Below are 57,671 nucleotides of genomic sequence, written 5' to 3' on the forward strand. Positions count from 1 at the left end.
GACGGCACGGTCCAGTGGCGCTGGATGTTTCTGGACGATGGTAGCCTGGTGGAGGTCTCACCCGACGGGTACTTCCGCTACACCGAGCACCGCGTGCTGAAGCAGGGGACGAGCCTGTACGAGGAGATCGTCGCCCAGGATGGGGCCCTGGTGCGGTTCGAAGAGCGGGTCCGGGAGGGCACATCGGGCCGCCGCCCCGTGCACCTGACCATCGACGACAAGCGCTACCGCGTCACCTCGACGGGTACCGTCGCCGCGGAAACCCTGGGCGAGGAGCCGGAGCCCCTGCCGTGGCGGTCGTTCAATCGAACGGCGTCGGAGAACGTGTACTTCGGGCTGGTCGACACCGAGGATGAGTCGAACGTGGGGCTCGGGTTGTGGACGAGTCACGTTTGCTTGTCGTTCGGCCGCGAGTTCGACCGAACGGACATCACGGCGATTTATCGGAAGCGCGATCGCTAGCTACGAGATCGCGGCGTGGATCACGATGGCGAGGGCGATGATGAAGGCGGCGGCAAGGATCGCGGCCGCGAGATTGCCGTCCTCGAAGATGCGCCGGTCCAGGTCGGCTGGCGTGAGCAGATCGAAGACGCGATAGCCGACAAAAAGTAGGACGAACCCGAGGACGGCGAACAGGAGGGATACCAGGGCGTTGCGCGCGATCTGCTCCACGGTCGCATTCCTCAGCGTGAAGATGGGGACCGGGGGGACGCCTCGCGTAGTGTAGTGGCCCCGACCGGGGCGGTTCAAGCCGTCGCAACGGATCTGATAGAATTCTTCCGCCTCGACACCGCGAGGGGTGAGGCGTCTCTGGGGCAGTGGCGCAGCGGGAGCGCGCTTCCTTGGCATGGAAGAGGTCAGGGGTTCGATTCCCCTCTGCTCCACCGACCTCGGCGCAGGCCTCCAGAATTGCGCGCGGCCCGTGAGGCCGCGCGTATTTTTTGGTCCGGTGGTAGTTAGGGCATGGCAGATCGATACGACCCGCTAGCGATCCAGCGCCGATGGCAGGAGCAGTGGAGCGAGTCGGGCCTCTATCGCGTGTCGGACTCGTCTGATCGTCCGAAGTACTACGCGCTGGTCATGTTCCCCTACACGTCCGGCGACCTCCACATCGGTCACTGGTACAACTTCGCCCCCGCCGACGCCCACGCGCGGTACAAACGGATGGCCGGCCACAACGTGCTGGCCCCCATCGGGTTTGACGCCTTCGGTCTCCCGGCCGAGGAGGCCGCCATCAACCACGGCATTCATCCCTTCACCTGGACCACCGCCAACATTCGGCGGATGGAATCGCAGCTCCGGACCATTGGCGCCATGTACGACTGGAGCCGCGAGATCGCGACCTGCATGCCGGAGTACTACCGCTGGAATCAGTGGTTCTTCCTGAAATTCTTCGAACGCGGGCTCGCGTACCGCGCGAACGCACCCGCGAACTGGTGTCCCCACTGCCAAACCGTCCTGGCGAACGAGCAGGTGGTCGACGGACGGTGCGAGCGGTGCGAGACGGTGGTGAGCCGGCGCGACCTGGAGCAGTGGTTCTTCCGAATCACCGCCTATGCCGACGAGCTGCTGGACTTTTCGGAGATCGACTGGCCCGAGCGCGTGAAGACGATGCAGCGGAACTGGATCGGGCGGAGCGAAGGGGTCGAATTCCGCCTCAGGGTCGCCGGGCGCGAGGAGCTGGAGATTCCGGTCTATACGACCCGCGTGGATACCGTCTTCGGCATGACCTACGTGGTGCTCGCGCCCGAGCACCCGCTCGTCGACACGCTGGTGTCCGCCGATCACGTCGCGGAGGTCCGGGACTACCAGGAACAGGCGCGCCGCGCGACCGAAGTCGAGCGGCTCTCCACCGAGCGCGAGAAAACCGGCGTGTTCCTGGGCGCTGAGGCCATCAATCCCGCGAACGGCGAACGTGTGCCCATCTGGATCGCGGACTACGTCCTGGCCTCCTACGGGACGGGCGCCATCATGGCCGTCCCCGGACACGACCAGCGCGACCTGGAGTTTGCCCAAAAACACGGGCTCCCGGTGCGAGAGGTGATTCGTCCGCCCGGCGTTTCCGAGCCGTCACGGATGACGGAGGCCTACACCGAGCCGGGCGTCATGGTGAACTCCGCGCAGTTCGACGGGCTTTCGTCGGAAGAGGGGAAGGAGCGGATCGCGGACTGGTTCGAGTCGCTCGGGATCGGGAAGCGGACGGTGAACTACCGCGTGCGCGACTGGCTGATCTCGCGCCAGCGATACTGGGGAACGCCAATCCCCATCGTGTACTGCGACCGGTGCGGCATAGTGCCCGTGCCCGAGGATCAGCTTCCCGTCCTCCTGCCCGAAGACGCGGAATTTCGGCCGACGGGCCAGAGCCCGCTCACCTACGACGAGGAGTTCGTGAACACGACGTGCCCCCGCTGTGGCGGGCCCGCTCGGCGCGAGACCGACACGATGGACACCTTCGTCGACTCGTCGTGGTACATGCTCCGCTACTGCAATCCGCACGTCGAGGGAATGCCATTCGACCGCGCGGCGGTCGAGCATTGGATGCCGGTCGATCAGTACATGGGCGGCGTCGAGCACGCCGTGATGCACTTGCTCTACGCGCGCTTCTTCATCAAGGCGCTCCGCGATCTCGGCCTCGTCTCCTTCGGCGAGCCCTTCCTCCGTCTGTACAACCAGGGAATCATCCTCGGTCCCGACGGGAGCCGGATGTCGAAGTCCCGAGGGAACGTCGTGAATCCGGACGAGTACGTCGAGCGGCTCGGCTCCGATGCCGTGCGGTGCTACTTGATGTTCATCGGGCCCTGGGACTCCGGGGGGCCGTGGAATCCGCAGGGGATCTCCGGCATCGACGGCTTTCTCCACCGCGTCTGGGCGCTGGCGACGGAGGGCCCGGGGGACAGCGCCCCTGCCCGTGACGGTCCCGCGGACGACGAGGCGCGCCGACTGATCCACAAGACCATCAAACGGGTCACGGATGACTTCGACCGATTCAAGTTCAACACCGCGCTGGCCGCGTTGATGGAAGCCACAAACGGCCTGTCGCGCATGCGGGGCCGGGTGGCGGGCCGTGCGTGGAACGACGCGATCTCTTCGCTCGTGCTCCTGCTGGCGCCCTGCGCCCCCCACATCGCGGAGGAGCTGTGGCACCGGTTGGGTCACTCGGAGAGCGTCCACCGGCAGAACTGGCCCGAATACGATCCGTCGCTGACCGCCGAGCGCACGATCACGTTGATCGTCCAGGTCAATGGGAAGGTGCGCGACAAGATCGAGGCGCCAGCGGACATCTCCCAAGCGGACGCTCAGCATCTCGCGACGGAGAGCCCCCGGGTCCGAGCGCACCTGGACGGCGCAACGGTTCGCCAGGTGATCTACGTTCCCGGTCGGTTGATCAACATCGTCGCCCGCTAGCGCAAGGGGGACGATCCGTGGTCGGAGGGGGCGCAGCTGGCGTCGTGATCCCGCCCATGGGGGTGGGAGAGATCGTCGACGGCGGGCTGACGCTCGCGAGGCGCAACTTCCGCTTGCTGGTCACCATTGCCGCCTGGGGCGTGCTTCCGGGATTCGCCGTCCAGGCCCTGGTGAGCGCGGCCGGAACATCGCCCATTGCCCCGGTGCTCGGGAGTCTCGTCGGGGCGGTCCCGCACGCGCTCGCCTGGATCGCCCTCTCCGTCGCGTGCGCCTGGCTGGTGGATCCGCAGTTCGCCGACGGCAGCCCGACGACGGCAGGCTCTTTCCGCGTTGCGCTTCGGCGCGTCTTCGCGATGGTGCGCTTGATGCTCGTTCTGGCCGTCGTTGCCCTCCCCCTCGTGATCTTCTTTCCTGTCGGGATCTACCTCGTCGTGCGCTGGGCCGCGGCGACGAACGTCGTCGTCGTCGAGCGCGCCGGGGCGCTGCGCGCCCTGCGGCGCAGCTGGGAGCTTACCGCCCGTGCGTGGTGGCACACCGCGGTGGTGATCCTCCTCGCTACGATCGCCATCGCCGTTCTGGAGCTGGTGCTGACCGGCATGGTCGGAATGGTCATCGGCATCGCGCAATTCTTGCTGCAAATGCCCACCGCGACCGTCGTCCTCGCCGCGACGTTCCGGTCAGCCATATCGCTCATCGTCCTCCCGTTCACAGCGGCGATCCTCACCGTCCTGTACTTCGAGCTGCGCGCGCGTGCCGAGGGTTACGACCTCAATCGTCGGATCGTCGAGCTGGCGGCCGCGCGACCGTGAAGGCGCTCGCCGTCGGCGCGGCGATCGGGCTCCTGCTCGCGCTGCGGTCGCCGGAATCCGCCTTCGCGGACGGAGACGCGGCGGTCCGAACGGCGGCAAGCCTCGTCCATGAGGCGCGAACGGCGGAGGGCGACGACCCTACGCGGCTCGCGAACCGCGCCGTGGACGCGCTCGAATCCGACCCGGCGACGCGCGGATGGCAGTGGCTCTCGGAGCCGCTTCGCGAGACGCCCGCCGATCTACAACGCGCCGCGGCTCGGCTGGACGCGGCTCAGGCTATTGGGGCGGGCGGCACATCGTCGCCAGACTCCGCCGACGTCCAGTCCCTCCTCGCCAGCGTGTTCGCTGACCCGCGCTTTCACCGAACGGACGCCGCCGTTTCGCTTCCGGGTTGGCTCCTCCCCGCCGTCCTGCTCGTCGAGAGGTTGCTTGGCCTTGCATGGAACGTGGCCCGTTGGCCGTTCGATCGGCTCCTGGATCTCCTCGAGGCGGTGCTCTCCGGTCCGCTTGTCGTGGCGCTCTGGCTGGTCCTGGCCGTCGCGCTCGCCTCGCTGTATCGGTTCGGCATCCGCGCGGTCCTCGTTCGCCAGGCGGAGGCCTTGGCGTCGACAGGCAACGCGAAGCTGACCGACGCGCAGGCGCTAGTCTCGGCGCACGAGTGCGCCACGGAGGGAAGATACCGGGACGCGTGTCATTTCCTGCTGCTCTCGGCGCTCCTCTTCGTCGAGGAGCACGAGCGCGTACGATTCGACCCCTCCGCGACCAATCGCGAGCATTTGCGCCACGCGCGTTCGGCCGTACGTCCCGCCATCGCACGAGCCCTCGGGCCGCTGGTCAACGGGTTCGACAGCCTCTGGTATGGGGCCGCAGAGGTAACCGAAACGGATTATCACGACCTCCTGATGCTGACCGGGGCCCTTCGCGAGGCCGCGGCGTGAGGAGTTGGCTCGGTGCGCATCGCGCTATCCTCGTTCTCGCCGGCTTTCTGCTCATCGGAGCCCTGGTGGGGCAGGTCGTCTCCGAACGGGTGAGCGATCGAGAAGAGCCGAAGCTGACGAGCACCGACGCGCAGCGGGATGGCGCCCTTGCGCTCGCGCTTCTTGTGGAGCGCCTCGGATACCGTGTCCAGCGCCTCGACCATTCGAGCGACGCGCTGGACGGGTCCGCCGGTGCGCTGTTTGTCTTGTGGCCCGTTCGACCGTTCGAAGAAGCCGAGACGAGCGGGCTGGTGAACTGGGTCGAGAGCGGCGGCGTGCTCGTGTACCTGCCTGCGCCGGGGCTGGCCGCGACCGGCATCGGTCAAGGTTCGCAGGATGCGCTCTCTCGGCAGCTCGAGATTCGGTTGACTCCGGTCCCGTGGACCGAATCCGCGCGATCTACGCCGGGGCTCATGCCGGCCGAGTCCGTGTTCGCGGTCGCGTCGTCGTGGGCCCTCGAACTCGGCAACGACGCTTGGGTGCCGCTCCTGGCGGAAGAGGGGCGAGTCTTCGGCGCCGCGCGGGGCTTGGGCACCGGGCGTGTGTACGTCGCGTCGTCGGATGCGCTGTTTGCGAACCAGTCCATCGCGACCGATGCCAATGCGACGTTTGCGGTGCACGCAGTCGCGCAGATTCCGCGATCGAAATCCGTCGTATTTGAGGAGTCTCACCATGCGCCCAGCGCCGCACAGAATCTCACCAGCGCTGCGCGGACGTCGCCATGGGGCTGGGCTATCGGGTACACGGCGCTGATGAGCTTCTTCTTTGCCCTGTGGGGAGGGCGCCGGTTCGGGCCGCCCATCGCCGCGGTCCCATCACCCGCCCGGTCATCCGGTGAGTACGTGACGGCGCTCGCGGGACTATTGCAGCGGGCGCGCGCGACAACGTGGATCCAGAAGCGATATGCTGCCCAGGTTCGACGTCGAATCGCGCATCTCATCGGCGTGCGGGCGGACCTCCCGAGCCGAGCGCTCGCGGACCTCCTGGCGCAGCGCAACCCCGTCGACGCCAGCCGGTTGGCCGAGGACCTCGAGGTGCTCGGTTCGGGCGCTCTCAGCGAGGGTGCGCTCCTGGATCGGGCGCGGGAGATCGAAAGGATGTTGAGCCTTGAACGACGGTGATCCCGCTACGGCCATGGGCCCTCGCCTGCAAGCGGTATGGCAGCGTCTGAGGGACGCCGCGGCAACCGTGGTCGTTGGGATGGAAGAGCCCTTCCAGCAAATGGCCATCGCCCTCTTCTCACGCGGCCACGTCCTCGTGGAGGGAGTGCCGGGCACGGGGAAGACCCTCACCGCGAAGACACTCGCCCGCCTGGTGGGCGGCGATTTCGGCAGGATCCAGTTCACACCGGACATCATGCCGTCCGACGTCGTGGGCACGAGCGTATTCGATCTCGCCACGAACAGCTTCCACGTTCGCACCGGTCCCATCTTCGCCCAGATCCTCCTCGTCGACGAGATCAATCGCGCTCCCGCGAAGACGCAGGCAGCGCTCCTGGAGGGCATGGAGGAGCGGCAGGTGACGATCGAGGGCCAGACGTTCCGCCTCCCGTCGCCATTTCTCGTGGCCGCGACCCAGAACCCGGTCGAGTACGAGGGGACCTATCCGCTCCCGGAGGCCCAGCTCGACCGATTTCAGTTCAAAGTGCTCGTCGACTATCCCACGGCCGACGAGGAGGTTGACGTCCTTCGCCGACACCGGGATGGCGGCGATCCCCACAACCTGGTCGACTCGCTCCCCGCCGTCGTTTCCGCCGCCGACGTGGAGGTGATGCAGCGAGAAGCCGCGCGCGTACGGATCGACGACGCGGTCCTCCGGTACATCACGGAGATCGGCCGCGCGTCGCGGCAGTCGCCGGACCTCGTTCTCGGCGCCAGCCCCCGGGCTTCGGTTGCCGTCATGCGCGGCGCTCAGGTGCTTGCCTTGATGGAGGGGCGCGACTTCGTGATTCCCGACGACGTCAAGGCCCTCGTTCCACCCGCCTATCGCCATCGCATCATTTTGAAGCCGGAAGCGGAGATTCAGGGCGTGACGCCTGACGACGCGGTCGCGCGGATCCTCGCCGGGCTGGAAGTTCCACGCTGAACCCGCCTTCTCCGCCCCATGTGCGAGGGCGACGAGCGCCCGTTGGCCGTGAGCGATGACGACCTGGCTCCGCGACGTCCCCGCGCCCACAATCCGCCTGTTTCTCCTTACGCTCGCCCTCATCATCCCGATTGCGCTCGGGCAGGTCGCGCCGGCGTTTCTCGGCGTGGCGGCGTCGGCGGCGTTGCTGCTGTTCTGTGCCGTTGGGGCCGACGTTGCCGTAGCCGTCCGCCCGTGGCTGCTGTCGGTCTCGCGACGCCATCACCCGCGCCTGTATCTGGCCGCGGACAACGCCATCGATCTGGTCGTCGACAACCGCTCACGCCAGCGGATCGACATCCGCCTTCGGGATACGCCCCCCGCTCAATTCAGGTCGGAGCGACTGTTCAGCGAGGGGGCAGTTCCCCCCGCTGGCGTTCGGGTCTTCTCCTATGCGACCCGTCCGCTGGAGCGGGGCCGCTACGCCTTCGGCGACGTGACGCTTCGCTGGCGCACGCCGTTCGGGCTGCTCTGGCTCCAGCGCACGATCCCGATGGCCGAAGACGTCGATGTGTATCCAAACCTCCTCGAGGCGCAGCGGTACGACCTCCTGGCGCGCAAAGGACTGCTGCGGGAGATGGGCCTCCGGACAGCGCGCCTGCTCGGCCGCGGGACCGAATTCGAAAGTCTTCGCGAATACACGCGGGATGATGAATATCGGCGGATCAATTGGAAGGCCACCGCCCGGCGGCACCGACCGATCACGACCGTCTACGAGACCGAGCGCAACCAGCGCCTGATCGTGATGCTGGACGCGGGACGGATGATGCTGTCGCGAGTCGGCGATCTCACAAAGCTCGACGCGGCCATCAATACGGCGCTGATTCTGTGTCACGTGGCGTTGGCTCGGGGCGACCGGGTCGGGCTGCTCAGCTTCGCCGACCGCCTGCACGCGTATACGCCGCCGCGTCGAGGGCGCGCCCACTTCCTTCGAATCTTGGACCAGCTCTCCGCGGTTCGGCCGCAGCCGGTCGAATCGGACTACGCGCTCGCTTTCGGGCGGCTGGCTTCGGACCTCCGCGGCCGCGCCCTCATCACCCTCTTCACGGACCTCGCGGACCCCGACGTCGCGCGCCTGATCGGCCGACACCTGGCGCTCCTCGCGAGGCATCACCTGCCCCTGTGCGTTACCATGCGCGACCCCGACGTCGACTCGTGGGTCGATCGAGAGCCGGGCGACACGCACGAGCTGTACGCGAAGGTCGTGGCGGACGACGTGATGGCTGAGCGCACAATCGTGCTGGACCAGCTACGGCGGTCGGGGGTGCTCACGGTCGATACGCCGGCTGATGGGCTGACGCCGGCGACGATCAACCGGTACTTCGAGATGAAGGCGCGCGCGCTCCTATGACGTGGCCGCGGCGGTCGGCGGGGCGCGGCCCGCGAGGAGGAGGTACGCGTAGAGCGCGACGGCGGTCGCGAGCCCGATGGCGAGCTTCCAGGGCCAGGGAAACTGCGCGGGGGAGACGAAACCCTCGATCGAGCCGGCGGCGATCAGCAGCGGGAGCGTGCCCGTGAGGAGCCGGGTGCTCCGACGGCCGGCGGCTACGAGGGCCGCGCCGCGTGGCTGGAGACCGGGCCACACGATCGCGCGGCCCAACATCAACCCGCATCCGCCTGCGATGACGATGACGCTCAGCTCCAGGAAGCCATGGGGCGCAACGAAGCCCACCAGGCGCGGAGCGAGCCCGTATGCGATGAGCCCGCCCGCGACGGCCCCGATGTAGACGCCGTTGTAGACGAGGCTTGCCGCGCTGCCGACTCCCGCGAGCATCCCTCCGCCGAGCGCCAGGAGCGCGACTCGGATATTGTTCGTCATCACGAACGCGGAGACGAGGGAACGGCGCTGGATGTCGACGTCGAACCACGAGGCTCCGTTCTTGATGGCATACACCAGCTCGGGGGAGAGGACGAGGCCGGCGTTGGCGGCGTCGGCCACGACGGCGACGGCCATCGCAATGAGGGGAACGAAGAGGAGCGCCGCGGCGCCCAGTAAGAATGGCCAGGCCGACCGATATTCTCGCGGAAGATCGGATGAAAAGAAGCGGAGGACTCGACGGGATGACGCTGGACGCTCGCGATAGACGACGGCGTGGCCGCGCGCGACGAGCTGATTTACGAAGACCGTCGCGCGATCGTCCGGGAAGTCGCGTCGGGCGATGGCCAGGTCGCTCGTGGACCGTCGATAGAGGCGCGCCAGCTCCTCCAGCTCGTCGACGGACAAGGAGCCTGGCCGCCGCGTGGCCCAGTCGAGAAGCTCGGAGAGACGCTCCCATCGGCCGCGCCTGCGCTGCACGAACGATTCGATCACGGTAGGTGGGGGGTCGGCTGCATGCGCGAGGATTATAGGCTGCTCACGCCGGAGAACGTCGAGCTGCGGTTCGACGTCGCGGGCCTCGGCTCGCGCCTGGGCGCCGCGATCATCGACTATGTTGTCATCGGGTTTTCCTACGTGGTGCTGATCGTCGGCGGCATGGTTCTCGGCGGAGCCGCCGACGCCGCGATTCGCGCCTGGGATCCGGGAGGCGCGGCTGCCATCGCCGGCCTCTTCCTGGCAGTGAGTCTGATCTTTGCGTTTGGTGGGTGGTGGGGCTACTTTCTCCTCTTCGAGCTGGTCTGGAATGGCCAATCGCCGGGCAAGCGGCTTCTTGGGCTCCGAGTCGTTCGGCGCGACGGACGGCCGCTCGACTTCGTCACCGCCCTCGTCCGGAACGTGCTGCGGTGGATCGACCAGGCGGCCCTGATCGGCGTGTTCGCGATGGTGGTGGACGGATCGAGCCGCCGGCTCGGCGACATCGCGGCCGGCACAATCGTCGTCCGCGAGCCCCGCCGCCTGCGGCAGCGGGCGCTTGCAGCCGTGGAGCTGCCGCGTCCAATCGCCGCGAACGCATCGGCGCACGGGAACACGGGCAAGCTGACGATGGCTCACTACACGCTGATACGGGACTTCTTCTCCCGCGCCGATCGACTGCGGCCGGAGGCGGCCGACGCGCTGGCGTCGCGCCTGGCGGGCGAAGTTGCGCGCGTGCTGGACCTGGACCCGTCGCGCATCGGTCCGCCCGAGGCGTTTCTCGCGGGCGTGGTCCGCGACTTCGACGAGCGCCGCCGCTACGCCGACACGGAGTAGGAGGATCGAAAGCGGCCCAACCGGCCGCTGGTATAATCATGCTCCGCGCCGAAGTGGCGGAATTGGCAGACGCGCTACGTTCAGGGCGTAGTGGGAGTACTCCCGTGGGGGTTCGAGTCCCCCCTTCGGCACCAGCGGGCGAACCGCCGAGTCGTTTCTTCTGGGTAGGGTTCGAGACCGGAGGCTCCTCGCAGTGCCAGCTCGCACGGACGCCGGCCCGATGCACACACCCTGGGGGCGCCCCGTGAGAGGCTTGACTCGCTCCGGGCGTGGCACCAACCGGGGGCTTTGGAGACAGCCGATTCGCCCCTGTATCATTCGTGCCGTGCGCCCCCCCAGTGTGAGCGCGACGTAAACGGCCGGATGGGCGATGCCAATCATGAGGAGGCCATGACATATCGAGACCGCGCAGCATTCCAGCCGCCATGTTTGTGCTCCTCGGATGGGCGGGCCTCGCTGCCCTCGCGCTGCCTTTAGGGACCGCTGCCCAGAGCACGGCCGTCGCGTCGCTTGCGCCGCCGAATGCGCCGCCTGCCCCCCCCCATCCCCCACGTCACCGCAGAGATGGCAGCCTTTCTACGATCCGCTCCTAAATGCGACCCTACCAAACCGCTGCCCGCAAGTCCGTATCCGCATCTGGCCGGCTGCAGGGCGGTGCCTGGTAGCAACCCCGCTGCCTCATCGCACGGCGACGGCTTCCCTGATACGCGGCTGCCAGCCGCTCCCACGCCTACGTCCGGCCAAACGACCAGCGCTATCAACCCACCCGACGAGGGGCCGACTGACCCAGGGGTCTCTGCGGCCTCGATCCCAGTGCCACATTTTGCCATGGCCGCCTACCTGCCGCGGTGCGGCCCAAATCCGAACGGCGGGAGAACTTGCCAGTATTGGGCCGGCTCGTTCAACCAGTCGACAATAGCTGGCACTAACGCTACCCCATGGGCTATCGCAGAGGATCCGCCCCCGGGCAGCTGGTACAGCTCGGTATCGGATCGCGTGCTTGTGTCCCTCTATTCTGGCGCTCCGAAGTATTTTGAGGTTGGCTACGCGCGAGACACAGGCTTCGGAGCCGCCTGGCTTTACGCTCAACGGCATGGACCCGAGTTCCCCGGCGGCCGAGAGGACCCGCAATGGTATTGGGCGCTGCCGGACAATAGCTTCTCGCGAGTTGGCATGCAAGGAGATTTTGGTGAAATTGGCCCGCTCTGGGGAGCTTGGTGGCTCGACCCCAGTCAAAACTGGGTGTTTCTCACGTCCTATGACCTCGGGGGATCTAGCCCGACGATAGCTTACTCGGAAGCCTTCGTAGAGGTGCTGGACAGCACAGGCGGGCTCTCCTGGGCGCCAGAAGATCTTACCTGGGACGTCGAGGATGTGACCTGCGTTGGATGCCCCTATCAGTTGCGCACCGCCCCGCCGTTCAACGTCGTCTGGGTCAATGCAAGCGGGCCGAACAGTTCGTGGTCCTGGTGCGTCAGACCGAACCAGTGGTACTACGAATATTGGGAGGACGCCATTCAGGGTTCTAGATGCCCTTGGGTCCCCTAGCGGAAGACCCCGGGTCCATGTCTGTGTGCCAAAAAACGCGACAAGTCTTCACGTCGCATTGCCGTAAGCCGAAGCCAGACCAATGAGTCAGGAAGAATCCCATGAGGAACGGCCGAGCCGGCAGAACGCGGTGACCCAAAAACCGGTCCGCCTCGCCCTTTCCGCTGCTATGGTCATGCTGGTGGTCGTTGGGGTGTATCTGGTTGGAAGGAGCGTCCTTGAGGCGCAAAGCGCGAGCTGCCTGGCAGAGCAGCAGCGAGAGTTGGAGGAGTCGCTAAGGCGTCCCCATGGCGGCGGCCTGCGGTTACTTGCGCCCTGTCCAGGTGAGGGCGAATAAGCCGCCTGCACGTAGGTCACTCGAAGAGAGGTCGAAAGGGCCAGCCGGCTGCACCAGGCGGCCCCCCGAGATTTGGAAAAAAAACGATCCGCGCCGAAGTGGCGGAATTGGCAGACGCGCTACGTTCAGGGCGTAGTGGGAGTACTCCCGTGGGGGTTCGAGTCCCCCCTTCGGCACCAGCGGCCGCGTGACCTCGCTCTCCCCGTTTGGAGCGTCCGATAGCCGTCATCGTCGGCCTGCTCGGCATCACCCTCAACGTCGTTGCGCCCGTCTTCCTCATGGCCGGCGTGGGATTTCTCGTCCGACGGACCCTGGCCATCGACGTGCGCGCCGTCGCGCGGCTGGCCCTCTACATCTTCGTCCCGTCGTTGCTGCTGAACTCGCTCTTGACCGCGACGATGGGCGGACAGGAGATGCTCCGCATCGCCCTGTTCGCCGTGCTCCTCACCGCGATACTGATCGGCCTTGGGACGCTCGCAGCGCGGGCATTCGGGCTGTCGCGGTCGGAGGCCTCCGGCATGACCTTGTCCCTCGCCTTCGTGAACGCGGCGAACTACGGCCTTCCGGTGACGTTTTTCGCCTTTGGCCAGGACGGATTCGATCGCGCGGTCATCTTCGCCGCCTTCGCATCGATCCTGCTCTTTACCGTGGCGGTGCCGGTCGCTGCGGGCGGGAAGCTGCCCTGGCGCGACGCGGTGGTCCCGATGGTGCGCCTCCCCGTGATCTGGGTCGCCGTCGCGGCTGGGCTCCTGCGAATGCTCGGTATGGAACTTCCCCCTGTCATCCAGCGGTCCGTAACGGTGTTGTCCGGCGGCGCCATCCCCATCGTCATCATCCTGCTGGGCATGCAGGTGGCCAGCCTGCGGCTCCAGGGAGTCGGCCTCCCGCTAGTCGCCACGTGCCTGGGCCGGCTGATTCTCTCGCCGGCCATCGGTCTCGTCCTCGTTTCCCTCCTTCAGCCCTCGCCGCTGACGGGCAAGGTGTTGGTGCTGGAGGCGGCAATGCCGACCGCGGTGAACGTGACGTTGCTGGCCTCCGAGTTCGACGCGGAGCCCGACCTCGTCTCGAGCGTGGCACTCGTCACGACGGCGTTAAGCGTCGTCACCATCACGGGTTGGGTAGCGTTCCTCCAAGCCCTATAATCGGGCCGAATCCTTCTCTAGGACTTTTTGGTCTTGGCAGTCCTCCGAGCGGGCGCGCCGCTCAAGCAGGGAACGTTCGTCGTCGTATCGCTCCTGGGCCGCGGCGGGTTCGGCGAGGTGTACCTCGCACGCCAGCCTCGGATGAACCGCGACGTCGCGATCAAGGTCCTCTCCCCGAACGTCGCCGAGGAGCCCGACATCGTTCGGCGCTTCGAGCGCGAAGCCCTCGCAGCCGGCAGCCTCCTCCACCCCAACGTGCTCCCCGTCTTCGACTTCGACTACGACGAGGAAGCCGGCGTGTGGTTCCTCGCCATGCAGTACATACCGGGCGGCCGCACGCTGCAGAGCCTGCTCGGAACCCCTATGGACCCGGCCGAGGTCGCGAACATCATCGCGGCGATCGCCAGCGCCCTGGAGGCGGCCCACGACCGGGGGATCGTGCACCGGGACGTCAAGCCGGCGAACGTGCTGTTGGATGGCCAGCGGCCGATGCTCACGGACTTCGGCATCGCCCATCTCGGGTCCCTCACGGGCATCACCGCGCGCGGAATGGCGATCGGCACTCCGGCCTACGTCTCGCCCGAACAGGGGATGGGGAAGGAGGTCGGCCCGGCCAGCGATCAGTATTCGCTGGCGGTGATGGCGTACGAGATGCTAGCCGGTCGACCGCCGTTCACCGGCGACTCCGTTTCGTTGGTGATCCAGCACGTGAGCAACCCCCCGACGCCGATTACCAGCATCAACCCGGCCATACCGGAAGCGGTGGCGATGGTCGTGGGCCGGGCGCTGCGCAAAAAGCCGGAGGACCGCTTCCCGTCCTGCGTCGCCTTCGCGGAAGCCCTTACCGCTGCCGTGGCCGGAAAGGCGCCACCGGTGGAGGAGGAAGCAGTCGCCCCTCCTATCGGGCCGTCTGCGCCAACGATCGATATCGAGAGCGGGGCGCTGCCCGTGGCGACCGGCGCCGCGACAGTGGGACCGGAGGCTTACCTGGACCTTCCGCCGACCGGCGTGATCAGCGGCCGGGGGGCGCCGGCCGCCGCCGTAGTAGCCGCTCCGCCGGGTCCGGCCCCGGTCTCCATCCCGCTGTGGAAGCGGCCCGTGGCGCTTGCCGGCGCCGGCGCCATCGTCGTCCTGTTGACGGCAGGGGTAGCGGCGAAGCAGATCCTTGCGCCGTCGGCCTCGGGCGACCTACAGGCGCGCCCTGCGAGCAGCCCCGTAGCCGGCGGGGCGAGCCCTGTCGCGGGCACGGCCGCCCCAGCGAGCCCCAATCGCGGCACCCTCGTCATCAGCTCCAATCCCAACGCCGCCCTGATCGTGAACGACGAATCGTACGGACGCACGCCGCTGCAGGCGAACCTCGATCCGGGCGAGTACGACATCAAGCTCGTGGCGTCCACCTACGAGGACTGGACGAGCCACGTGCAGATCACGGCGGGTCAAAGGCTGACGGTGCCCCCGGTAGACCTCGTACCCAAGCCGGCCATCGACGTGATCGGCGAGACCGACAAGAAGGTCGGGCGCGACCCCTTCGTCGATAGCTCTGACATCATCCGCCTCACCACAACCACCCAGAATTTTCGCGTGTCGGACGACGTGAATGCGGTCGTGTATCTGAGTCCCAAGACGTTCGGCATCCGCGACCTGACGTTTAAAGTCACCCTTCAATGGGAAAAGGCCGGCGGGGGTCCGCCGGCGGTTCAATCCGCGGACCAGACGATTCAGAAGGACTGGGAGCAGACGTTCATCCACGCGTGCGCGCCGGCTTCGGTGCTGGACCCGACCGGTTCCAACGTGCCCCTGAGCCTGTCCATCGCCATAGACGACACGCCCTTGGAGTCGTTTTCCTATCAAATCGGACCGGGGAGCTTGGCAGGCGTCGAGAGCCAGTGCAACAAGAAGGTGCTCCCCCGCACCCAGGCCCGGGCGCCCGGCCGGCCTGGTGCGCTCCCGGAAGGCGCGCTCGCATTTGCGGAGGCGCGTTAACTCCGCTAGACTTGCGCTTCACCGCGACCGGGCGAAACGCTGGACGAGTGTACATTGCGAGGTGATGGGTTGAGAGTTCGACTCTGGGGGCTTGCCGCCCTTTTCCTGGCGCTGATGATCGGTCTCCAGAGCTTCGGAGGACAGGGATTCCAGCTCCATCCAGATCGGGTAGCCGGTGCCCAGACAATCACGTGTCTGGGCGCCGGGGTCAGCGCGAACCCCACGACGGTCACCGCGCCCGGCCAGGTGACCATCATGGCCGATGGGTTCTCCCCGGGCTCCACGGTGAACATCAACGTCCTGCCCCCGGCAGGCTGGTCGTTCTCCGCACAGGCCCAGCCCACGGCCGGATCCGATTGCCGCGCCATCAGCAATATCTCCGTCGCCTCCTGCCCGGGCTGCCCGAGCGGTACCGCAACGGTTACAGCCAGCGGCACCCGCGTCGGCGGGGGGCCGGTCACCTACACCGGCGCGTTCCAGTTGATCGGCTCGCAGGCTCCCAGCCAGCCCTCGGCGATTCCGACGACGGCGCCAGCCACGTGCTCGATCCCCAACGCCTCGGTGACGCCCTCGGTGACGACCCAGGGCGGGCACGTCACCTTCCTCGCGACAGGCTTTTCCCCGCGAACGACGGTGTCCTTGCAGATCGTCGGGCCCGGGACGGCCAACTCCACCACAGCGCAGGCGGACCAGTTCTGTCAGATCGCGGTGGATATCGCCGTCGGCGTTACGGACCCGCCGGGCGTCTACAATGTGCAGGCGACCGGTCCTGCGTATTCGCCATTCCCGACGTTTGCCCCTTCGACCTTGCAGCTCAGCGCCAATTTCCAGGTGATCGGGGCGAGCCCAACGCCGCTGGGCGCGACGGTCACGCCAACGTCGACGAACGTCTGCCCGACGCCGTCGGTGGTCATGGCGTCGAACCGACTCACGCGCGGGCAGCAGACGACCTATAGCGCAGTTGGATTCCGCCCAGGTTCAATGGTTCAGGTTACCGTGGAGGACCCGTCGCTCCCATCGCCTCAACCCACGCTGCCGTTCTTCGTGGACAGCCAGGTCGGACCGGCAACCACTACGTGCGCCGTCGTCGGGACGCTTACTCCTAACCCGACGGTCCCAGTGGGCCACTACCGACTGTCGCTGACCGGGCTCAACCACGTGGGGGCGCTCGTCACGGCCCGGATCGACTTCGACGTGGTGGCCGAACAGGGAGTCCCGACGTCTACACCGCTTCCACCGCCGCCGCCTGGCGCGACGGCGACGCCGACGGTGCCGCCGACGACCCCGGGCGCGCCGGCACCGGTCGTCGTGCAGCAGACCTTGAATCTGATCGGCGGCGCTCGCGTACCCGTCGTGGGTCAGGCGAGCACGTACCAGCACGTGATCCGGGTCACCAACACGTCGCCCCAGGCCCTCGACTCGAGCGCCATCGCGCGCCTGTTCGACGTGATCGCCGCGTCCCTCCAGGGATCTGGCATCAACATGAGCTTCCAGACCGACTACGCGGAGACCTCGCAGATCGCGCAAGCGAGCGCAAACGTGGGGCGAACGACCGTGCGCGGGACGTCCGTCATCTGGGATGGGCAGCTGCAGTCGGGCGAAAGCCTCGAGCTGACCACCACGTTCGATTTCACCCCGACGACGGCCCTCGCCCTCAACCAGCCGATCCGCGGCCAGTCCTTCAGCGTGAGCGATCCTCGAGGAGTCACCTTGGCGCTGGCGCCGCAGCCGCTGCCCCAGCTCCCAGTCGCGCAGCGAGTGGTCCAGCCGCCGCCGCCACCGGTCGATCCGATCACGGGCAATCGTTACTTCTCAGAGACCGGTTTCGGGATCGGCGACGACAATATGTGGAATTACTTCGTCCGCAGGGGCGGTCTCCGGACGTTCGGATTCCCGATCTCCCGAATGTTCGTCCTATCGGGGCAATCCGTGCAGCTCTTCGAAAAGGGAATGCTGGCGGTGGACGATAGCGGCAACGTCACCACCCTCAACCTCCTCGAGGACCCGTTCCTCCCATACGACCAGCTCGGCGATCTCAGCCTGCCCGATGACGATCCTGGTCTCATCGGCTCGGCGCCCGACCCGGCAGCGCCCGACTACCTGGACCAGGTGCAGGAGTTCATCAGGGTCAACGCCGCGGAGACCTTCGATGGAAACCCGACGCACTTTTACTCCACGTTCCTGGGCACCGTTCCCTATTTCGATGCCTTCTTTACCGGAGATGGCGACCCGAACCTCCTGCCTGGGTTCGATCTGGAGATTTGGGGCTTCCCGACGAGCCAGCCAGGTTATCGCGTCATCGGGTACGACGTGATCCGGAGCGATACGCCCGGCGTTCCTGACACGCAGCAACCGGTGCTCGACACCAGCGTCGTGCTGCAGCGATTCCAGCGAGGTGTCATGCGCTACGACGCGACCACGGGCACGAGTACCGGAGTCCCCCTCGGACCCTATCTGCGGGCCATCATCATGGGTCAAGTCGACGCGCCGGTGCTTGCCGACGCGGCCTCCTCGAGTCCGCTGTGGGCCCAGTACAACCCGGACGCGGTGAACTGGATCGACCGCCCCGATGACCTGCCCGACACGAATCTGGTGCTTGCTTTCGAGCCGGAGTAGGCGCGAAGAGAACGGCTCGCCAGCTCGATTCATCCCAGGGGAAGTGGCCGTAGTAGTACTTTTTTCTCAGTCGGATTTCTCCGCGCGTCCTTCTAAACTGCGATGACGATGCGCAACGGGGTGTCCCCGCGTCATCGCCCGATTCCACGGTCGCGCGCGCGGACGGCGAACGGTTCATGTGATCGCGTTGGTCACAAGTCTGTGACGAATGTCGGGGAGGGCAGTGGGCAAGGGTTAAGCTCGTTGATCTGAGTGCGACAACGCGGAATACTAGGGCTTTCACAATCTTTAGCAGGGGGACCAGCGCAATGGCCGACGAGTTACGCGCCCATTACGACGATCTGCAACAGATCTCGCAACAGTTCGTGCACGCGGCAAATGGGATCGAGCAGATGCATCAAAAGGTCCGAAGTAGCTTCTCCAAGCTGCAGGACAAGGGCTGGATTGGCCAGGGTGCGAACGCCTTCTTCGATGAGATGGAAGGCAAGGTCAATCCGTCGCAGCTGCGCCTGCAGCAGGCGCTGGAGCAGGCCGGCCAGACGATCCAGAAGCTCGCGCAGTCCTTGAGGCAGGCAGAAGAGCAGGCCAGCGCCCTGTTCAAGCACGGCTGACCAGCGTAGCGTTCCTCGCGAATCGGTGACCGCGGATGAATTCGAGCGAGCTCGGAGGGAAATGTGCAAAACGAAATCAAGATGGAATACCCGCTCATGGAGGAGATGAAGCAGACCTTCCAGGCGGGACGTGAGCAGCTCCAGGACGCCTCGAACACGCTGAAAGGGATCGCGGACAAGCTCGAACAGGGCGCGCTTCTCGGGCAAGCGGGCAGCGCGCTGAGCGAAGCGGTCCGAGGACCCTTGATGGGCTCAGTGCAGAAGCTCTCGGACAAGTTCGAGGAGCTGCAGGGAGACATCCAGTACGCCGTCGACCAGATGAAGCAAGCCGAAGCGACCGCGAAGTCCAAGTTCTAGCGAGCGCCTCGAGAGGAGATGAGTCATGGAGATCGTCGCGCTCCTCCGCTTTGCGGAGCAGGTGGTCCAGAGCGTGATCCAGCAATACACCCAGCAGATGAACGTCGTGAAGGAGCAAGCCTACCAGCCGATGCAGCAAATCCTGCAGCAGGTCGAAGGGGGCGCGTGGACCGGAACCGGCGCCGACGCCTTCAAGGAGGAGCTCTCAAGCCTGCACATGCCCGGGGTTGGCACGATCGGCGAGCAGGGCGAGAGCTTCATCAAGAACCTGATGCAGGCCGGTCAGATCATGGCAAAAGCCGACCAGGAGGCTAATCAGCAGGTACAGGCCCTCGCCGAGGTGTTCCAGAAGATCATCGCGTTCTGAAATCGGCGATTCCGGAAGGGGTAGGAAACGATGCAGGCGACGGAAAACGAAGTCTACATGAACATCCCGGAGGTCCAGCAGATCGCGAAGACCTTCGCGCAGATCAGCGAGACGCTCAAGGCCGTATCGACGGCCCTCGGCGTCCTCATCAACATCCTCAAGTCTACCGCGTTCATCGGCATGGTCGGCGGCCTAGCGGAAGCACAGTTTCTCGAAGTCATCAAGAAGCAGATCGACCAGATGGCGGCGAAGTGCGACGAGATGAGCAAGGACGTCCAGGCCGCAGTGGAGGCGTACGAGCGCGGCGATGCCCAGGGTGCGACGAAGTTCCACTGAGCCCGCCAACGCGCGCGCTGTTCTCGCTACGCCCAGATAGGAGAGCGCTGGAGCACAATAGGGAATGAAGCGCTCGTGCGTACGTTGCCAGCGTACGTCGCCAGCGAACAGCCTCTTTTGCCACGACGTCGACTGCCCGGCCGAGCGGTCGCCGGTCGTGCTCGAGGCCGGCGACCGCCTGGGCGATATCGAGGTGGTGAAGGTCGTGACGACCTTGCGCTCCGCCGTCGTGTATGACGCGCTCCACCAGGGCCGGCCGGTGTTCATGAAAGTGGCGCACCCGGGTCCGAGGCACCGGGACCGGTTGATTCGTGAAGCGAGCTTCCTGCGATCGCTGCGTTCGGACAAGAAGAATCGCCATCCGACGTTGCCCAAGCTTCAGCCGCCCTACGTCACCACGACGCTCGATCAGGATGCGATCGGCACGACGATGTTGGGCAGCGAGCTGCTGCACTACTATCTGTCCGATCCCATCGACGGGCAGTCGCTCCACGACCTCCTGCTGCACCAGCCGCAATGGTGGATTCACCACGTGGGTTGGCTGTGCATCGAGCTGGCGACGACGATCAACACGCTTCACCTCAAGGGGCTCTACCATCTCGGACTGACTCCCTCCTCGGTCCTCGTGCGGTTCGATCACAAGCCATTTGTGCCCCACATCCTGCTGTGCGATCTGGGGATCGCGACTGATTCGGAGAACCTCGCCACGGACTGGTACCCGGAGATCGCGCCGCCGGCCTACATCGCGCCCGAGCTGCTGTCGGACGGCCGCGTACCCGTGGGTGTGCGGACCGACGTGTACGGGCTCGGACTCGTCCTCTCCGAAATGCTCGTGGGCAGGCCGGTCTTCGCGGACCCGCTGGCGAGCGATGCCGAGGTCGCGGCCGCAGTCCGCCGGGACGAGCGCATCGCGATGACTCGGGTCGAGGACGTTTCGCCGGTCGCGGAGATCGCGTTGCGTGCCGCCGCGCCTGACCCAGGCGCCCGCCAGCAGACCGCGGCCGACGTCGTGGAAGAGCTGGTTGGGGTCGTCGGCGAGGCGCCGGTCAAGAAGGGCGGACCGCTTCCAGAGCTGAACGCGGTGTTGGTGCTCGGGGGCGCCGCGCTTCTTGTGGCATTTTTGGTGTCGCTGGCCATTGCGCTCAGCGCCGGCCAGCCGACCTAGAGGATTGACGATTCGATGGCCGATCAGATGATCGTGGTTGACCGCCCCCCTCGGATCCAGCCGGATCTGCCGGTCGCGACGATCAAGATTCCCGCCCCGCCGAAGCGCGACAACCAGGCGGTGCGGCGCCTGCTCCAGCTCGCGTTGCCCGTCGTGACCATCTTCGGATTTGGCGCGGTGTCCTTCACGTCCGGCGGGAGCCGCGGGCCGCTGATGGCCATCATCATGTCGTTTTCCGTAATCGCTGCCTCCGCGCTGTCTCTTTTCAGCTACCTCCAGGACAAGAAGGAGCAGGCCGCGGCCGAAAAGGCATACGCGGCGCGCATCGTGGAATTGAACAAGGAGATGGCCCTCTCTCACGATCAGCAGCGTCGCTTCTATGCGTACAACTACCCGGATCTCGACATTGCCCTCGGGATTCCCACTGAAGCGCGCGCCGAGGCCGAGCGTGAAGAGCGGACCCTGCGCTCTGCCTCGCGCCTGTGGGAGCGACGGCCGTCAGACAACGACTTTGGCGTGCTTCGGCTCGGGCTCGGCGTTCAGCCCTCCTCCGTCGTATACGAGCTGGAGACCAGCGACCTGGACGATAGCCCCCTGGCGCGGATGGCCACCAAGCTCCAGGAGGACTCGCGCTTCGTTGCCGACGTTCCGGTGACCTTTTCGTTGCGTCCGCTGGTCGAGCGCGACGCGAGGGAAGCAGAGCAGGCGGAGCGACCCGAAGAGGAAGCCGCTGTCGAGCAAGAGGCGGTTGTTCGCCCGCACGCGCACTCCGTCGGCATCGCCGGGGCTCGCGCGTCCGTGTACGAATACGCGCGATCGCTCCTGGCTCACTACGTCGTCTTCCACGCCCCTATGGACGCAAAGCTGTACGTTCTGGGCCATGCGAACGGGGAGTGGACGTGGACGGAATCGCTGCCGCACTGCAAGGGATCGGAGAATCAGCCCCTCACCCTCCTCCTGGACAAGCCTGGCCCCGACGGTCCCGATGCTGGGCACGCTGTCGCGCTCAACAAGTATCTGGAGAGCCTGCGCAAGCTCCTCGGCCAGCGCCAGATGCGCCTCCGGGATACGGAGGCGCGCGAGCGGGGCGACGATCCGACCCTCCCCTTCTGCCTCGTCGTCATCGATCTGATGGAGATCGAGCCGGGCCTGGAGTCGCCCCTCCGGGAGCTGGAGTCGGACGCGGCGGTCTCCCTCATCTTGAAGGAGGGCGACGCCCTCGGCGCGGGGGTCATATTCCTCACACCCGAGCGGGGCAAGATTCCGAGCGACTGCCAGGCGGTTATCGAGATCGAGCGAACGGCCCCGCCGACGAACAATCAGTCCATGAGCGTGGCAGCGCCGCACTTTCGGTTTGCCCAGACGGGCGTCAATACGTTTCGGTATTTTGGACTCGCCGACGCCGTCGAATCTCCGGAGAAGGTCGCGAACCTCGGCCGCGAGCTTTCCACCCTGGACGTCCGCCGGGGCTTCGGCGCCGACCTGCCGGGTCGCGTCCCGTTCCTCGCGCTGACCGGCTGCGAGTCGATGGGGGAGCTGGTCGAAGCCGCTCGCGCGAACTGGCGGAGCAGTCGCTCCGCTCAGGACGCCAACTGGCTGCGGGCGACGCTGGGGATGGTGGATGGGGGTAAGCCGCGCACGCTGATCTTCTCGGCGAGAGAGGATGGCGTCCACGGGATGATCGCGGGCAGCACCGGGTCCGGTAAATCGGAGCTGCTGATCTCGCTCATCGCCATGCTGGCCTTCAAGTACGACCCGACGGCCCTGAATTTCGTTCTGGTGGACTTCAAGGGCGGCGGAGCCTTCTCCGAGTTTCGGGGCTTGCCGCACTGCGTGGACGTCATCACGAATCTCGGCGCGGGCGGCGTCACCCGCATGTTCGCGGCAATCCAGGCGGAGCTGCGCCGCCGCCAAAAGCTTCTCGCCGACACGGGCACCAAGGACATCGTCGACTACCGTCAGAAGAACCTGCATGAGACGCGAGAGCCATTCCCGTTTCTCTTCATCATCATCGACGAGTTCGCCGAGCTGATCGCCGATCGGGCCGAGTTCAAAGCCGAGCTGGAGAGCATCACGCGCGTTGGCCGTGCCCTTGGCGTGTCGCTGGTGCTGGCGGCCCAGCGACCCAGCGGCGTGACGGACCAGATGCGGTCCAACATCAAGCTGCGCATGTCGCTGCGTGTCGAGACCGAGGCGGAGAGCCGTGAGATCCTGAGGCGGACGGATGCCGCCTACCTGCCCGGGAGCATCCCCGGTCGAGGGTTCCTGCAGGTCGGCACCGATGAGATCGAGCCGATCCAGGTCGCCTACGGCGGCGATCCCTACATCGATCCAGCGAGCCGCCCGCCGGTCATTTGGCCCGATCGGCCACCGACCCGCCTGAACCGCGATCACGATCGACCCCCGCTCTACAAGGCGGTCATCAGCGCGCTCACCGCGCTGGCGACCGAGATCGGAGTCCCGGAGCAGCATGCGCCGTGGCCCGACCCGCTGCCGACCGAGCTATCCCTCACCGATGTGCTGCTGGCCGACATTCCGATGCTGGGATCGGTATCGTTCCGAGCCCCGAGCCCAGTGCTGAGCGCGGCCTGGGCTCAGCCGGCGGAGAACCGCGACATGTTCAAGATCGAGCAGATCACGTCCTCGAAGTACTTCGATCAGGCTTCGATGGACGCGCTGCTGCTCGGGACCCGGCGCGGGTCGACGGTGAGCCTGAACCCGGCGATCAACCGGTGGCTTGACGAGGGAGCGGGCTGGGTCGAGCCCCTTGACTGGCAGAAGCACGCGTTCCGCCCCGTGGTCGGCTTGATCGACAACCCGTCCGCCGCCCAGCAGGCGCCCTTGATCGTCGACCTGGCCCAGGGCCACGCCGCGATCTTCGGCGCATCCGGCTGGGGCAAAACGACGTTCGTCCGCTCGCTCGTCGTCAGTATGGCGGCGACCCATTCGCCGGCCGCCGGACGCTTCTTCATCCTCGACCTGGGCGGACACAATCTGAGCGCGCTCAAACATTTCCCGCACGTCGAGGCGGTGATCAGCCCTGACGAGGAGAGCTACAAGCAGCAGGTGGAGCAATTGCTTCGGGAGCTGGAAGACACGCTGGCTCGCCGGAAGTCGATCCTGGGTACGGGCGGCTTCGGGGACATTCGCGAGTACAACGCGGCGAACCCCGATTCGGCACTCCCCGGACTGGTCCTCGTGATCGACAACTTCGTCGAGTTCAAAGAGACCTTTGGGGAATCGCGCGACAGCAACGTGGACAGCGTGCTGGACCGGTTCGTAGCGCTCGCACGCGAATGCCGCCCGTACGGAATCTTCCTCGTCCTCACCGCGAGCCAGGTCAGCGTGCTCTCGAACCAGCTCTACAACGTGTTTACCGAGCGTTTTGCGTTGAGGCTGGCAGATCCGACCGACTATCGGGCCATCGTGGGCAGCTCGGTGGAGGATCCGGGCGAGATCCCCGGGCGAGGCTACGTGAACGAGGGCCGGATGCCGCTGTCCTTCCAGGTCGCCCAGCCGGTCGACACAGCGGCGAGCACGCAGAACAAGGAGCTGGAGCGGCTGGGCGCAAGCATGGCGGCGTTCATCGAGCGTGAAGGGCGGCGCTACGATCCTGTCATCGCCGTCGGGTCGCTGCCGAAGTCGGTGCTCTTCCGCCAGATCCTCGCGCGCGAGTACGGGCTCCCGCTGGACGGCCGCTTGCGCGGCGCGCTCCGGGACATGATGGCGCAGCACTGGGCGAACAGCCGCGAGGCAGCCAAGTCCAACTGGCTGGAAGTGCCGATCGGGCTGCTGCCGGGAAGCCGCGGCGTGCGCACCCTGCATCTGGAGGCGCGCCAGGACGGCGTACACGGCCTGGTGGCCGGCGGGACCGGGTCCGGCAAGTCCGAGCTGCTGATGACGCTGATTGTTGGCCTTGCTATCAACTACGCACCGGACATCTTGAATTTCGTCCTGGTCGACTACAAGGGTGGTGGCGCCTTCAAGCCCTTCGAAGACCTGCCGCACTGCGTCGACATCGTCACCAACCTCAACAAGGCGGCCGTCGAGCGGATGTTCACAGCTATCGGCGCCGAGGTGGCGCGACGGCAGGCCCTCAACGCCGAGACCAACACCAAGGACATCGTCGAATATCGAGCCAAGGGCCTGCACCTCACGCGTGAGCCATATCCGCACCTGTTCGTCATCATCGACGAGTATGCGGAGATGATCAGCGACAGCCCGGAGTTTCGGTCCGCGCTGGAGAGCATCACCCGGACTGGCCGCGCGCAGGGCGTTACCCTGATTCTGGCGTCGCAGCGCCCAACCGGTGTGACGGACCAGATGCGGGCAAACATCAAGCTCCGGATGTCGCTGCGAGTCGAGGACGCCGCGACCAGCCGCGAGGTGCTCGGTCGCGCCGATGCCGCCGCGTTGCCGAATAATCAGCCCGGCCGCGGCTACCTCCAGGTCGGGAACGACAACGTCGAGCTGATCCAGGTGGCGTGGACGGGCGACTCTTCGCCCGACCTCCAGATCGAGGAGCAGGCCGAGCCGCCGAAGTTCTTCGACGTGGTGGTGGACCTCTGCAACGAGCTGGCCGGGTCCGAGCGCCCCCTCTCGCCGTGGCCGCCGGTCCTTCCGCACGTCCTCACGTTCGCGGACATGCTCGAGCCCGCGTATCTCGACGCCGCTTCTCTCGCAGCCGCGTCCGACTCGGGGTTGCAGCTCAACTCCGCTGTGGCGCGCTGGGCCGCCGGCGATGGGGCGTGGCACGGCGTCGATTGGGGAACGACCGCCATGCGGGCCATCGTCGGGCTGGTGGACGATCCCTATCGGGCGCGTCAGCTCCCGCTCGTCGTCGATTTCAACCGTGGCCACGCGGTCATCTTCGGCGCATCCGGTTGGGGGAAGACGACGTTCGTTCGCTCCCTGATCACGAGTCTCGCGGCCACGCACAAGCCCCGAGAGTTTCAGGCCCATGTCCTCGACCTCGGCGGCCGAGGGCTGGATGCGCTGCGCGAGCTACCCCACGTCGGCGCGATGATCATCCCCGACGAGCGGGGCTATGAAGAGCGCGTGCAGCAGCTCCTCCGAAAACTGAACGAGGTCGTCGACAGGCGCAAGGCGGAGTTCGCCAAGCGGCGCGTATCCACGCTACCCGAGTACAACCAGGCGGTCGGGCCCGACGAGGCGATGCCCGCTATCCTGGTCGCCATCGACAACATGTCGGAGTTCCTGGAGACCTTCGGCGAGCTGCAGGCCGGGCCGAACAATCTTGTCGATGCGCTCGTCGCGCTCATCCGCCAGAGCAAACCCTACGGAGTGCACTTCCTCATCACCGCCGCCAGCCTGAACGTCATCACGAGCCGGATGTTCAGCCTGTTCACCGAGCGGCTGACCCTGCGCCTCTCGAATCAGGAGGACTACGCGTCCATCGTCGGGAGCCGCGTCGGCGAGATGGACGAAATCGCCGGTCGGGGGTACGTGCGGGAGCGGCGCCAGGCCCTCACCTTCCAGGTGGCGCTGGCGGGGGTCAGGAACGAGGCGGGCCAGCTCCTTGGCGAGAGCGAGAGCGTGATCCGCGTTGGCGAGCACATGCGCAAGCAGCTCAAGGAAGGCGACGTGCCCGAGCTGTTCCGGATAGACGCCCTTCCCAACTCCCTCTCTTACCGCCAGATGCTCATCGACGCGCTTGAGTTGCGCTCTGATGAGTCGTTCGTCGCGCAGCTCAAGGACGCGATCGCTGAAGAATGGGAGCGCAAGCTCCACACCAAGTCACCCGAGTGGCTGCGCGTGACCATCGGACATGCCTCCGGCGGCGGGCCACGCGAGCTCCGCCTCGAGGCGAAGTCGGATGGCGTCCACGGTCTCGTGGCCGGCGGGACCGGATCCGGCAAGTCCGAGCTGCTGATGACCCTCATCGTTGGCCTCGCGCTGAACTATCCGCCGGACCTGCTGAACTTCGTGCTGGTGGACTACAAGGGCGGCGGGGCGTTCAAGCAGTTCGAGAATCTCCCGCATTGCGTGGACATCGTGACGAACCTCAACAAGGCGGCCGTGGAGCGGATGTTCACGGCCATCGGCGCTGAGGTGGCGCGACGGCAGGCGCTCAACGCCGAGACGAACACCAAGGACATCGTCGACTACCGCGCCAAAGGCCTGCACCTCACCCGCGAGCCGTATCCGCACCTGTTCGTCATCATCGACGAGTACGCGGAGATGATCAGCGACAACCCAGAGCACAAGGAGAAGCTGGAGAGCCTCACCCGCGTGGGACGGGCCCAGGGCGTGAACCTCCTCCTGGCGTCGCAGCGGCCGAAGGGCGTCTCCGACCAGATGCGGGCGAATATCAAGCTCCGCATCTGTTTGCGCGTGGAGGAGACGGACACGAGCCTGGAGATGTTGCGCAGATCCGACGCGGCGTTCCTCCCGGGTGTGCCCGGGCGCGGGTACCTCCAGGCCGGCAACGAAAACATCGAGCTGATCCAGGTAGCGTACACCGGAGAGACGCAGATCGACGATCGACCCGCGCGCGTCGTGTGGCCTGATCGCCCGGTGCGTGACGAGCCGAGTCTGACTGACACGAAGCTGAACCTCAACGATACCGTGGTGATGGTCACGTCGGAGCTGCGCAGCGGGATTCCGACGCGGAAGCCCTGGCCCGCGTTCTTGCCGGAGCGCGTGAGTCTCCAGTCGCCGATCTACGATGGGCAGAAGAACACGCGGTTCACCCTGACGCGGGCGGTGGGCGACTGGCTCAACGGTGAGACCACTGGCCTGTGGCCGGGCGTCGATTGGCAGCAGGACGCGATGCAGGCGGTGGTGGGACTCGTCGATGACCCCGTCGAGGCGCGCCAGCCACCCCTCGTCCTCGATCTGAAGCAGCATCTCGCGGTTTTTGGCGACACCGGCTGGGGCAAGACCTCGTTCCTGCGCACCCTCATGGTGAGCCTGGCGGCGACCCATTCGCCCGCGGAGCTGCACATGTACGTGCTCGACCTGGGCGGTCGCAACTTCCGCACCATGGAGGACCTGCCCCATGTTGGCGCGGTCATCTACGCCGACGATGAGACGTTCGAGGAGCGGATGCAGCGGCTGCTCGATCGCCTCACCGATCTCGTCGACGAGCGCCAGGAGTTGTTCAGCCGCGAAGGTGTCAACGGGCTGTACGAGTACAACCAGCAGTTTCCGGACCGCGCACTGCCAGCCGTTCTGGTGCTCATCGACAACGTCGCGATTCTGCGTGAGAACTACGATCTGTTGGTGGAGAACACGATTTATCCGCTCATTCGCCGCTCCCAAGCGTCGGGGATCACGTTTGCGGTGACGTCGAACGGGATCAGCGGCCTGCCCAGCAAGCTGCTCACGCTGTTTGGCACGCAGTTCACCCTGAAGCAGAACGACCCGGACAAGTACATGGACATCGTTGGGCGAGGGGCGGTCGAATTCGGTGACGTCGCGGGCCGAGGCTACATTCGGGTCGATCGTCGGCCACTCCAGCTCCAGATCGCGTTGCCGGTTGGGCTCTTCACCGAGACTGGCGCCGACCACCGGCGCGAGGCCGAAGAGCTGGCGATCCTCGGCGCAAACATGCGCCGCGCATGGGATGCCCGCGCCACGGGCGAGAGCGCCCGGCCGGCCCCGATCACCGTGCTCGAGACGCGGCCGCTCGCGGCTGTAATGTCCGAGGCGCGCCCGCCCGGTCGACGCCGCATCGAGTCCGTACTGGGCATCAGCGGCGATCTGAGCCCCGCGCTCCTGGATCTCAAGCGCCAGGCCAGACACTTCATCATTTCCGGTCCGTCGCGATCTGGGCGGACGACCGTCCTCTACAACTGGGCGCTGTCCCTGGCCGACCGCTATCCGCCCGATCGCGTCGGTCTCGTGCTGGTCGATCTCCAGCGCAAGTTCGCCGACTACGGCGGCAAGCACCGCCTCGACGAGCTTCCGCACGTGCTCGCCTGCGCGTACGAGGCCACCGACCTGGACGCGGCCGTGAAGATGCTGAGCGAGGTCGGGGACCTTCTGGCGACGAGCGATCCGCCCCGGGAGCTTTTCATCCTGATCGACAACTTCGACGACACCGCGGCCGAGCTGGAGGGCACGGCCGCAGCGCGCGAGCTCTCAGCGGTCGTGCGGCGGTTCGATCGCGAAGGACTCCACTGCGTGATCGTTGGAGGCGTCGGATCGAGCGGATTCGAGCTGCAGCGCAGGATTCGGAACGCCGGGTACGGCGTCGGCCTGCGGACCGCGGAATCCGTTGGGGCGTTGAACGCTGCGCGCACGCCGACCGCCTTCCGCGGCGGGGCGGAGCTGCCCGTCGGGCGCGGGTACATCGTGCGGGCGGGGCAGACGACGATGATTCAGATCGCCGACCCGTACGCGATCGCACAGCCGGAATTCTCCACAAACGGGACCGGTGGCGCGCCGTCGACCAACGGTCGCGCGGGCGATCTTGACGAAGACGAGCTGGAGGACGCGACGGCGATGGCCCTCGATGGCTGGGTGGAGGCGATCGTGGCCAAATACGCCGGCTACGAGTCGGGCTGGGCGGTTGCGGCGGCTGAGGCGTCGGCCGACTCGGTCGTCCCTCCGCTCAGCCCAAAGGTGGCGAAGATGGGCGAGCTGGCTCAGCGCGCCCGAACGTGGGAGGCGCTGCAGATCCAGGCAAAGCCCGATCTGGAGCCGGTCCTTCAGCGCCGTCTCGACGAGTTTCAGCCGGAGACCTGGCGCGACGAGGCTGCCCTGCTCGAGGTGCTCCGGACAACCCTGCACCGAAATCTCGCCGGCATGCTGGGTGACGCTGGGGCCGCGGACATGTTGCGCGCCATGAGCGCCGAAGACGTGATGAATCAACTGGATAGCCTGTTACCAAAGGAAGAAACCAATGGCGTCGCCTCCTAAATATCTCGAGCTGCGCATCGACGTGTTCGCGAAATCCGGCCAGCGCGCTCAGGTGCTTCCCGAGATCAGACCTCCCGACTTGGTCGCCGCCATCCTGGAGGAGTTCGGCGACGAGCTGGATATCCTGGGCGCCGCTCCCGAGGCCTACTGGCTCCGCAAGGCGGAAGGGAACGAGCGGCTGGACGACCTGCTGCCGCTGGAAGGCCAGGTGCACGACGGCGAGCATCTCGTGCTCGAGGAGACGGACCCGGACCTCCCCGCCCATACGCGCCGTCCGGCGCGGTCGGTGTATCTGCAGGAGTCGACGACCCAGCGGGCGTTCAAGATTCCGTGGGTCCCCGCCATCGTTGGGCGCTCGGATCCGGATCTCCCGGAGAACGACCTCGTCGCGGTTGACCTGAGCGCGCACCCGGGCGGCGGGCGGGTATCGCGCCGGCATCTGCGTCTCTGGGAGGAGAACGGCGAGTACTACATCCAGACCGCCTCGGCGAATCCCGCGTCGATCGTGCGGGATAGGGACGTCGAGATTCCGGTGCCAGCGGCCAGCGCCAAGGAACGACTCCTTCCCCAGGACATCATCCGCCTCGACCGGAGCCAGATCACCCTAAAGTTCATCGTCCGCGAGGGTTAGCTCTATGAACTACGTAGTCCAGGCCAAGTCCGATGACCTGACGGAGATTTCGCAGTCGCTCAAGAAACAGGAAGAGGCGATCGGCGAGCTGAAGCGAACGCTCACGCGGATGAACGACCGTCTCAAGCAGGGGTGGATCGGCTTGGGTTCTGAGGCTTACTTCGCCGAGGCCGAGCGCCTCGTCCTTCCGGCGGTTCAGCGGCTGGCGGATGCTCTCGGTGAGGCCAGCCGCATGGTGACGGCGGTCGCCAACAAGCTGGGCACGGCCGATCAGCAGGCATCGTCGTCGTTCAAGGACTCGCAAGGCGGGGCGGGCCAAGCTGCCGCGACCGCCGCGCAGGCGGCGACGCGTCCGGCCGGCGGCGCGCAGGCGGCCGGCGGGGGCGGCATCGGTGGCGGCGCGGCAGCCGCGCTGGCCGGCCAGCACCTCGCCAGCCGACTCGACAGCGCCGGGTTCGGCAGTGCCGATTCTCTCCCCTCGTTGGGCACGACCTTCGGGTCCGGGATGGGAACGGGGTTCGACTTCGGGTCCGGCCTCGCCTCCAGTTTGGGAGGGTTCGGATTTACCGGCAGTGATCTGATGCCGGCGAGCGACTGGATGAGCAGCAGCGGCCTCGGCGACGGCGGAGGCTACGGCGGCGGAGGAGTCGGCGGTGGTGGGGGCGGAGGCGGCGTCAGCTCCGCGCTCGGCGCGTTGCGCGGACAGGCAGGCGCGGGGTTCGGCCTCAGCGGCGTCGCGACCGGGGACACGCCCGATGTGACGTACAGCGGCCTCGGCGGGTTCGGCGCCGCGGGAGGCCCTCGGCCGATGAATTTCGGCATGCCCATGGCGATCGCGGCGGCAAGTCCGTTCGCTGCGCTGCTGGGAAAGGTGATCAAGGATCGATCGCAGGCAGAGTAGTCGTCCAATGGCCGCTGGGGTCGTCACTCCTATGGGTCGAGCACCGGCGCCACGCGAACCCAGTTCCGCCGGCCCCGTCCTGACGGCGCCGGAGCCGAAGGGAGGTGCATCATCACAAGCGTGAACGGCGCGCAGCCGATCTTCGTTACGCTGTCCCTCGAGGAGCTCCTTGTGGTCCTCAACACCCTCGAAGCGACGTCGATCCCCGGCCTCGTGGCTGACGAGTGGACCCGATTGTCGCCCGCGGAACAGGATCTCGCACTGAGCGTCGCGCGCCGCGCGCTCGAGGCCCGAGGGCTTGCGGCCACGGATCCCAGCGGCGCGGTTCTCGTTCACCGAACGCTCCTCAAGGCGGTTGGCGTCTGTGCGTACCCGCAGCGAACGCTCCTGATCGAACACTGGGCCGCCGGCGGCCAGCCCGAGAATGTGTTCGTCCACGCGCGCGACGAGGACCGGGTCGTGCACACGGTGGCGGGCGGGCTGCACACCTTTGCCCTGCACTCTTCCCATTCTGCCCTAGTGGACCACTTGGGGGCGCTCTGTGGTTGGAGCGGAGCCGCGGTAGCACCGAATCTTGCCTTGACCATTCCGCGAGCAGACTTCACGCGCGTCTGTGATGCGGCCGCGGCCGGAGCGGAGACCGAAGCGATGGAAGTCGTGGCAGCGGCGACGAAGTCTGGCGCCGCCGGGAGCGCGCTCGTCCGGGCCCTTTCAGGCACGCCGCGCATCTCCATCGTGCAGGTCCTGTCCGGTCCGGACGGCCAGCCCAGCGATCAGCCGTCGTTCACCGTGATCGGTGGCGCGGAAGGGTCGTGGGTCGTTGCCCCGACGGACAACGATGACGGTTCGCCGCTGCGCGCGCAGACGACCAGCCGTGGGGAGCTGGGCAGCACGCTGCTCCGCGGATTATGAGGGGGGCTTCGTCGATGTCGTGGCGTGTCGCGGCGGTCGTCCTGGCGCTCGTCGTGGGGATCGGATGGGGGCTCGGCGCCCGGACGACCGACGTAGCGCGAGCGCAGCAGGCGCCCGTCGAGATCTTTTTGACCCAGTTCAACTACGATCCGCCGACCGGGACGTACTACGTGCTGGTCAGCATTAGCGATCCCAGCCGGGTGGGGGATCTCGACCCCAGGCTCCTCGACCTCCAGACGGGCGAGAACGTTCGCTTCGGGGATACGGTACCCGTGACGGGGGCGGAGATGGATTTCCACCTCCCGACCGATCAGCTGCTCCAGGGCCGGAAATACCGGCTCGCGATCCGAGCGTTTCAGCCGGGCACGACGACGTATCTGCGCCGGCCGACCCAGAATCCTTCCGAGGACCCGCTGGTCTTCGCCAGCCAGGAGTTCACCTACAACCCGCCCCAGCTCGCGCCCGTCGCGTTTTCCGTCGACGGCGTGAGCGCGGACTTCCCCCGCCACGTGCTGCGGATAGCCGTGAACCACTCGGACACACAGAAGCCGCTGAGGTACGAGGCGGTCATCGTCGACAAGCTGGGGGGTGTCGTGGGCCGGGTGGCGCAGACGAATCTGGTCGATCAAAACGGCATCGTGGAAGCTCCATTGCCGGTCGCCATGGAACGGACCGACGACGCCGCGGAGTATCACCTCACGTTTCGCCTGTACACCGCCGACAACAACAAGCTGGTCGGCGAGCAGAAGAAGGACTTCATCCTCCCAGCGCCGCCGAACCCGAACATCGTCGAGCGCCTCACCATCGCCCTCGGCGAGTACCCGTGGCTCCGTTGGAGTATCGCCGGCATAGCGGCTGTCCTGGTCATCGCGTATCTCGTGCGCGCCTTCTGGCCGCGGAAGCGCAAGCCGATGCCGCGGCCACAGAACCTCGAGCCCGTGTACCTCCGACCCGCACCGGTGGCGGCGGTTCCCGCCGCGCCCGAGCCTGCGGTGGCGCCATCCGAGGCGTCGATTCGCGCTGAAGCGCCCACCGTCGACGTCGCACCCGCGTCACGCGTGCCGCTCACCGTGGCCGTGGACGAGGGGACGGCGGTGCTCGTCGTGACCACGGAGCCGGCCAAGGGACAGGAGTTCCTGCTGGCCGAGACTACCGCCACGCTGGGCAGGGCCGGCGACAACACCATCGTCATCGCCGATGATTTCGTCTCGCGCCGGCACGCCAAGATCGTGCGGCAGGGCGAACAGTATCTCTGGAGCGATTTCGAAGGTGTGACCCAGCCCTCCACCATCAACGGAGGGGTCGTCAGCGGTTCAGCCGCGCTTCACGACGGCGACCGAATCGAGGTAGGGAAGACGGGCCTCGTCTTCCGCATGGCGCAGACGATTCACGCGGACAACCGTGCCGCCGCTCCATTGCGCGCCCGGGTAGGGGAGCGCTCCGCCGGGTAACAACCGACCGGCAGGCCTGTCCTCGCCCACTGCCCCCGTTGCGTTATGATGCGCGCGCGGCGGCGATGCGCCGTTCCGGGCACGGCCAGGCATGGGAGGATGCGATGATCATCGACGTGGGAGAGCGGCGGTACGAGCTGGTTCAGGGGTGGGGCGAGCTGCCCCCGGGATGGATTTGGGGCCAGGTTGGGGCTGTTGGGGTCGACTCTCAGGACCACGTCCACGTATTCACCCGAACCGACCATCCGTATATGATCTTCGATCGCGATGGCCACCTCATCTGGTCGTGGGGACAGGGCATTTTTGAGGATGCCCACGGCATCTGCATCGCGCCGGACGACAGCGTGTTCCTCGTCGATCGCCTGCCCCAGGTGGTTCTGAAGTTCACCAACGACGGGCGGCACCTCCTATCGGTCGGCAGGCGACACAAGCCCTCCGACACGGGATACACCCCGGAGGACCCGGTGGTGAAATACGCCGGCCCGCCGTTCCATCACCCCACGGACGTGGGGCTCTCGCCGAACGGGGACTTTTACGTTTCCGATGGCTACCGCAATTGCCGGGTGCACAAGTACTCCGCGGACGGCACGCTCCTCTTCTCGTGGGGAGAGCCCGGGGAGGGGCCCGGCCAGTTCCGCCTCGTTCACAGCGTCTGGGAGCACAAGGGGAAGGTGTACGTCGCGGATCGGTCGAACAATCGAATCCAGATCTTTACACCCTCAGGCGAGTTCCTGGGAATCTGGCCGGGCTTTCTCTCCCCCTGCAAGATCTACGTCGACTCGGAGGATGTCATGTACGTCGCCGAGCTGGGCGGGCGGGTGAGCATTCTTGACCTGGAGGGCAACGTCCTCGGCCGCTGGGGCGGCGAGCGGACCCATGAGCCCGGGCTCTTCTGGGGCCCCCACGGGATCTGGGTGGACTCGCAGGGGTCGATCTACGTGTCCGAGGTGCTGGAGGGCGCTCGGCTGCAGAAATTCGCTCGGCGGAGGTAGGCGGTGATGGTAGACGGGTCATCATGAGCGCATCGCTCATCCCGCTGCGGGCAGCGCTCGCAGTCGCGGACCTTCTGGACAATTGCGCGCGGGTTCAGCGCGATCAACACGTGCTGCTTCTGTGTGGAGTCGACGGCCTGCACGGTGGGCGGAACTTGATCGACGAGCAGGCCATCGGGTGGATTCAGTCGGGGATCCAGCAGCGCGGCGCCCACGCCAGCGTGCTCTGGACCGACATGCCGTTGCACCCCGACGTCTACTGGAGCCGAACGTCCGATGCCGTCCCGGCGTGGGACCTGCCGCCCATCGTCAAGGGGGCTATGGCAAGCGCGGACCTCGTGATCAACCACCTCATCGATTACTGGACCGAGGGGGAGCTGCGCGAGCGCGTTCCGAATTACTTCTACAACATGGCCACCACGGCGCCGCTCCTGACCAGCGCATGGGCCCTCACTCCATGGGAGCTGGTGGCAGAAATCCGCGTGCGGTCGGCTGCCATGGTAAATCCGGGGGCGGAGTGGCGGATCACCCACCCCAACGGCACGGACGTGCGGGGAACCGTGGCGCTGCAGCTCATGCCCCACTACGGCGAGCTGCGGTACGGCCCCTTCCCCGAGGGCGTCTTCCCCAGCACGGCGACCGTTGGGGCCGAGGGTACGCTGGTGTTCGACCAGAACGGACCGCACTGGGCCCGACACATCGGCTTACCCCTTCGGTATTCCCAACCGGTCCGGATGACGATTGAGCAAGGTCGGGTGAAGGAGATCCGAGGCGGTCCGGAAGCCGAGATCTTCCGCGACTTCTTCAAGGCCCTGTCCCGCCATCTCGGCGACCGCGCATACGAGATGCGCGGGTTTCACGGCGGGGCGCATCCGTATGCGCGGGTGTCTGAATCCGAATGCCCCGACCCGTGGTATCGAGCATTCATCGAGCATCATGGAGCACACAGCGTCCATTTCCACATCGGCAACAGCCACCTCACGCCTGAATACCCCTTCAACGTCCACGTGTCGGCGGAGCTGCAGGGCGCGACCGTGCAGGTCGGCGAGAACGTGATCTATCGTGACGGCCGGCTGACGGCGTTCGACGACCCACAGGTCCGAGCCATCGCCGCGCGCTATCCGGACCGCCCTGGGGTCGATCCGGGCTGGTAGCGACGCCAGCGGCAGCGCCGAAGGTCGGAAAATTTGACCTGCTCAGCAGTTGGTGCTAGGTAATGGATGGAAGTCCAGTGTTTCGCGAGCTGCGGCAGGCCCCGAGAACCCACCGGAGGCAACGATGAGCATCCTCCGCTTCGCCACGACATCGTTCGCGCTGGCCGGCATCCTCCTCCTGGGCGCCTGCGCACGATCAGCGACCCCGGCTCCGTCCGGTTCGGCGGGCCGGCCGAATGAGGCCAAGAAGCAAATCGTCGCTGGGATCTTCTCCAGCCCCGCCGGCATGCACCAGGAGCTGACGAACCCTCAGGGGACGTCCGGGAGCGTCCCGGGCCTCGGCGAGCTGTACGCGATGATGGATGGGGCCCTGTCCTACGTCGACGAGGGTTTCGAGCGCCACCCGTGGCTCGCGGACTCGGTGCCGACGGTCGACAACGGCCTGTGGAAGGTGTTTCCCGACGGGAGTATGGAGACGACCTGGCGCATCAAGCCCGATGTGGCGTGGCACGATGGCGCGCCGGTCACGTCCGATGATCTGCAATTCACCATCGACGTCTATCGCGATCGTGACGTGGGCGTCGTTCCCATCCGCGGCTTGAGCCTGGTCGACGCCATCGAGCTGCCAGACGCGCGCACCGCGGTCCTCCATTGGCGGCAGCCGTTTATTAGCGCCGACACGTTCTTCAGCGCCGGGCCCACCATGTGGATCCTTCCGCGCCATCTGCTGGAGCGGCCGTTCCAGGATGCGAAGGACAATTTTCTGGGCCTCCCCTACTGGCAGGGCGAGTTCGTCGGCGCCGGCCCCTTCAAAATGCAGAACTGGGCGCCCGGCAGCTCCGTCACCCTGGTTGCCAACGACGAATACGTCCTCGGGCGCCCCAAGCTCGCGCAGATCGAGGTGCGCTTCTTCACGGACCGCGGTGCCCTCATCGCGAGCCTCCTGGCGGGCGCGATCCAGATTCCGATCGGCCGGGGCCTTTACCCGCAAGACGTGCTCCAGATTCGAGACAGCGCGCAGAACGTCAAAGTGCAGCTCAGCGGACCTCTTGGCCTGCCGCTCCCCGTCTATCCGCAGTCCATAAACCCGGACCCGCCCATCGTGGGGAACGTCCAGTTCCGCCGCGCGCTCCTGATGGCCATCGATCGCCAGGAGATGACGGATACGCTCAACTATGGGCTTGGGCCCGTCGCGAACTCGTGGGTGCCGCCGGACGAGCCCGAGGGGCGGGCGGTAGACGGCCGGCTCGTGCGATACGAGCACGACACGCGCGCCGCCACCCAGATGATCGAGGCTTTGGGATACGCGAAGGACGCGGACGGATTCTTCCAGAGCACCGACGGGGCGCGCCTGACGGTCCAGCTCGCCACCCACATGCAGAATTCCGTCCACGAGCCGGCGACCCTTTCCGTCGCTCGCTATTGGAAAGAGTTTGGCGTCGACGTGCAGCTCGACGTGCGCTCCGCGGAGCAGGCGTTCGATCTCAGGTGGCGCGCGCTCTATCCGGCGTTTTTCCTGGTGAGCCGCGGCCTGCCCGTCGACCGGCCGGACGGCTACTTCACGCGAAAAGCGATCCCGACTCAGGAAAGCAACTTCAGCGGCGGAAACGTCGCCCGCTACGGCACCCCGGAGCTGGATAGCCTCATCCAGCGGTACATCACCACAATCCCATTCAACGATCGAATGGCGGCCCTCGGCGACATCGTCCACCTCCAGACGGACCAGGTGACCATGATGCCCCTGTTCTTCCAGGGAGCCGCCTTTGTGTTGGGAGCGAATCAGCTCCAAAACGTGACCGGGGGTCTAGTCTGGAACGCGCACGAGTGGGATCTGGACATGGGCAGCTGACGTCCGCGTTCGGCGCCCCGCTTCCGCACGTTGACACCCGCGGAGGCCGGGTCTATCCTCGGCAATGTCCGGAGAGCTGGCGCTGCCGGGCCTGAGATGCACGCGGGAGGAAGCGGAATGGCCCAGACCGAGTTTCGCGACTCAATTCGGGAAGCGGAAGCGTTTCGGTCGCCGTATGAGCTGTGGAAGGAAAGTCAGGGCATCCCGACCCTGACCGGCTACTACGTCCAGAACTGCTACACGCAGGAGCTGGTTCCCTGGAAGGAGCGCGGCGGCTCGGGGATTTTCATCAACCTCGAGGGGACTGGTGGGTTCAACGACACCTATCTCTATGAGCTGGCACCCACTGAGTCCTCCAAGCCCATCCGTCACATCTACGACGAGCTGGTATTCATTTTGAAAGGCCAGGGAACGACCACCGTCTGGGTTGATGGGAAGCCGAAGCAGACCTTTGAGTGGCGAGAACGCAGCTATTTCGCCATCCCTCCGAACGCCTGGTACCAACACCACAATCTCTCGGGAAGCGATCCCGCCCGGTATGTGGCGATGACCGCCGCGCCGCGCGTCATCGACACGTTCAAAGACCTGGACTTCGTGTTCAACAACCCCTGGGTCTTCGAGAAGCGATTCAATGGCGAGGACGGGTACTTCAAAGAGACTGAGCGCGCCGGCCGGGGTCCGTGGCTGACGAATTTCGTCGCGGACGTAATCTCGAGCACGCCGAAGCCCGGGGCCGTTACGACAGAGGGTCGCGGCGGCGGGACCGTCGCAACGGTGTTTAACATGGTGAACAGCACGGTTCGATCGCACAGCCAGGCGTGGCCGACGGGGACGCATTCGACGTTTCATCGCCATGGACCGGGCATCCACGTGCTGTTGCTCCGCGGGCAGGGATACTCCATGATGGGAAAGGACTACCGCGAGCTCGAGCGGATCGACTGGGCGCCCGGGAGCATGTTTGTGCCGCCGGAGATGTGGTTCCACGCGCACTTCAACACGGGAGTCGAGCCAGCGCTGTTCCTCGCGATTGGATGGGGAAGTGACAAGCCCAAGGCTGGCGGACGATCGTACGTGTACAAGCCCGTGAGCGAAGGCGGGGACCAGATGACGTATGCGGACGAGGACCCCGCGATCCATCGCGAGTTCGAGGATGAGCTGCGGAAGAACGGCGTCCGGTGCCAGATGGGTGCGATTCACCCCTACTGCACGCAGAAGTAGGGCCAGTCGGTTTCGTCCTTCTCAAGAGCGGAGGCCCGAAGCGTCACGCTTCGGGCCTCCGCTCGATGCTAGCTCCGAAGGTATTTTTCGAAGAAGGCGAAGACCTTTTGCCAGCCGTCCATCGCCTGCTCCTGCCGATAGGCGGGCCGATCGTAGTAGAAGAACCCGTGTCCGGCGCCGTCATAGCGGTGGAATTCGTAGTTCTTGCCGTGCTTCTTCAGCTCTTCCTCGTGCTGGTTGACCTGCGCCGGTGACGGGCCCTGGTCATCATTCCCGAAGAGGCCGAGCAGTGGGCAGGACAGGTCTTTGGTGTAGTCGATAGGTGCGACGGGGCGCTGCGGGGTGAGCTGGTCCGGGGCCTGGACGACGCCGCCGCCCCACAGGTCGGCTACGGCGTCGAACCCGCCGGATCGGCACGCCGTGAGATATGAGTGACGACCGCCAGAGCACGTCCCAATGATCCCGATCTTGCCGTTGCTGTACGGCTGCCTGCGGAGGAGATCGCGTCCTGCCGTGAGGTCGCCCACAACGCTATCGTCCGCGACGCCGCCGGCAGCGCGCGCCAACGCCGTCACGTCATCTGGGCTTCCGTGGCCGAACCGGCAGTAGAGGTCCGGGCAGATCACGGCGTATTTGTGCTGCGCAAATCGGCGCGCCATCTCCCGGTAGAATTCGTCCCAGCCCGGCATGTGGTGCGTCAGCACGATGCCGGGAAATGGCCCGGAGCCAACCGGACGAACGTAGTAGGCGTGGATTGCATCGCCGTTGTAGCCCTGCATGGTAATGGTCTCCGCCAGCATGCCGTCGTACGCGTCAGTCTTGAGATCGTTCCACATACGGCTCGTCTCCTCCCATTGAAGTGGTTTACAAGAGGGTAGGTGGTTGCAGCACCGAAGTCTAGTCAGACTCGTCGAAATCGTCAAACGACCGATCTCGGCACCACCATTCGCCGGGCGTCTGTATCGCGCTACCATGTGGAGGGGCTGGGGGAGCGCTTTGGCGCAGCGAAACTCCGGCGCCGTCGATGGGGGCCGAGATGTGGACGCGCGGTGTCGCGATCGGTGTCATGCTCGTGATCGTTGCGCTCCTTGCCCTCACGAGGTCGGGGATCATCGGGCGCCGTGCTCCGTCCCACGGCGACGCGGCGCCGGAGTGGAGCGCGGGTCCGCGCGTGGCGCTCCTCCGCCTACCTCTGGTCTCCATGATGGACGCGGCGGGCTCAGATCACAGCGACCCCGCCGATGGTGATGTGCCGCCGCCGGTCGCGTAGTCGGCTGGGGTCGCGTTGGCGCGGCCATTTAGCGACGGAGCGTCCAGATCCCACGTGCGCTGGACGGTGACCACCCGGCCCTGCCAGATATCGCCCGGCACGCCCGTGTGGGGCCTACGGTACGATACGGGCTTGAGCATCTCGCCGAGCCACGCGTCGATCGGGACGTAGCGGTCCTCCCCGAGCCAGCTTGCGCTACCGCGGTTCGGATCAGCCACGTAGACGCCGAGTATTTGGGCCCCGAGCGGATCCCGCGTGGGGTCCGAATCGGCGCGAACGCCGCGGACGAGCACGTAGTGGTCGCCGCGCCAGATCAGCGCGATGGACGGCTCGCCGAAGGCAGGGCTCGCGAGCAGCCACGCCATCGTTCGCGTTGCCACTTCGGCGTCGTCGTAGTGAAAGTGATCGAACCCGATCTCTGGCATCCACTCGTGGGCGGCCGAGGCCACGGCGAAGGGCGAGCAGTTCCACTGGTCCACCGTGAACCCCGCGTTGTGGGCGATCTCCCAGTCCCAGATTGCCTGCTGCCTGTCATACCGAGCGCCACTCCTCGACGGGTCGTGATATCCGATCCACATCTCGATGTCGGCGGGATCGCACCACACGTCGGTGAGCTGGCGCGCGTACGGGATGACGAGATCCACATCAAAGGCGTTGCTGGAATTCGGATCTCCGCTGGGATCGAGGTACTCGCCATCGACGTAACCGATGAGCTGCCCGTCCGCGACGCGCCACCAACGGCCGGTTTGATCGACCGCGAGCACGTCGACCCTCGCGTCGTGAACGAGCTGCGCCACGATCGGCTGGTCCGCCGATGGGCCGGCCCGCACGTTGAGGCGCCCCGTGTTGACCGTTGCCTGGCGGCCGATCGCGAGCCCTTCGGCTTGGGCGGCGGCCTGCCGTATCCCGCGCCCCCCGAGACAGACGGCCGCGGCGGATGCCGCGCTCAGGCGAAGGAACGCACGCCGGTTCACGGCCCCGTCCCTCGCGTCTTCAGGGCTGCCTGGGCCTTCCAGCCGCACACGAGCCCGACTGCGCCGCCGAGGGCGAGCCCTGCGAGCACATCGCTGAGCCAATGTTCGCCGAGGTACACCCGGGAGAGTCCAAACAGAAGAGCTGCAAGGGCGAGGACGGCAAAGGTGACACTGCGCCCGAGGCCGCGACGCGGTGCAAGCACGATGGCTGCGAACGCCGCGGCGTACGCGCTTCGAATGGCGTGCCCGCTCGGATACGAGCCCTGAAAGGTGACGGCGATCAGCGGGTAGTGGATTGGACGCTGGAGCGCCAGCGGGACGCCGGGCTGGTACACGAAGAGCTTCATGCCGACCTCGATCGCCGTCAGCATCACGAATCCGAAGGGCAGGAGGGAATAGTACCCGGCCCTGGCGCGGCTGAGCATGAGCGACCCCGCGGCCGCGTAAAGCAGAGACGGCTCAAATGCCAGGAGGACGGCGGCGGCGGCGGCGAGGCGATCGAGGAGGGCGCTGTTGATCTGCTGTGCGCCTGCCGCGACCGCGATATCGAGTGAAGCCGCTGTACGGAGCTCCACGAGCACTGTGACGATGACGAAGATACCGATCAGCGCGGCCACCAAAATCCCGACTGGCGACGGCCTCGCCGTGCCCAGCCGGGTGACGGCACGAGCCCTCACCGCCGGCGCGGCTGGTCTCGGCGGCGCACGGCGTCCTTCGCCGGAGGGCGGAATGGGGTTGGAGCTGATCGTCACGGCCACATGAGGGGGAGATCGGCCCGTCGGGTCGCGCGCTTCAGGCTGCGAAGAAGATAGGAGACAGTATAGCCGAAGCGTGCGACGCGGCCGCGATCAGCGCGCGAGGCCGGGCGATCGATGGCGATGGCGCGACGCGAGGACCTGAGTCGCATCGACGTCCTCGGCTTCGCGGTGGCGCCGCTTCAGCACGAGACGACATTCACGGAGGTCGTTCATGGCCAGCGCCACCAGCTCCCATCCCTGCGCTCCCAGCTCGTTCAGGACGGGCGTCGCGATGAAGCGGACGGCCGCTGGTCGATCGCTCGCCTTGCCGTGCAGGGCCACGCGGCGACCGGAGGAGTCCAACCAGTGGTCGTCTACGACGTGCGCTTCGAGGTATTCCCAGGTATCCATGGCGCCGCTCCCGTCACGTGGTCGACACGGTCGGGGTACAACCTCGTCCAACCACCAGAAAGCATGACAGCCGCTGGGAAGATGTCCCATAGCCCAATGGTCCTAGCCGTGTTCCGTAGCCGTAACGCCCTCTACTGAAGCTCCCATTGCTCGATGTTCCAGGTGATTCGACCCGTGGTGTGGTAGGGCGGGGAGGGCGTCACGTTCTTGACTCGTGCCAGATAGGCGTGGGGGTTGGGATTATCCGTGAGCATGATGGCCGGCAAATCTTCGCTCATGATCTTCGCCATCTCCGCACGCTGCCGAACGCGCTCGTCGGGATCCAGCGTCACGTTGAAGGCCTCGGCGAGCTGATCAAAGGCGGCGTTCTTCCAACCGGTGTAGTTGTCCCCGCGCCAGTGGTTGTCCGCGGTCCCGATCTCGGACGAGCGGTAGCGCCCGATCTGCTGACCCTCAGTGAGGCCGGACGCCTGGACGTACAGAGCCGGGAAGGTGCTGCGAAGCTGCGGGTCGCGCTCCTCCACGGCGGATAGCGGCTGCTCCTGAATGTCGAACCCCGCCTGGCGCCAGTTGCCTGCGAGAACTGGGGGCTCGGCGCGCGTCTGAGGCGAGATGAGGTTGAACGTCAGCTTTCCCTCGGCGGGGCTGGCGAAGAAGCCGTCGGCGCCTTTCTGGTAGCCTGCATCGTTCATCAATCGCTCGCTCATGCGGGGATCGTAGCTGTACTTCGTGATGGCACGATCGATGGAGGGGTAGTACTCGGCCCGCGGATCGAATATCGTGTCCAGGACCGCCAGCTCTCCCGCCCAGACGGTGTCCGCCATCGTTTGTTTGTCGATCCCGTAGGCGAGGGCCTTTTTCACCCGGATGTCCTGGAGCGCCCGAGGATTGACGTAGTCCGGACGATGCTGGATATAGGCCGCAGTGAAGGAGGCGACGGTGAATCCGGCTGTTCCCTGATGTGTGGCCGCCCACTCCTGCTTGAGCTGGAGGAAGTGGGCGAAGGAAATGGTGTCCAGGGCGACGTCGGTTGTGCCGGAGAGCAAGTTGGCGAAAGCGGTGTTCTGGTCGGAGACGAAGAGGAGCCGAATCCGGTCGATCTTCGGTCGGCCGAGGACGTGCTGGTCGAACGCCACCGCCTCGAGGTAGGAGCCCAGCTCCCATCGGTCCAGCTTGAAGGGCCCGGCGCCGACGAACTCGTGGGACCAGTAGGGATCCTGCTGGAAAGCCTCGATGGACTGGTTGAATACCTTCTCGAGGATGTGCCTGGGGAGCGGGACGAGTCCGAACTTCACATCGCCGAGGAGCAGCACTCCCGCGTCCGGATACACGCTCTTCCAGCGAATGGTCAACGAGCGATCGTCCGTGGCGACCACGTCGTCCATCAGGTTGTAGGGAACCGTGGCGGTCCGGAACCCGTTCGATGGGGCCATCACGCTGTAGGTGAACACGAAGTCGTCCGCGGTGAGTGGCGCGCCGTCGTGCCACACGAGGTTTGGCTTCAGGTGATACTTGGTCTCCATCCGTCCATCCGGAAGCACGGTCCACGAGTCGGTATTGAGCTTCGGAAGCGCCTCGGCAAGATAGGGGACCGGTCGCCCCTGTCCATCGTAGAGGTCGAGAAAGGCGTTGAACATTCGCTGCCAGAAATCGGTCGCGCCAGCGGGCGGCAACGGAGCAAAGGCCGCGATGTAGTTGGGCTCGAGGGCAATCGACATCGTCAACACGCGCTCGGCGGCCGGCGAACGGCTCTCCGATTGGACGGAGGGGGCGGTCGGGCTGCCTGTTGCGCAGCTAGCGAACAAGGTCATCTCGATGACAACGACGCCGATCCGCCAGAGACTCATCACCCATCCTCCCGGTATCCCGCGTGAAGCGCTCGATCCGCCCGCTTTCGGGTTCGGCCAACGGTATGCTCACCGTTCCGCGGCGTCAACTATGCGTGGCGCGCCATGCGCCAGAGGTAATCACGCCGCGAACCCGGTCGCAAAGAACAGTTGACGATCGCCCGTGGCGGATGGTAGGCTGCCCAGCGCACTGCGAAATGGGCCAGGGACAAGCTGTGCTTGGATTTCGGGCGCGCGTTGGCTACACCGCACCCGTCACGGCGGTCGAGACGTTCCCCTTCGAGTTCTATCGTATGGCGCCAGAAGGGGTGAGCCTCATGGTTGCCACAACGGTCCGGGCCCGAGGCACCGAGGCCGATGTCGAAGAGACGTTCGACCGAAGCCTGGCAGCCGCCCGGGAGATGGCGGCGGCCGGGGCAAGCGTGATCGTGCTGGGCGGGGCGAGTCCAGGCTTCGCATTTGGGATGGACCGGCTGGCGGACGCGCAGCAGGCGATATCGCGGGACTTTGGCATTCCCGTCACGACTGCGCTGGATGCCCAGGTTTCCGCCCTGCGCGCGTTGGGGGCGAAGCGCGTCGCGGTCGTAACGCCATTTGCCGCCACGCCCACGCGCGAGTTCGCCCGCATTTCCCAATTCGGATTCGAGGTCGTGGGCGTAGGCGGCGGGAATTATTCCCACGCGGATTTTGGCCGTGTCGCAACAGACGCTCCGTCGCATGTCGCCCGAAAACTTGTGCATGAGCATCCCGCTGCTGACACCATCTTCTTTCCCGCGGCCCACTGGCCGGCGGCTTCAAACGTCGACGCCCTCGAGCGCGAGCTGGGTGTGAATGCGATCGCGTCGGCTCAGGCCATCGTGTGGCAGGCGCTGCGCATGTGCAACATCGACGACCGCGTCGAAGGGTACGGCCGTCTGTTGCGCGAACATTGAGGCGGCGGCCCCGCTTGATTCGACGATCGCGCCGCTGCCGATCCGTGAGATTCGTTGCCGTCTGGTTGTGCACCTTCGCGTTGGCGGCGTGCCTGGCGCCGCGGGACCGGCCTGATGCGACAACGTTCTCCGGGCAGCAGGCGGAAGGGTCGGTCCGGGTTCGTCGGCACGTCGTGATGGCGTCCACGCGTGATGCCGCGTCGCTCGCCATCAAGCTGGAGAATCCCGGAGCGAGCGAGATTGATTTCAGCCTGATCTCGAACAGTCCGCTCGCGGTTCTCGATCCGACGGGTACCTACCGCCCCCTCCTGGCAGCCGAGCTGCCGAGCCAGGACCGGGGTACGTGGACCGTCCGTCCCGACGGAACCATGAGCACCATCTGGAGAATTCGGCAAAACGCCCTCTGGCACGACGGTGAGCCCGTAACGGCCCGTGACTTCGCGTTTGCTCTTGACGTCTATCGTGACCCGGCCATCGATGTGCCAGACCGCGAGCCGGAGTCGTTCATGGACCGGATCGAGATCCTGGACGACGCGACGTTCGTGATCCACTGGGCCTCCCCGTACATGGCGGCAGATCAGCTCAACTTCAAGCGGCTGCCGCCCCTACCGGAGCACGTGATCGGGCGGTTGTATGTAGCGGGCGACAAACAAGGCTTTCAAAACGATCCGTTTTGGTCCAGCGCGGCCTACGTTGGGGACGGGCCATTTCAGATCGTGGAGTGGGAGCCCGGTGTCCAGCATCGATATCGCGCGTTTGACCGGTACTTTCTTGGACGACCCCGGATCGATGAGCTGATCGTGCGGATCATCCCCGACGAGAACGCGGCCCTGGCGGCCGTGCTCGCAGGCGACGTCGATTTCTCCGGCGCCGCCGCGCTCAGCCCGCAGGGAGCGCGAACCGCGGAGCAAGAGGCTGGGCGGGCCGGCGGCGGCACGGTGGCGCGGACCATGGGGTCGCTGCGGGCTGCGCGATTCCAATACGATCCATCGTCGTCGCAGCAGCCGGCGCTACGCGACGTCCGAGTGCGGCGCGCCATCGCGCGCGGGATCGACCGCGCCGCCGTGGCGGATCTCATCTCAGCCGGAACGTCCATCGTGGCGGAGACTCCTATTGCGCCCGGGCACCCGCTCTACGAGCGGGTCCAGCGGGTCGTCACCAAACACCCCTACGATCCCTCAGAAGCGGCGGCGCTGCTCGCCGATGCCGGATGGAACAGGCAAGGCGACGCCCTCGTCAACGCGTCCGGTGCGCCGTTCACGCTCAACATCACCGGCTCCCGTTCGGCCTCAAACGACACCGAAAAGGAAGCGCTCGCCGGATACCTGGCGCAGCTCGGGATGCAGATGTCCGTCACCTCCTATGGCCTCAGAACCACGGACCGCGAGCAGATCGCGCGATTCCCTGGCCTGCGAACCGGCACCGCCCTTGCCGAGGACCTGCCGAATGACCTGCGCGTCTTTACCACGCCGGAGTGCCCGACGGCCGACAACCGCTGGGTTGGCGAAAACGGGGGTTGCTGGAGCAACGAGGATTTCGACCGCTTGTACCTCGTGGCCACGACGAGCCTCTCCCAGGACGAGCGCGTCCAGGCCACACTCAATGCTCTCAAAATCATGACCGAGGACGTGGGCATCCTGGGCCTGTCGCATCTGGTCCAGCACAACTGGGTCCGAAGGGGGCTGGAAGGCCCCGGATCCATCGCCGCGGGGCAAAAGGGTGGCTACACCTGGAACGTCGTCGAATGGCATTGGACAAATTGAAATTGAGGGAGGGAGGACCGATGGTCGACGCCGACTTCGCGCCTCGCTATCTGCTGGGGACCGTGCTCCCTCGGGGGAATATGAGCCACTATCAGCCGTACCAGTTCTACCGGCTCGTCCCACAGAACGTCATGCTGTTCGGCATGCCGCTCGGCGTTCGCGATTTCACGGGGGACGCCGTGCACGACGCGTTCGATAGCTACTGGGATTGCGCGGACCAGCTCAAGAAAAAGGGTGTGCAACGCATCGTTCAGATGGGGGTTCCCCCCGCGGCGCTCATGGGCAGGAAGGCCATCTTCGACCTCATCGCCGAGACTGAGCGGCGATACGGGATACCCGGAGGGGCCGACATCGAGATGCTCGTCGACGGGATGAAGCATCTGGGGGTCCGGAAATTGGCTTTGGGCGCGTTCTGGTCGCGTGATGTGAACGACGTCATCGCGCGCTACTTTGCCGAGGCGGACATCGACGTGGTTGGGGAGACGAGCTGGCCCCGGGAGGTCACCGAGGACCCCAACGTGAGCCTCGCACAGGGCATGGAGCTGGTCTTGGAGCTGGGGCGCAGGACGTTCCGTGAAGCGCCGACCGCAGATGCGATTCTCCTGCCGGGCGGCTCGTGGCCCACCATCCATGCTGTCCCGAAGCTCGAGTCGGAGTTCGGCAAACCAGTATTCGTAAACATGACCGCGCTCGTCTGGGGAGCGCTATGTCGGCCCGGCATCATTCCAGCCATCGCTGGGTGGGGCCGGCTGCTCCAGGGCTGAGAGCACAAACGAGGTGCACGGCGGCGAAATTCCGCATCGCTCCGTCGCCGCGGTTCCGGCGCGTGGTACCATGCGATATTCTCGCGAAGGGAGTCGTGCAGTGGCGATCCGAATCTATGTGACCATGCAGGCGCTTCCCGGAAAGGGGCCCGAGCTTGTCAAGCTGCGGGCGTCCCGCCACGCGGAGGTGCGCAAGGACCCGGGGTGCGAGCAGTTCGATCTGTTCCAGAACACCGAGGATCCGGATCAGCTCCTCCTCGTCGAGCGTTGGACAGACGAGGCGAGTCTGCAAGCCCATTACGCCCTGAACCGACCGCAGATCGGCGTGGAGCTCCGGGCAGGTTCTGGGAAGCAGGAGCGTTACGTCATCGAGTAGTCTCCTCGATTGTGCCGTCAGGGTCCGGTTGGACTGGCGCCTGTCCCCAGCGGTCCCGCTGCGGGGCTCGACGTCGCGGCGGGGCAAAAGCCGCGCCCTACCGGTGCGACCTGCGCGTGCGCGCGCTTGATCCGCGCTGCCTCCGCCGGTACGATACGTCAACGCCCCACAGCGGGGACCCGGGGGTGTGCGGTGCTCACGAAGGAACAGAATGAGCTTCTGACGCGAGTCGGGCCGGGCACTGCCGCCGGCGAGTTGCTGCGCCGGTACTGGCTTCCGGCTGCGCTTTCTGAGGAGCTTCCGCCGGGTGCTCCACCTGTCCCCATCCGGCTCCTGGGTGAGGACCTCGTCCTCTTTCGCCCCGACGATTCGGCAGGCGGTGCGCCCGCGCTCCTTGGGCTCCACTGCGCGCACCGGGGCGCCGATCTCTCCTACGGTCGCCTGGAGGATGGCGGGCTGCGGTGCATCTACCATGGCTGGCTCTACGACCGCCACGGCAATTGCCTCGAGCAGCCCGGGGAGCCGGCAGGTAGCGACTACTTCCAGCGGGTGAAGCAGCGCGCATATCCGTGCCACGAGACCGGCGGCGTGGTCTTCGCGTACCTGGGACCGGGCGATCCGCCGCTCTTTCCCAACTACGAGATGTTTCGCGTGCCGGACGACCACCGCTGGGTGCACAAGCACTATCACGAGTGCAGCTATCTCCAGGGCAACGAAGGGAACATCGACACGCTCCACGTCCGCTTCCTGCACCGCTTTCTGCCCGGGAGCCGTTTCAGCCAGGGCCTCAGCGGCGAAAGTAAAGCGTCGGCCTCGTTCGAACGGGCGCCCGCTCCTCATTGCGAGCAGACCCACTTTGGCGTTCGCATCTACGAGTTCCACGATGAGGACGATGCGACCCACGTCCAGACGAAAAACTTCGTCATGCCCGTTACCTGCGCGGTGGGCGGAGGCCCGACCGCCACGGGCGACGGGTATCTGATGAACTGGCACGTACCGATCGACGACACGCACCATTGGCGCTACTCCATGGCGTTCAAGCGCTCGGGTCCCATTGACGCCCGATTCCGCGTCGCACGGGAATCGGTCACGGACGAGCACTACCGATTCCCTCGGAACAAAGCGAATCGCTACCTTCAGGATCGCGAGGAGCAGAAGCGCGACACCTACTCCGGTATGGGGCCCATCTTCGTCGTGCACGACAGCTTTGCCACCGAGACGCAAGGGGAGATCCAGGACCGTGTGCAGGAGCACCTGGCGGCGAGCGACGGCGGCATCGTCGCCACGCGGCTGGTCATGTTGCGCGCGATCCAGGCCGTCAGCGAGGGTCGAGACCCCGTTCACGTCTTGCGCCGCCCCGAAGACCAGGACCGCCTTCTCGACATCAACGTCATTCACGAGCGCCTTCCGCTCGGAACGCGATGGGACCAGTTTGGTGCGAGGCTCGCGCATGCACCGGTCGCGAATGTCGTGACCCCGTAACCTGGCCCCCGGGCTCCGTTGATTCCCCGCGAAACCACCTGATCAGCGGTAGCCGCCTACCCCTCTGAGCGGGCCAACGAGCGCTTGATCGATCGTACCCTTCAGCTATCACGATCGCTGCGCTACGGCCCGGCGTTCAATCGCGCGCCGCGGCGCCGGCTCGGCTGCGAGGAGGCGGAACCATGGCAGGCTCTGATGCGATCCCGGAGCGATTCACGCGCAAGGCGCGCGTGACGGTCACGCGGACCTTTGGGACGCCCTGTCCCGTGGGTTATCACGACGGGGAGGCCGTCTCCGTGGAACTGCAAGCGCCGGGGCGCTCGTTCCGCTGTCCGGGCGTGCAACAAGCGCTCGAGCCCTTTCTGATGGTGTCGCAGGAGAGCGATGCGCCGGAGCCGCTCCGGTTTTACGCCTCGTGCCACTGTCCCATAAGCAAGTCGGAGGTCGTCTTTCACCTCTCGGTATCGCCACCGATCCATGTCGCTGCCGCCGCCACTCCCCGGGAGTGAGGGCACGCGCGCGCTTCCGACATTCATGGAGGCGGAGACCTCGGGAGGTGGCCGGCCGTATCCCTGAGAGCGATAGCTGTCGTCATTACGCGCGCAGTGCGCGAAAATGAATTCGAGACGGTGGAATCGAGGGATTGTGCATCGCGTAGGCCCCACGGAATGCCCTAATGGCCAAGGCGAGCCGGATCATTCGCTGACGCGTGTCCTCAGACGCGTGGTTGCTGCTCTTGCATTCGCGGTCTCGTGGGAAGCTGCCGCCTCCGGAGCGCTTGCGCAAGACGGCGCGCCAGTTGTGGCCGTTGTGGGCAACGCGGAATACGGGCCGATCCTCGCGGACCCGGATGGGTGGACGCTCTACTGGTGGGACGGGGATTCGCCGTGGGCGAGCTACTGCGCCGACGGGTGCGCCGACCTTTACCCTCCCTATGCGACCGACGCTGAGATTGCCGCGCCCCGCGAGGTTTCCGAGCAGATCAGCGCGATCGAGCGTGAAGACGGCTCGTGGCAGATCACCTACGAGGGCTGGCCGCTTTACTATTTCTCGGGTGACGGCCAGCCGGGCGACGTAAACGGCGCGGGCTCCGATGCGTACGACGCCCTCTGGTCCGTCGTGCCGATCTCGCTCCCGCAGAGCGAGACGCCCGCCCCGCAGGCGCCGACCCCGGAGCAAGTTCCGCCGCCCAGCCCGCTCCCGGAAGCGCCGCAGCCACCAGTCGTGCCGCGCCCGATCGAGCAGCCGATCCCGCCGGCGCAGCCGGCCCGGGAACCGAGCGCGCCTCAGTTCCCGCCGTCCGCTCTGCCGTACCCGCCTCCTTCCTACTATCCAGTCGTCGCGCCCCTCGGCCCGTATGACCCGGTCGTGCGCGTCGTGGCCCCGGATGGCGGCACCATCACCCTTACGTGGCTCGCCGATCCTGGGGCGGTCTCCTATCGGATCTATCAAACGACATCGCCGTTTCCCGTGAGCTTCGGGCTGCGCCAGACCGTCCGCCAGACCAGTGGATCGTTGGTCTCACTGGATTCCGTCAGCGGCTTAACGCCGGGCACACAGTACTTCTTCCAGATTCGGGCGGTGGACCCGACGGGTGAAGAGCGCGTGGCGCCGGCCGCGGCAATCGTGACCCCGGGGTTCGCGAATGTCGCCATTGCTCCTCCCACGGGGGTGAAGGTCACCGACACGACGTCGACCACGGCAACGATCACGTGGCGGGCGAGCGCGGGTGCGGTGCGCTACGACGTGTGGCAGGCGCAAGACCCGGCCGGGCCGTTCACTCTGGCGAGCGTCTCGAACGCCACATCCAGTGGGGCCATCGTTGGGTCGCTGGCCCCGGTCACCACCTACTACTTCCAGGTGGTCGCGCTGGATCGCCTGGGAACGCCGAGCGCGCCGTCCAACACCGCGGTCGCCACGACGGAGCCGTCGATTCTGCCGCCCGGCAGCGTCAGCGTCGCCCTCGTCACGTCGACCACCGCGACGCTCCACTGGGTCCCGTCGACCGGTGCTGTGTCATATGAGGTGCAGGAGTCGTCGAGTCTGGGCGGGCCGTTCTTCGCGGTAGCGCCGGTCTCATCGTCTACGCGGGGAGCGACGGTCGGCGGGCTCTCTCCCGGAGCGGCCTACTACTTCCAGGTCGTCGCCATCGACGCATCCGGAGCGAGGAGTGAGCCGTCGAATACCGCGATGGCGATCACCACGGTTCCCACCCCCGAGGCTCCTCGGATCGCCGCTCCCACGCGCCTCGTGGCCGTCGCGATGAGCGCCAGCGCGATCGCGCTGTCGTGGGGGGCGAGCGATGGCGCGACCGCCTACGTTCCCTACATGTCAACCAGCCGATCTGGCCCCTACACGGCTACCGACTCCACCGCTGGGACCTCGGCCACCATCACCGGCCTATCTCCGTCCACAACGTACTATTTTCAGGTGGTCGCTATCGATGCCTCAGGGAACCAGAGCGCTCCATCGAATACCGCCAGTGCGGCGACCTCATCGGCGCTGACCGCCCCCAGCGTCGTTGTGACGAATGTCGGCCCGCGAGCGGTTGGCCTTCGGTGGACGCCCGTGCCGGGCGCGACGTCCTACGTCGTGGCGCAGGCGACCACCGCGAGCGGCCCGTTCACGCCGTCAGCTCTGATCGAAGCTCGGGGTAACGAGGCCGCGGTCACGGCCCTCACGCCCACTACGACGTACTACTTCCAGGTCACTGCTGTCGACGCCGCCGGCAATCAGGGGCCCCCATCCACGCCCGTCGCCGTTACGACGACGCAGTAGCGCCTCAGCGCAGCTCCCAATCCTGCATGTTCCAGGGAACGGTACTCTCTGGCGGCGCATTGGTGACGCCGGTCAGCGCGCTCGTGTGGGCGAACACGACCGACCGGTAGAAGAGGGTCAGCACAGGGAGCTGTTCGCTGAAGATTTTCGCGATTTGCCCAACCCGCTCGATCTGCTGCCCATGATCGAGCGTCGTTGCGAATGTGTCCGCCAGGCTGGTGTACTCCGTGTTGGCCCAGCCGCCGCGATTTGATCCGTTCCAGCGATTGTCCTTCGTGGGAATATTGCTGATCTTAAAATCATTGATGAGGCCCACCCCGGCAGCGGTGCTATTGATGAGCATGTCCGGGAAGCTCGCCAGCACGTCCGGCTGGCGAGACGCCGCGCCGGTGAGCTGCCGCTGCTCGACGCCGAATCCTGCCCGCTGCCAGCCGTCGGCCAGCACCGCGATCTCCGAGATGTTGTCCGCGGCGGCCTGAGTCACGACCTGGACGCCGAAGCGACCGGCTGTCGGACTGACGAAGATGCCGTCTGCTCCCCGCGCGTAGCCCGCCTCCGCCATGAGCTGCTCGCTTCGACGTGGGTCGAGCGGGTATTTGACGAGCGCGCGATCGGCTGCGCGCCCGATCTCGCTCAGCGGCGGCACGAGGAAGTCGCCAAGAATTGCCTCACCGCCATAGACCGACTCATTGATCGCCTGGCGGTCCGCGGCATGAAATAGGGCGGCGCGCACCTTGGGATCGAGGAGGGCCTTCTGTTCGAGGATGTCGGAACGAAACTGGATATAGATGCCTCGATACTGGTTGATGTGCAGATTCACGGCGCCGGCGCCGCTCGGCACCCAATCCTGCTTCAGAAGCTGCACCTCGCTGAGGCGCGCCGCGGCATCCGCCGTAAGCTGAATGTCTCCCGAAAACAGGCTCGCGAGGACGGCGTTGCTGTCCGCCATGAATACCAGGCGTACGCGGCCGATCTTCGGTGGGCCAAGGGCGTGTTTTGCGAATCCGCTGGCCTCGATAAATTGACCCGGCTCCCAGCGGTCGAGTCGATACGGGCCGACTCCAACGAATTCGACGGTCCAGTACGGCAGGTTCAAAAAGGCGTCGGGCGTGTTCTGCTGAAATGCCGTCTCGAGAATGTGGCGTGGCAGGGGCGGATATTCCCGGTTGTGCTCGTACATGGTGGCGGCGCCCGGAAATGGCCTTTTCCACGCGAACACGATGGTGCGGGGGTCGGCGGCCGAAACCCCGTCGAGGGCGTCGAACGGCGGCGTGCGCGAGTGACCGAGCTCAGGTGTCGAGTAGACGTTCCAGGTGAAGACGAAATCCTCCGCAGTGAGTGGCGTGCCATCGTGCCACGTTGCGCCGTCACGCAGCTTCCAGGTCGTCTCCATTCGACCGTCTGGGAAGACCTTCCAGCTATCCGTCTCGAGCGCTGGCAGTGCTTCGGCCAAATAGGGATGGGGATTCGCCTCGTTGTCCATGTACGAGAGCTGCGCATTGAACACGCGCTTGATGAGGTAGGTTGCCTGGCCCGGCTGCGTGAAGGGGTGGAGCGCGAGGGTGTCCGGCTCGTCGTGAATGGCGATCACGAGCTGGCGCGATTCCTGCTGGCTGGGCGCAACGGCGTTCGCAGGGCGGCCTTGCGCGGCGGGCTCCGCGCAGGCAATGGCGCCAGCCGCGATCAGCAACAGGCCGACAGCGCGCAAACCGATCATCTCACGTCTCCAACAGTGCACCGGGCGCCCTACGCCCGCCGACCGATTCCCGCGAGGAGCGCGTCCATCCTCGGCGTCACGCCGTGCTTCGCGCACTCTTCCAGATACATCGCGTAGATAGCCGGATCCTCGTGCTCGTACTCGATCTGGTCACCGCCCTCTTCGGTGCTCACCATCGTGAGGTCACCCCGCGGTCGGAAGAACCGATACTTACCGTGTCCCCATCGGATGGCAAGATAGCGCGCGGGCTCCTGCCCGGTGTTGAAGTGCTGGTGAAAACCCATGTTCTCGGGGACGAAGGTGGTTCCGGGCACCCAGTCGACCCGTGTCTTCGGGCCACCTTCGTGCCAGTGCAACGTGTACCCGGTGCCAGTCAGGATAATCACGCTGGCGCCTGCACCGTGGCGATGGGCCTTCTTGTAGGTCCCGACGGGGAACTCCGAGACGTGGGCGACGAGGGTCGAGTTTCCGATCTCAAACAGCACGTTTCGACCACCGGCGCCCCGGCCGGGGGCCTCGAGCAGCTCGAATCGTGAGAGGTCGGCGACGTAGTTGGTCTCCCAGGAGCCGGCGCCGGGCTGACCCTCCTCGAGGAAGTGTCCGGTCCCGTTGAAGTGGCCGTCAGCCGCGACGAAGCGGTCGGTGAAACGGAAATCGTTGTTGAAGATGAAGTCCAAGTTGTGGAAGAGGTCCATGACCAGCGGCGCATCCGTCACCGCGTAATAGCGAGCCGTCTCATCCCCGGAGAGATTGAAGTGCTGGTACCAGGCATTGGGCGGGATCGCGAAGAGGCTGTGCTGTCTCCACTCGAACGTCTGCTTCTTCGCCTCGTCGTACCAGACCGTCGTGGCGCCGCGTCCGGCGAGGATGTAGACGGTCGCTTCGTACAGGTGCCGCTGTGGCTTCAGTTGCCTGCCAGGCGGGATCTCGACGACCTGCCCGTCGGTGTATCCCTCTTCTGCCCCGGAAAGACGGACGAACGTGGCGTTCCCGCCAACGCGCTCCCACGGCTCGAGGCGAAGCTGGTTCAGATGCGCGTAGAACCCGCCAACCGTGGGGATGCCCTGCTCGGCGGCCCATCGCTCGTAGGCAGTCAGCGAGCGGCGGCGACCTCGACCGTTGGTCTCAACCTCCGTCGATTGTGTCACTGGTCTTGCACCTCCCATCGATGTGCGTCCCATGCGGGGCCGGATTCCAGCGCGCGCGGGGCCACGTGGATCAAACGATTCGAGATGATCCTCGCTTCGACACGATAGTAAAGGGGGATGAGCGGAAGATTCTCGGTTACGTGTCGAAGGAGAAGGTTGAGACTCCGCATGCGCTCGGGATCGGGGATCGCGGAAAAGAATCGGGTGAACAGCGCATCATACTCCGAGCTGGCGTATCGCGCGACGTTGGCTCCCGTGTACCCGTTTTCCTGGCGGGGAATCTCAGTGCTGACGAACGTGGGAAGCACGAGGAGCGCGTTCGGCCCACCCCGAAACCAGAAGCCGCGGCGCGTCGCGCTGATCGCCGCGTCCTGTCGCGGCGGCTGGGTCACAGGATCCACCGACACACCGACGCGCTGCCAGTAATCCGCGATGGCCAGCAGCACCTTGGCCTGGTTGTCGTCACCGGGCTGGCTCTGGATTTCCACACTGCCCAGGCGCTCGCCGGACGCGCTTCGGAGGGCGCCGTCGGCGGCACGCGTGTAGCCGAGATCGGCGAGGAGCTGGGCGGCGCGCGCGGGATCGTAGGGATACTGCGCGACGCCAACCTCGGCCTCACGGTGCAGGGTGTCGCCCGGAGGCAGGATGCTGTCGGGCACCTGCGTCAGGCCGTTCTCCAGGGTATCGATCAGCTCCTGCCGATCGATGGCCAGTAGTGCCGCCTGGCGAAAGCGCACATCTCCGGTCACGGCGGGCTGCGGATCAATGAACTGTGGATAGAGGCGCTGGAGGTTGAACGGCGTCGCTTCCATCCGCACGGGCGCGCGCCGCGCGGCGTCGGCGCCCTGTTCCAGGGACACCGTCCGGCTCAGCGTGAGGTCGACGACGCCGGCGAGCACGTTCGCCACCAACGTATTGGAGTCCGGGATGAACTTCACCTCTATTTCGTCGATCTTGGGCCGGCCCAGCGCGAACTGGTCGTTCGCGGCGACGACGGCGTGGCTGTCGGGGTCCAGCTCGCGTACGACGAACGGTCCCGTCCCCACGAACTCGTCGCTCCAGTACGGAAGCCCGAGAAAGGTTTCCTTATTTTCCGTGTAGGGGCCCTCCAGCAGGTGGCGCGGGAGCGGGAGAATCTGCCCGCTCGTGACGCCACTGCCCGCCGTGGAGAAGAGCCGATCCGCCCAGATGAACGTCCTCTTCCAGTGGGCGACGAAGGTGTGCTCGTCGCGGGCCTCGCCCCGCTCGAGGAACGGCATGATGCTGTCCCGCAGCGGAAGGTCCCGATCGGTCGCAAGCTGCACCGTGAACGCGAGGTCTTGCGCGGTGAATGGCGCGCCGTCATGCCAGCGCGCATTGGGGCGAATGGTCCACGTCGTCTCCATCCCACCGTCGGGTGAGAGCTTCCAGTTGCCATTCTCCAGGCTGGGCACGGCCTCTGCGAGGACGGGGCGGAGGTCTCCCTGATCGCTGGTGGTGGCCAGGCCGACGAGCACGAGGTCTTGAAGTCCATCGGCTCCGGCCGTGGTGCCGCCCAGCTTGTAATAGAAGCCGGTGGGCTGACCGCGCATGGCGAGGGTCACCCGCTTCGGGGACTTGGCGTCCGCGGTTACCGAAGACGCAGGAGCGGATGATTGCCGTCCCGCGCACGAACACAGAATCGCGCCGAGCAGGAGCCAGACGCCGAGCCGAGGCGAATGGCTCCGCAAGCTACCGGCCGCCCTCACCGGCTCGCCGGCTGCGGCGCGCGGGTGCGCTGTGGTGGGAAGCGGCGGGTCATCTCGAGCCAGGTCTGGAGGTCCGTGTCGATCGGAGCGGGGTCCGGGTCTCGAACGATCCCGATAGGGTCGAGGCCGCGCGCGACCTTGTCGATCTCACGCTTCAGAATCTCGCGGTAGAGTACGATGCCGCGATCCGACGTCGCCAGTCGCTCGGTTACTCGGTCGGCGATTGGGCCCTGGGTTTCCAGCGCCATGAGATCTTGCGGCTGCACGCCGTTCATGGCGTATCGGGCGACGGGATGGATCGCATCGGTCGGCGTCTTACTGCGCGGCCAACCTGGCTGGAAGCGAATGGTCTTATCGCCATCGCCGACCGGCTCTCCGTCGAGGGGTGCGTGCAGCTTCAGATCGACGTGGACCGTGTAGCGCAGCATGTGCGTATCGTCGATGGGAACCCGAATGCCGATGTGGTCATACGTCCGCTGGATGTTAGGAAAGATCATGAGGTCGGTGTCGACGTAGCCGCTCTTGTGCACCTGCTTGCGCTTGATCCCGAAGGGGACCTCCCGGTACTCCAGCCCATCAAGAAAGTCGATCCGTCCTCGTGCCGTGTTGAGCCCCTCGATTCCCCTCGATGCCGATTCCTGGTGCAGGATGAACACGTGGGACTGGTCCATGTGGTTCTCCATCCCTTGCAGCCAGTTGCAGTCGAAATACTGTGGACCGGAGATTGTGAGCGGGCCTGCCTCGCCGAGGTCCCACTTCATCAGCGAGGGCGCGGGCGCCGGGCCCATATATGCCCAGAAGAGACCATACTGTGCGCGGACCGGATACGCTCGCTGCTTGACCGTGA

The 57,671-nt window shown here is 66.1% G+C and carries 43 protein-coding genes and 3 tRNA genes (1 of these 46 running past the window's edge); 35 read left to right on the top strand and 11 right to left on the bottom strand.

From position 1 onward, the window contains the following. A partial coding sequence (locus tag VFC51_08355) for a hypothetical protein (GenBank protein ID HZT07030.1) occupies positions 1-462 on the top strand: 462 nt, incomplete at its 5' end. Here VFC51_08355 and VFC51_08360 read toward each other — a convergent pair. Next, on the bottom strand, positions 463-672 hold the full coding sequence (locus VFC51_08360) for a DUF350 domain-containing protein (GenBank protein HZT07031.1): 210 nt from the start codon (positions 670-672) through the stop codon (positions 463-465). It lies immediately after the preceding gene. 140 nt (positions 673-812) lie between these two features. Between VFC51_08360 and VFC51_08365 the strand changes: the two genes are divergently transcribed. The 7 genes from VFC51_08365 to VFC51_08395 all read left to right on the top strand — a co-directional run bounded on the left by VFC51_08365 (position 813) and on the right by VFC51_08395 (position 8,666). Then, positions 813-884, top strand: a tRNA-Ala gene (locus VFC51_08365). Between the two features lie 79 nt (positions 885-963). Further along, positions 964-3,405: a leucine--tRNA ligase gene (leuS, locus tag VFC51_08370; protein HZT07032.1), complete on the top strand. Its 2,442-nt coding sequence runs from the start codon at positions 964-966 to the stop codon at positions 3,403-3,405. Between the two features lie 17 nt (positions 3,406-3,422). Next, a complete protein-coding gene (locus tag VFC51_08375) occupies positions 3,423-4,214 on the top strand; it encodes a glycerophosphoryl diester phosphodiesterase membrane domain-containing protein (GenBank protein HZT07033.1) in 792 nt (263 codons plus the stop codon). Further along, positions 4,211-5,152 carry a DUF4129 domain-containing protein gene (locus tag VFC51_08380; GenBank protein ID HZT07034.1) on the top strand — a complete coding sequence of 314 codons (942 nt, stop codon included), beginning with the start codon at positions 4,211-4,213 and terminating at the stop codon, positions 5,150-5,152. Before VFC51_08375 ends, VFC51_08380 begins: the two co-directional genes overlap by 4 nt. Beyond that, positions 5,149-6,312: a DUF4350 domain-containing protein gene (locus VFC51_08385; GenBank protein HZT07035.1), complete on the top strand. Its 1,164-nt coding sequence runs from the start codon at positions 5,149-5,151 to the stop codon at positions 6,310-6,312. Before VFC51_08380 ends, VFC51_08385 begins: the two co-directional genes overlap by 4 nt. After that, positions 6,299-7,276 carry a MoxR family ATPase gene (locus VFC51_08390; protein ID HZT07036.1) on the top strand — a complete coding sequence of 326 codons (978 nt, stop codon included), beginning with the start codon at positions 6,299-6,301 and terminating at the stop codon, positions 7,274-7,276. Before VFC51_08385 ends, VFC51_08390 begins: the two co-directional genes overlap by 14 nt. A 55-nt stretch (positions 7,277-7,331) precedes the next feature. After that, positions 7,332-8,666, top strand: coding sequence for a DUF58 domain-containing protein (locus VFC51_08395; GenBank protein ID HZT07037.1), 1,335 nt, complete (start codon positions 7,332-7,334; stop codon positions 8,664-8,666). Here the strand turns inward: VFC51_08395 and VFC51_08400 are convergent. Further along, complete coding sequence (locus tag VFC51_08400; GenBank protein ID HZT07038.1) at positions 8,661-9,626, bottom strand: stage II sporulation protein M; 966 nt, start codon at positions 9,624-9,626, stop codon at positions 8,661-8,663. The two genes, VFC51_08395 and VFC51_08400, sit on opposite strands and share 6 nt — an antisense overlap. 21 nt (positions 9,627-9,647) lie before the next feature. Here VFC51_08400 and VFC51_08405 point away from each other — a divergent pair, with 21 nt between their 5' ends. From VFC51_08405 to VFC51_08500, 20 genes are all read left to right on the top strand, one after another. Next, positions 9,648-10,442, top strand: coding sequence for an RDD family protein (locus VFC51_08405; protein ID HZT07039.1), 795 nt, complete (start codon positions 9,648-9,650; stop codon positions 10,440-10,442). A 47-nt stretch (positions 10,443-10,489) separates the two neighbouring features. Further along, a tRNA-Leu gene (locus VFC51_08410) sits at positions 10,490-10,576 on the top strand. A gap of 1,843 nt (positions 10,577-12,419) precedes the next feature. After that, positions 12,420-12,506 (top strand) — tRNA-Leu (locus VFC51_08415). A gap of 27 nt (positions 12,507-12,533) precedes the next feature. Continuing rightward, a complete protein-coding gene (locus tag VFC51_08420) occupies positions 12,534-13,469 on the top strand; it encodes an AEC family transporter (protein HZT07040.1) in 936 nt (311 codons plus the stop codon). A gap of 33 nt (positions 13,470-13,502) precedes the next feature. Continuing rightward, positions 13,503-15,452, top strand: coding sequence for a serine/threonine-protein kinase (locus VFC51_08425; protein HZT07041.1), 1,950 nt, complete (start codon positions 13,503-13,505; stop codon positions 15,450-15,452). A 69-nt stretch (positions 15,453-15,521) separates the two neighbouring features. Continuing rightward, complete coding sequence (locus VFC51_08430) at positions 15,522-18,068, top strand: hypothetical protein (GenBank protein HZT07042.1); 2,547 nt, start codon at positions 15,522-15,524, stop codon at positions 18,066-18,068. A gap of 308 nt (positions 18,069-18,376) precedes the next feature. Next, on the top strand, positions 18,377-18,679 hold the full coding sequence (locus VFC51_08435) for a WXG100 family type VII secretion target (GenBank protein HZT07043.1): 303 nt from the start codon (positions 18,377-18,379) through the stop codon (positions 18,677-18,679). Between the two features lie 63 nt (positions 18,680-18,742). Beyond that, positions 18,743-19,036 carry a WXG100 family type VII secretion target gene (locus VFC51_08440; protein HZT07044.1) on the top strand — a complete coding sequence of 98 codons (294 nt, stop codon included), beginning with the start codon at positions 18,743-18,745 and terminating at the stop codon, positions 19,034-19,036. A 25-nt stretch (positions 19,037-19,061) separates the two neighbouring features. After that, positions 19,062-19,403, top strand: coding sequence for a WXG100 family type VII secretion target (locus VFC51_08445; protein ID HZT07045.1), 342 nt, complete (start codon positions 19,062-19,064; stop codon positions 19,401-19,403). A 30-nt stretch (positions 19,404-19,433) separates the two neighbouring features. Further along, the gene (locus tag VFC51_08450; protein HZT07046.1) at positions 19,434-19,739 is read left to right on the top strand and encodes a DUF6507 family protein; all 306 of its coding nucleotides are present in this window, start codon (positions 19,434-19,436) and stop codon (positions 19,737-19,739) included. A 64-nt stretch (positions 19,740-19,803) separates the two neighbouring features. Then, positions 19,804-20,904, top strand: coding sequence for a protein kinase (locus tag VFC51_08455; GenBank protein HZT07047.1), 1,101 nt, complete (start codon positions 19,804-19,806; stop codon positions 20,902-20,904). A gap of 15 nt (positions 20,905-20,919) precedes the next feature. Next, positions 20,920-29,790 carry an FtsK/SpoIIIE domain-containing protein gene (locus VFC51_08460; GenBank protein HZT07048.1) on the top strand — a complete coding sequence of 2,957 codons (8,871 nt, stop codon included), beginning with the start codon at positions 20,920-20,922 and terminating at the stop codon, positions 29,788-29,790. Next, positions 29,774-30,421 (top strand): hypothetical protein, encoded by a 648-nt coding sequence (locus tag VFC51_08465; protein ID HZT07049.1) that lies wholly within the window; start codon positions 29,774-29,776, stop codon positions 30,419-30,421. The genes VFC51_08460 and VFC51_08465 overlap by 17 nt, the downstream gene beginning before the upstream one ends. 4 nt (positions 30,422-30,425) lie before the next feature. Then, positions 30,426-31,322, top strand: coding sequence for a WXG100 family type VII secretion target (locus VFC51_08470; GenBank protein ID HZT07050.1), 897 nt, complete (start codon positions 30,426-30,428; stop codon positions 31,320-31,322). Between the two features lie 120 nt (positions 31,323-31,442). After that, complete coding sequence (locus VFC51_08475; protein HZT07051.1) at positions 31,443-32,234, top strand: ESX secretion-associated protein EspG; 792 nt, start codon at positions 31,443-31,445, stop codon at positions 32,232-32,234. Between the two features lie 14 nt (positions 32,235-32,248). Then, positions 32,249-33,685: an FHA domain-containing protein gene (locus VFC51_08480; protein ID HZT07052.1), complete on the top strand. Its 1,437-nt coding sequence runs from the start codon at positions 32,249-32,251 to the stop codon at positions 33,683-33,685. Between the two features lie 104 nt (positions 33,686-33,789). Next, a complete protein-coding gene (locus tag VFC51_08485; GenBank protein HZT07053.1) occupies positions 33,790-34,677 on the top strand; it encodes a peptidyl-alpha-hydroxyglycine alpha-amidating lyase family protein in 888 nt (295 codons plus the stop codon). Positions 34,678-34,700: 23 nt separating this feature from the next. Beyond that, positions 34,701-35,831, top strand: coding sequence for a hypothetical protein (locus VFC51_08490; GenBank protein HZT07054.1), 1,131 nt, complete (start codon positions 34,701-34,703; stop codon positions 35,829-35,831). Between the two features lie 124 nt (positions 35,832-35,955). Beyond that, on the top strand, positions 35,956-37,680 hold the full coding sequence (locus VFC51_08495; GenBank protein ID HZT07055.1) for an ABC transporter substrate-binding protein: 1,725 nt from the start codon (positions 35,956-35,958) through the stop codon (positions 37,678-37,680). Between the two features lie 117 nt (positions 37,681-37,797). Then, positions 37,798-38,898, top strand: coding sequence for a cupin domain-containing protein (locus VFC51_08500; GenBank protein HZT07056.1), 1,101 nt, complete (start codon positions 37,798-37,800; stop codon positions 38,896-38,898). A gap of 68 nt (positions 38,899-38,966) precedes the next feature. On the opposite strand, the gene VFC51_08505 is transcribed toward VFC51_08500, so the two are convergent. The 5 genes from VFC51_08505 to VFC51_08525 all read right to left on the bottom strand — a co-directional run bounded on the left by VFC51_08505 (position 38,967) and on the right by VFC51_08525 (position 44,137). After that, positions 38,967-39,734, bottom strand: a complete 768-nt coding sequence (locus tag VFC51_08505) for a dienelactone hydrolase family protein (protein ID HZT07057.1) — start codon at positions 39,732-39,734, stop codon at positions 38,967-38,969. Positions 39,735-40,122: 388 nt separating this feature from the next. Next, positions 40,123-41,142, bottom strand: a complete 1,020-nt coding sequence (locus VFC51_08510) for an SH3 domain-containing protein (GenBank protein ID HZT07058.1) — start codon at positions 41,140-41,142, stop codon at positions 40,123-40,125. Next, positions 41,139-41,759 carry a phosphatase PAP2 family protein gene (locus VFC51_08515; GenBank protein ID HZT07059.1) on the bottom strand — a complete coding sequence of 207 codons (621 nt, stop codon included), beginning with the start codon at positions 41,757-41,759 and terminating at the stop codon, positions 41,139-41,141. The genes VFC51_08510 and VFC51_08515 overlap by 4 nt, the downstream gene beginning before the upstream one ends. A 231-nt stretch (positions 41,760-41,990) precedes the next feature. Beyond that, positions 41,991-42,290, bottom strand: coding sequence for a hypothetical protein (locus VFC51_08520; GenBank protein ID HZT07060.1), 300 nt, complete (start codon positions 42,288-42,290; stop codon positions 41,991-41,993). Between the two features lie 131 nt (positions 42,291-42,421). Continuing rightward, a complete protein-coding gene (locus tag VFC51_08525; protein ID HZT07061.1) occupies positions 42,422-44,137 on the bottom strand; it encodes an ABC transporter substrate-binding protein in 1,716 nt (571 codons plus the stop codon). Positions 44,138-44,352: 215 nt separating this feature from the next. On the opposite strand from VFC51_08525, the gene VFC51_08530 reads away from it, so the two are divergent. From VFC51_08530 to VFC51_08560, 7 genes are all read left to right on the top strand, one after another. Then, on the top strand, positions 44,353-45,069 hold the full coding sequence (locus VFC51_08530) for a hypothetical protein (protein ID HZT07062.1): 717 nt from the start codon (positions 44,353-44,355) through the stop codon (positions 45,067-45,069). 44 nt (positions 45,070-45,113) lie between these two features. Further along, complete coding sequence (locus VFC51_08535) at positions 45,114-46,832, top strand: peptide ABC transporter substrate-binding protein (protein ID HZT07063.1); 1,719 nt, start codon at positions 45,114-45,116, stop codon at positions 46,830-46,832. A 20-nt stretch (positions 46,833-46,852) separates the two neighbouring features. Next, on the top strand, positions 46,853-47,596 hold the full coding sequence (locus VFC51_08540; protein ID HZT07064.1) for a hypothetical protein: 744 nt from the start codon (positions 46,853-46,855) through the stop codon (positions 47,594-47,596). 100 nt (positions 47,597-47,696) lie between these two features. Next, positions 47,697-47,972: an antibiotic biosynthesis monooxygenase family protein gene (locus tag VFC51_08545; protein HZT07065.1), complete on the top strand. Its 276-nt coding sequence runs from the start codon at positions 47,697-47,699 to the stop codon at positions 47,970-47,972. A gap of 192 nt (positions 47,973-48,164) precedes the next feature. Further along, positions 48,165-49,454 (top strand): Rieske 2Fe-2S domain-containing protein, encoded by a 1,290-nt coding sequence (locus VFC51_08550; protein HZT07066.1) that lies wholly within the window; start codon positions 48,165-48,167, stop codon positions 49,452-49,454. A 182-nt stretch (positions 49,455-49,636) separates the two neighbouring features. After that, entirely contained in the window at positions 49,637-49,963 is a 327-nt protein-coding gene (locus tag VFC51_08555) for a hypothetical protein (protein HZT07067.1), read from the top strand. Between the two features lie 292 nt (positions 49,964-50,255). Further along, positions 50,256-52,232 carry a fibronectin type III domain-containing protein gene (locus VFC51_08560; GenBank protein HZT07068.1) on the top strand — a complete coding sequence of 659 codons (1,977 nt, stop codon included), beginning with the start codon at positions 50,256-50,258 and terminating at the stop codon, positions 52,230-52,232. 4 nt (positions 52,233-52,236) lie between these two features. On the opposite strand, the gene VFC51_08565 is transcribed toward VFC51_08560, so the two are convergent. From VFC51_08565 to VFC51_08580, 4 genes are all read right to left on the bottom strand, one after another. Beyond that, the gene (locus VFC51_08565; protein ID HZT07069.1) at positions 52,237-53,949 is read right to left on the bottom strand and encodes an ABC transporter substrate-binding protein; all 1,713 of its coding nucleotides are present in this window, start codon (positions 53,947-53,949) and stop codon (positions 52,237-52,239) included. Between the two features lie 29 nt (positions 53,950-53,978). Beyond that, a complete protein-coding gene (locus tag VFC51_08570) occupies positions 53,979-55,097 on the bottom strand; it encodes a cupin domain-containing protein (GenBank protein ID HZT07070.1) in 1,119 nt (372 codons plus the stop codon). Continuing rightward, a complete protein-coding gene (locus VFC51_08575; GenBank protein ID HZT07071.1) occupies positions 55,094-56,668 on the bottom strand; it encodes an ABC transporter substrate-binding protein in 1,575 nt (524 codons plus the stop codon). The genes VFC51_08570 and VFC51_08575 overlap by 4 nt, the downstream gene beginning before the upstream one ends. Positions 56,669-56,820: 152 nt before the next feature. Continuing rightward, positions 56,821-57,671: the 3' portion of a Rieske 2Fe-2S domain-containing protein gene (locus VFC51_08580; protein HZT07072.1), read on the bottom strand. It continues 343 nt past the right edge of the window; only the last 851 of its 1,194 coding nucleotides appear in the window; its start codon lies off the right edge, out of view — the gene reads right to left on this strand; the stop codon is at positions 56,821-56,823.

The sequence above is a fragment of the Chloroflexota bacterium genome, from assembly GCA_035652535.1.
Lineage (GTDB): Bacteria > Chloroflexota > UBA6077 > UBA6077 > SHYK01 > DASRDP01.

Excerpts from the sequence above, each read along its gene's own strand:
- VFC51_08575 (HZT07071.1), bottom strand. The coding sequence starts at position 56,668 with ATGCGCGGTCAGCCCACCGGCTTCTATTACAAGCTGGGCGGCACCACG.
- VFC51_08485 (HZT07053.1), top strand. The coding sequence starts at position 33,790 with ATGATCATCGACGTGGGAGAGCGGCGGTACGAGCTGGTTCAGGGGTGG.
- VFC51_08455 (HZT07047.1), top strand. The coding sequence starts at position 19,804 with ATGAAGCGCTCGTGCGTACGTTGCCAGCGTACGTCGCCAGCGAACAGC.
- VFC51_08520 (HZT07060.1), bottom strand. The coding sequence starts at position 42,290 with ATGGATACCTGGGAATACCTCGAAGCGCACGTCGTAGACGACCACTGG.
- VFC51_08445 (HZT07045.1), top strand. The coding sequence starts at position 19,062 with ATGGAGATCGTCGCGCTCCTCCGCTTTGCGGAGCAGGTGGTCCAGAGC.
- VFC51_08395 (HZT07037.1), top strand. The coding sequence starts at position 7,332 with ATGACGACCTGGCTCCGCGACGTCCCCGCGCCCACAATCCGCCTGTTT.
- VFC51_08505 (HZT07057.1), bottom strand. The coding sequence starts at position 39,734 with ATGTGGAACGATCTCAAGACTGACGCGTACGACGGCATGCTGGCGGAG.
- VFC51_08555 (HZT07067.1), top strand. The coding sequence starts at position 49,637 with ATGGCAGGCTCTGATGCGATCCCGGAGCGATTCACGCGCAAGGCGCGC.
- VFC51_08460 (HZT07048.1), top strand. The coding sequence starts at position 20,920 with ATGGCCGATCAGATGATCGTGGTTGACCGCCCCCCTCGGATCCAGCCG.
- VFC51_08490 (HZT07054.1), top strand. The coding sequence starts at position 34,701 with ATGAGCGCATCGCTCATCCCGCTGCGGGCAGCGCTCGCAGTCGCGGAC.
- VFC51_08435 (HZT07043.1), top strand. The coding sequence starts at position 18,377 with ATGGCCGACGAGTTACGCGCCCATTACGACGATCTGCAACAGATCTCG.
- VFC51_08540 (HZT07064.1), top strand. The coding sequence starts at position 46,853 with ATGGTCGACGCCGACTTCGCGCCTCGCTATCTGCTGGGGACCGTGCTC.
- VFC51_08500 (HZT07056.1), top strand. The coding sequence starts at position 37,798 with ATGGCCCAGACCGAGTTTCGCGACTCAATTCGGGAAGCGGAAGCGTTT.
- VFC51_08495 (HZT07055.1), top strand. The coding sequence starts at position 35,956 with ATGAGCATCCTCCGCTTCGCCACGACATCGTTCGCGCTGGCCGGCATC.
- VFC51_08405 (HZT07039.1), top strand. The coding sequence starts at position 9,648 with ATGCGCGAGGATTATAGGCTGCTCACGCCGGAGAACGTCGAGCTGCGG.
- VFC51_08470 (HZT07050.1), top strand. The coding sequence starts at position 30,426 with ATGAACTACGTAGTCCAGGCCAAGTCCGATGACCTGACGGAGATTTCG.
- VFC51_08465 (HZT07049.1), top strand. The coding sequence starts at position 29,774 with ATGGCGTCGCCTCCTAAATATCTCGAGCTGCGCATCGACGTGTTCGCG.
- VFC51_08480 (HZT07052.1), top strand. The coding sequence starts at position 32,249 with ATGTCGTGGCGTGTCGCGGCGGTCGTCCTGGCGCTCGTCGTGGGGATC.
- VFC51_08525 (HZT07061.1), bottom strand. The coding sequence starts at position 44,137 with ATGAGTCTCTGGCGGATCGGCGTCGTTGTCATCGAGATGACCTTGTTC.
- VFC51_08565 (HZT07069.1), bottom strand. The coding sequence starts at position 53,949 with ATGATCGGTTTGCGCGCTGTCGGCCTGTTGCTGATCGCGGCTGGCGCC.
- VFC51_08450 (HZT07046.1), top strand. The coding sequence starts at position 19,434 with ATGCAGGCGACGGAAAACGAAGTCTACATGAACATCCCGGAGGTCCAG.
- leuS (HZT07032.1), top strand. The coding sequence starts at position 964 with ATGGCAGATCGATACGACCCGCTAGCGATCCAGCGCCGATGGCAGGAG.